This is a genomic window from Streptomyces sp. NPDC002958, from assembly GCF_055563255.1.
Genome location: NZ_JBVHDS010000001.1, coordinates 705,969 through 753,583 on the forward strand (window position 1 = coordinate 705,969; position 47,615 = coordinate 753,583).

The 47,615-nt window shown below is 69.5% G+C and carries 37 protein-coding genes and 1 pseudogene (1 of these 38 only partly in view); 21 read left to right on the plus strand and 17 right to left on the minus strand.

The genetic code is table 11. The features are described from left to right. Positions 1-1,706 carry the 3' portion of a SpoIIE family protein phosphatase gene (locus tag ACZ3IC_RS03310; RefSeq protein WP_467412137.1) on the plus strand. It extends 856 nt beyond the left edge of the window, so 1,706 of the gene's 2,562 nt are visible here — the last part of the coding sequence; its start codon lies beyond the left edge, outside the window; it ends in the stop codon at positions 1,704-1,706. A 303-nt stretch (positions 1,707-2,009) separates the two neighbouring features. Here ACZ3IC_RS03310 and ACZ3IC_RS03315 read toward each other — a convergent pair whose 3' ends face one another. Continuing rightward, positions 2,010-2,723 carry a PspA/IM30 family protein gene (locus ACZ3IC_RS03315; RefSeq protein WP_467411983.1) on the minus strand — a complete coding sequence of 238 codons (714 nt, stop codon included), beginning with the start codon at positions 2,721-2,723 and terminating at the stop codon, positions 2,010-2,012. Between the two features lie 107 nt (positions 2,724-2,830). After that, the gene (locus ACZ3IC_RS03320; RefSeq protein WP_467412139.1) at positions 2,831-4,972 is read right to left on the minus strand and encodes a TPM domain-containing protein; all 2,142 of its coding nucleotides are present in this window, start codon (positions 4,970-4,972) and stop codon (positions 2,831-2,833) included. A 223-nt stretch (positions 4,973-5,195) separates the two neighbouring features. On the opposite strand from ACZ3IC_RS03320, the gene ACZ3IC_RS03325 reads away from it, so the two are divergent. Continuing rightward, positions 5,196-6,233, plus strand: a complete 1,038-nt coding sequence (locus ACZ3IC_RS03325; protein WP_467412142.1) for a hypothetical protein — start codon at positions 5,196-5,198, stop codon at positions 6,231-6,233. Between the two features lie 238 nt (positions 6,234-6,471). Here ACZ3IC_RS03325 and ACZ3IC_RS03330 read toward each other — a convergent pair whose 3' ends face one another. The 4 genes from ACZ3IC_RS03330 to ACZ3IC_RS03345 form a co-directional block, all read right to left on the minus strand. Next, complete coding sequence (locus tag ACZ3IC_RS03330) at positions 6,472-7,674, minus strand: glycoside hydrolase family 1 protein (RefSeq protein ID WP_467411985.1); 1,203 nt, start codon at positions 7,672-7,674, stop codon at positions 6,472-6,474. Between the two features lie 107 nt (positions 7,675-7,781). Then, positions 7,782-8,630, minus strand: a complete 849-nt coding sequence (locus ACZ3IC_RS03335; RefSeq protein ID WP_467412144.1) for a carbohydrate ABC transporter permease — start codon at positions 8,628-8,630, stop codon at positions 7,782-7,784. Positions 8,631-8,686: 56 nt separating this feature from the next. Further along, positions 8,687-9,679 carry a carbohydrate ABC transporter permease gene (locus ACZ3IC_RS03340; RefSeq protein ID WP_467411988.1) on the minus strand — a complete coding sequence of 331 codons (993 nt, stop codon included), beginning with the start codon at positions 9,677-9,679 and terminating at the stop codon, positions 8,687-8,689. A gap of 5 nt (positions 9,680-9,684) precedes the next feature. Next, a complete protein-coding gene (locus ACZ3IC_RS03345) occupies positions 9,685-10,935 on the minus strand; it encodes a sugar ABC transporter substrate-binding protein (RefSeq protein ID WP_467411989.1) in 1,251 nt (416 codons plus the stop codon). Between the two features lie 253 nt (positions 10,936-11,188). Here ACZ3IC_RS03345 and ACZ3IC_RS03350 point away from each other — a divergent pair. Next, positions 11,189-12,180 (plus strand): annotated as a pseudogene (locus ACZ3IC_RS03350) (acetylxylan esterase). A 227-nt stretch (positions 12,181-12,407) separates the two neighbouring features. On the opposite strand, the gene ACZ3IC_RS03355 reads toward ACZ3IC_RS03350, so the two are convergent. Together ACZ3IC_RS03355 and ACZ3IC_RS03360 are read right to left on the minus strand one after the other, a co-directional pair. Beyond that, on the minus strand, positions 12,408-13,460 hold the full coding sequence (locus tag ACZ3IC_RS03355; RefSeq protein WP_467412146.1) for a LacI family DNA-binding transcriptional regulator: 1,053 nt from the start codon (positions 13,458-13,460) through the stop codon (positions 12,408-12,410). 178 nt (positions 13,461-13,638) lie between these two features. Continuing rightward, positions 13,639-13,899 carry a hypothetical protein gene (locus tag ACZ3IC_RS03360; RefSeq protein ID WP_467411991.1) on the minus strand — a complete coding sequence of 87 codons (261 nt, stop codon included), beginning with the start codon at positions 13,897-13,899 and terminating at the stop codon, positions 13,639-13,641. Between the two features lie 64 nt (positions 13,900-13,963). Here ACZ3IC_RS03360 and ACZ3IC_RS03365 point away from each other — a divergent pair, with 64 nt between their 5' ends. The 7 genes from ACZ3IC_RS03365 to ACZ3IC_RS03395 all read left to right on the plus strand — a co-directional run bounded on the left by ACZ3IC_RS03365 (position 13,964) and on the right by ACZ3IC_RS03395 (position 25,097). Beyond that, entirely contained in the window at positions 13,964-16,483 is a 2,520-nt protein-coding gene (locus tag ACZ3IC_RS03365; RefSeq protein ID WP_467411994.1) for an ABC transporter family substrate-binding protein, read from the plus strand. A gap of 424 nt (positions 16,484-16,907) precedes the next feature. After that, on the plus strand, positions 16,908-18,779 hold the full coding sequence (typA, locus tag ACZ3IC_RS03370; RefSeq protein ID WP_467411997.1) for a translational GTPase TypA: 1,872 nt from the start codon (positions 16,908-16,910) through the stop codon (positions 18,777-18,779). A 437-nt stretch (positions 18,780-19,216) separates the two neighbouring features. Continuing rightward, a complete protein-coding gene (locus tag ACZ3IC_RS03375) occupies positions 19,217-20,851 on the plus strand; it encodes a peptide ABC transporter substrate-binding protein (RefSeq protein WP_467411999.1) in 1,635 nt (544 codons plus the stop codon). Positions 20,852-21,016: 165 nt separating this feature from the next. Next, positions 21,017-21,949: an ABC transporter permease gene (locus tag ACZ3IC_RS03380; protein WP_467412147.1), complete on the plus strand. Its 933-nt coding sequence runs from the start codon at positions 21,017-21,019 to the stop codon at positions 21,947-21,949. Further along, a complete protein-coding gene (locus ACZ3IC_RS03385) occupies positions 21,942-22,889 on the plus strand; it encodes an ABC transporter permease (RefSeq protein WP_467412001.1) in 948 nt (315 codons plus the stop codon). Before ACZ3IC_RS03380 ends, ACZ3IC_RS03385 begins: the two co-directional genes overlap by 8 nt. Positions 22,890-22,900: 11 nt before the next feature. Then, entirely contained in the window at positions 22,901-23,959 is a 1,059-nt protein-coding gene (locus ACZ3IC_RS03390) for an ABC transporter ATP-binding protein (protein ID WP_467412004.1), read from the plus strand. Next, positions 23,952-25,097 carry an ABC transporter ATP-binding protein gene (locus tag ACZ3IC_RS03395; protein ID WP_467412007.1) on the plus strand — a complete coding sequence of 382 codons (1,146 nt, stop codon included), beginning with the start codon at positions 23,952-23,954 and terminating at the stop codon, positions 25,095-25,097. Before ACZ3IC_RS03390 ends, ACZ3IC_RS03395 begins: the two co-directional genes overlap by 8 nt. A gap of 253 nt (positions 25,098-25,350) precedes the next feature. Here the strand turns inward: ACZ3IC_RS03395 and ACZ3IC_RS03400 are convergent, their stop codons facing one another. Together ACZ3IC_RS03400 and ACZ3IC_RS03405 are read right to left on the minus strand one after the other, a co-directional pair. Continuing rightward, positions 25,351-26,436, minus strand: a complete 1,086-nt coding sequence (locus ACZ3IC_RS03400; RefSeq protein WP_467412009.1) for an ABC transporter ATP-binding protein — start codon at positions 26,434-26,436, stop codon at positions 25,351-25,353. A 26-nt stretch (positions 26,437-26,462) separates the two neighbouring features. After that, a complete protein-coding gene (locus tag ACZ3IC_RS03405) occupies positions 26,463-26,594 on the minus strand; it encodes a hypothetical protein (RefSeq protein ID WP_467412012.1) in 132 nt (43 codons plus the stop codon). A 254-nt stretch (positions 26,595-26,848) separates the two neighbouring features. Between ACZ3IC_RS03405 and ACZ3IC_RS03410 the strand changes: the two genes are divergently transcribed. The 5 genes from ACZ3IC_RS03410 (at position 26,849) to ACZ3IC_RS03430 (ending at position 32,702) form a co-directional block, all read left to right on the plus strand. Continuing rightward, entirely contained in the window at positions 26,849-28,486 is a 1,638-nt protein-coding gene (locus tag ACZ3IC_RS03410; RefSeq protein ID WP_467412014.1) for a peptide ABC transporter substrate-binding protein, read from the plus strand. A gap of 118 nt (positions 28,487-28,604) precedes the next feature. Further along, on the plus strand, positions 28,605-29,528 hold the full coding sequence (locus tag ACZ3IC_RS03415) for an ABC transporter permease (RefSeq protein ID WP_467412017.1): 924 nt from the start codon (positions 28,605-28,607) through the stop codon (positions 29,526-29,528). Continuing rightward, positions 29,521-30,495 carry an ABC transporter permease gene (locus ACZ3IC_RS03420; RefSeq protein ID WP_467412020.1) on the plus strand — a complete coding sequence of 325 codons (975 nt, stop codon included), beginning with the start codon at positions 29,521-29,523 and terminating at the stop codon, positions 30,493-30,495. The genes ACZ3IC_RS03415 and ACZ3IC_RS03420 overlap by 8 nt, the downstream gene beginning before the upstream one ends. A gap of 13 nt (positions 30,496-30,508) precedes the next feature. Continuing rightward, the gene (locus ACZ3IC_RS03425) at positions 30,509-31,486 is read left to right on the plus strand and encodes an ABC transporter ATP-binding protein (RefSeq protein ID WP_467412022.1); all 978 of its coding nucleotides are present in this window, start codon (positions 30,509-30,511) and stop codon (positions 31,484-31,486) included. After that, positions 31,476-32,702 carry an ABC transporter ATP-binding protein gene (locus ACZ3IC_RS03430; RefSeq protein ID WP_467412024.1) on the plus strand — a complete coding sequence of 409 codons (1,227 nt, stop codon included), beginning with the start codon at positions 31,476-31,478 and terminating at the stop codon, positions 32,700-32,702. The genes ACZ3IC_RS03425 and ACZ3IC_RS03430 overlap by 11 nt, the downstream gene beginning before the upstream one ends. Before the next feature lie 248 nt (positions 32,703-32,950). Here ACZ3IC_RS03430 and ACZ3IC_RS03435 read toward each other — a convergent pair whose 3' ends face one another. Next, positions 32,951-35,083, minus strand: coding sequence for a prolyl oligopeptidase family serine peptidase (locus tag ACZ3IC_RS03435; RefSeq protein ID WP_467412026.1), 2,133 nt, complete (start codon positions 35,081-35,083; stop codon positions 32,951-32,953). Between the two features lie 167 nt (positions 35,084-35,250). On the opposite strand from ACZ3IC_RS03435, the gene ACZ3IC_RS03440 reads away from it, so the two are divergent. The 4 genes from ACZ3IC_RS03440 to ACZ3IC_RS03455 all read left to right on the plus strand — a co-directional run bounded on the left by ACZ3IC_RS03440 (position 35,251) and on the right by ACZ3IC_RS03455 (position 39,151). Beyond that, on the plus strand, positions 35,251-35,445 hold the full coding sequence (locus tag ACZ3IC_RS03440) for a hypothetical protein (protein WP_093896879.1): 195 nt from the start codon (positions 35,251-35,253) through the stop codon (positions 35,443-35,445). Positions 35,446-35,532: 87 nt separating this feature from the next. Next, entirely contained in the window at positions 35,533-36,432 is a 900-nt protein-coding gene (gene mshB / locus ACZ3IC_RS03445) for an N-acetyl-1-D-myo-inositol-2-amino-2-deoxy-alpha-D-glucopyranoside deacetylase (RefSeq protein ID WP_467412029.1), read from the plus strand. Then, positions 36,429-36,875, plus strand: a complete 447-nt coding sequence (locus tag ACZ3IC_RS03450) for a DUF6113 family protein (RefSeq protein ID WP_467412032.1) — start codon at positions 36,429-36,431, stop codon at positions 36,873-36,875. Before mshB ends, ACZ3IC_RS03450 begins: the two co-directional genes overlap by 4 nt. A 176-nt stretch (positions 36,876-37,051) precedes the next feature. After that, positions 37,052-39,151 carry a peptidoglycan binding domain-containing protein gene (locus ACZ3IC_RS03455; RefSeq protein ID WP_467412035.1) on the plus strand — a complete coding sequence of 700 codons (2,100 nt, stop codon included), beginning with the start codon at positions 37,052-37,054 and terminating at the stop codon, positions 39,149-39,151. Between the two features lie 290 nt (positions 39,152-39,441). Here ACZ3IC_RS03455 and ACZ3IC_RS03460 read toward each other — a convergent pair whose 3' ends face one another. The 4 genes from ACZ3IC_RS03460 to ACZ3IC_RS03475 all read right to left on the minus strand — a co-directional run bounded on the left by ACZ3IC_RS03460 (position 39,442) and on the right by ACZ3IC_RS03475 (position 43,886). Beyond that, on the minus strand, positions 39,442-40,161 hold the full coding sequence (locus ACZ3IC_RS03460; protein ID WP_467412038.1) for a class F sortase: 720 nt from the start codon (positions 40,159-40,161) through the stop codon (positions 39,442-39,444). Positions 40,162-40,319: 158 nt separating this feature from the next. Continuing rightward, a complete protein-coding gene (locus ACZ3IC_RS03465; RefSeq protein WP_467412040.1) occupies positions 40,320-41,288 on the minus strand; it encodes a hypothetical protein in 969 nt (322 codons plus the stop codon). 720 nt (positions 41,289-42,008) lie between these two features. Beyond that, positions 42,009-42,866, minus strand: a complete 858-nt coding sequence (locus tag ACZ3IC_RS03470; RefSeq protein ID WP_467412043.1) for a transglutaminase family protein — start codon at positions 42,864-42,866, stop codon at positions 42,009-42,011. 18 nt (positions 42,867-42,884) lie between these two features. Beyond that, complete coding sequence (locus ACZ3IC_RS03475; RefSeq protein ID WP_467412046.1) at positions 42,885-43,886, minus strand: GNAT family N-acetyltransferase; 1,002 nt, start codon at positions 43,884-43,886, stop codon at positions 42,885-42,887. Positions 43,887-44,003: 117 nt separating this feature from the next. Here ACZ3IC_RS03475 and fdxA point away from each other — a divergent pair, with 117 nt between their 5' ends. Continuing rightward, on the plus strand, positions 44,004-44,324 hold the full coding sequence (fdxA, locus tag ACZ3IC_RS03480; RefSeq protein WP_018956287.1) for a ferredoxin: 321 nt from the start codon (positions 44,004-44,006) through the stop codon (positions 44,322-44,324). 142 nt (positions 44,325-44,466) lie between these two features. Next, positions 44,467-45,564, plus strand: a complete 1,098-nt coding sequence (gene dapC, locus ACZ3IC_RS03485; protein WP_467412049.1) for a succinyldiaminopimelate transaminase — start codon at positions 44,467-44,469, stop codon at positions 45,562-45,564. A 62-nt stretch (positions 45,565-45,626) separates the two neighbouring features. On the opposite strand, the gene ACZ3IC_RS03490 is transcribed toward dapC, so the two are convergent. Next, on the minus strand, positions 45,627-46,013 hold the full coding sequence (locus ACZ3IC_RS03490; RefSeq protein ID WP_467412050.1) for an ATP-binding protein: 387 nt from the start codon (positions 46,011-46,013) through the stop codon (positions 45,627-45,629). 501 nt (positions 46,014-46,514) lie between these two features. Next, the gene (locus ACZ3IC_RS03495) at positions 46,515-47,471 is read right to left on the minus strand and encodes a hypothetical protein (RefSeq protein WP_467412053.1); all 957 of its coding nucleotides are present in this window, start codon (positions 47,469-47,471) and stop codon (positions 46,515-46,517) included. Between the last annotated feature and the right edge of the window lie 144 nt (positions 47,472-47,615).

Here is a 47,615-nt window from a genome sequence, read left to right on the forward strand (position 1 = left end):
TGCCCGGCTTCTGCGACCTCGCCTCCGTCGACCTCTACCAGGGGCTGCTCACCGGCGACGAGGCGCCGCCCGGCAGCTGGGACTCGCTCCGTCAGGAGTCCGTCGGTGGCTCGGCCGAACTGCGCCGCGTCGCCCTCGCCAGTGCCGTGTCGGACGCCCTGCCCGCTGTCGTGGACAACGCCGCACCCGGCACGGGCACAGGCACCGGCCCGCCCGCGCTCGGCGCCGTACACCGCTTCTCGTACGACTCGCCCTGTGCCATCGCTCTGCGCACCGGTCGTGTCGAGGATGTGCCCGGCGACGACCGGGGTTTCGTCCAGTCCACGCTCGCCGTACCGATGGTCGCCCACGACACGGTGGTCGGTCTCGTCCAGTTCTCCCGTACGAAGGGCAGCGAACCCTTCGGCGAGCGGGACCGTGCGCTGGCCACGGAACTCGCCGCCCGCGCCGCGGTCTGTATCGACAACGCCCGCCTCTACCGGCGCGAGCACGAGCGCGCGCTGATCCTCCAGCGCAGCCTCCTGCCACCCGGCGACCCCGTGGCCGCCGGTCTCGACATCGCCTGCCGCTACCTCCCCGGCAACACGGCCACCGAGGTGGGCGGCGACTGGTTCGACGTGATCGAACTCCCCGGCCACCGCACCGCCCTCGTCGTGGGCGACGTCATGGGCCGCGGACTGCGGGCCGCCGTGGCCATGGGCGAACTGCGCACCGCCGTAAGGACCCTGGCCCTCCTGGACCTGGAACCCGCCGAGGTGCTCTCCGCGCTCGACGAGGTCGCCCGCGGGCTCGGCACCCCCGGCGGCAGCACCTCCTCCGACGGTTCCGGCGGCGCGCAGTGGCCCTCACGGGCCGCCCACAAGTCCCGCGAGGCGGACCTCTCCGAGGTCTACCTGGCGACCTGTGTGTACGCGGTCTACGACCCGGTCACCCGGCGGTGCACCTTCGCCAACGCGGGCCATCTCCCCCCTGCCGTGGTCGAGCCGGGCGAAGCCGCCCTGCTGCTCGACGTCCCGCCCGGCATGCCGCTCGGTGTCGGCGGCGAACCCTTCGAGGAGGTCGAGGTCGAACTGAAGGAGGGCGCCCTGCTCGCCCTCTACACGGACGGCCTCGTCGAGTCCCGCGACCATCCGCTCGACGAAGGACTGGCGGCTCTGCGCGGGGCGCTCGTCGAACCGGAACGGACACTTGAAGACGTCTGCGACCACGTACTGGCCACTCTCGACACCCGGCACGGCGAGGACGACATCGCCTTGCTCATGGCCCGCATCCAGGGGCTGTCGGCAGCCGCGGTCGGCGACTGGAGGCTGCCCCGTGAGCCGAGGTCCGTGGGCCGCGCCCGTGAACTGGCCCGTGGCCAGCTGCTCGCCTGGGACCTCGACGAGCTGGTCGACACCACCGAACTGCTGGTCAGTGAACTGGTCACCAACGCCCTGCGGTACGGGGAGGGCGAGATCCGGCTCAGGCTGCTGCGCGACCGTACGCTCGTGTGCGAGGTATGGGACGCAGGTCTCGTCCAGCCTCGACGACGGCGGGCACGCGACACCGACGAGGGTGGGCGAGGGCTGCAGCTGGTCGGGCTGCTGAGCGTGGCCTGGGGGTCACGACGGACACCGCGCGGCAAGATCGTCTGGTTCGAACTGGCACTGCCCGACGGACAGCCGGCCGCCGAGCGCACGGTGGAGCAGCTGCTGAGCATGTTCTGACTGGTTCGGGCCCCGCCGGGGCTTGCCCGGCAGGAGGCCGCGGGAAGGACTCGCCTGTCATGGGGCCGCAGGGGAGGGCTTGCCCGTGGTGAGGTTGTCGGGAGTTCTGCCAGGCAGGAGACTGCCGGCAGCTCTGCCAGGCAGGAGGGGTGCCGGGAGTTCCGCCCGGCAGGAGGCTGTAGGGGGTTCTGCCCCGGGAGGAGGCCGGCGGGAGCTCTGGCCGTCGTGGGGCTGCCGACGGCGGCTCTGCCCGGGAGGAGGCCGGCGGGAGCTCTGGCCGTCGTGAGGCTGTTGTCGGGGCGATCACGAGGCCGTTTTCAGGGCGGCGAGCCGGGCCTCGACCTCCGCGCTGTCGCCCAGGCTGTCCAGCTGCTCGAACTGGGCGTCCAGCGACGAAGCGGCGAGCTCTTGCTTGCCCAGCGCCCTCGCCTCCTCGCGCCGCACCTTGTCCTCGAAGCGGCTGAGTTCACTGGTCGGGTCGAGCACGTTGATGTTCTTGACGGAGTCCATCATCTGGTTCTGCGCCCGGGCGGACTTGGCGCGTGCGACGAGCTCGTCACGCTTGGACTTCAGCTCCGTCAGCTTGGTCTTCATCTGATCCAGCCCGGACTTGAGCCTGTCCACCACCTCGGTCTGCGAGGCGATGGTCGGCTCCGCGGTCTTCGCCTCCTTCTCCGACCGGAGCTGACGGCCGAGCGCGACCTTGGCCAGATTGTCGAACTTGTCCGCCTCCGCGCCCGCCCCGGCCGCCCGCAGCTCGTCGGCCTTGCGACTGGCGGCGAGCGCCTTGCCGCCCCACTCCTTGGCCGCGTCGACATCCTCCTGGTGGTCCTGTTGCATCAGCCGCAGATTGCCGATGGTCGCGGCGACCGCCTGCTCGGCCTCCGCGATGTTGGCCGTGTAGTCGCGGATCAGCTGGTCCAGCATCTTCTGCGGATCCTCCGCCTGATCCAGCAGCGCGTTGATGTTGGCCTTCGCCAGCTGGGATACGCGGCCGAGGATGGTCTGCTTGGTCATGGCATCTCTCCTGTGTGTGAATGCGTACGAATGAAGTCCTTGAGCCGACGTACGTGCCGTCGGCCGATGTCCGTGCCGCCGGGCCGCCGTGCCGCCGTACCACCGGCTCAGAAGCGGCCGTCGCCGCCCCGCCGACCGCGCGTGCCCCCGCCGCCGAAACTGCCGGGCCCGCCGCCTCCCCCGAAGCCCCCGCCGAACGCTCCTCCGTAACCCCCGCCGCCGCGGCCGCCCCCGCCCCCGCCGCCGCCCAGGAGTCCGCCGAGGATGATCCCGCCGAGCACCGCACCGCCGACCCCGCCGCCCCCTCCTTGCACACCGCCCGGACCGCCCGGACCGCCCCCGCCCCCGTACGACCGCACATCCTGTTCGGCCAGGCTCCTCGCCTGCCCGGCCAGGGAGTCCGCCTGCTGCGCCTCGGCCAGCGCGCCCTGGGGATCGTCGGTCCCAGCCAGTTCACGGGACCGGTCGAACCGCCGCTGGGCCTCTGCGAGGCGGGTGCGGGCCTGGCTGCCCACGGCTCCGCGGTTCGTGGTGATGTAGTCCGCGGCGGCGGCGATCGCCGAACGCGCGGTGAGCGTCGCCTGATCCAGGAGGGAGCGGGCCCGCCGGTTGCCCTGCTCCTGTTCGCGGGTGCCCGACAGCGCCGCGTCGAGCGCCGCGTCCGCCTCCTCCACCCTGCGCAGCGCATCGATCGGGTCGTACGGGCCGGCCCGCACCTCCCCCTTCACATCGCTGAGCACCGACTCCGCGCGGGCGATCCGGCCCCGCAGATCCGCCGTCGACACGCCCGCCCCGGTGCCTTCGAGCAGCCCGCCCGCATCGGCCAGGTCGGTCTCCATCTCGGTGAGGGCGGCAGGCAGCCTGCCCGCCGCCTCCGAGAGTTCCCGGCTCCGCCGGTCCACGGCATCGATGAGGGTGGTCGCCTGGTCCACGGCGCCCTCGGTGGCCCGTACGAACACCGCCGCTGCGGCGTTGTTCCCGCTGTCCACCGACTGCCGGGCCTGATTGAGACCGGAAGTGGCGAAGACGAGCCGGTCCTTGGCCTGTTCGACGGCACCGGCGACGGACGCGGAGGCCGACTCCGCGTACCGGTTGCGCATCGCGGTCAGGGCGGTCCCGGCCGTGGAGACGCGGCCGGCGAGGGCGCGGAAGGCGGTCTCGGCCGTGGCCAGGGCCTGTGGAGCGTTGCGTTCCAGGGCGCGCAGCCGGTCGAAGTCCTCGGACACGGCGTCGAGGCGGGTGTTGGCGTCCGTGCAACGGCTGATGATCTCGTCCAGCATCCGGCGCCGCGTCGCATCGTCCTCGGGAAAGGCGTCGTCCAGCTGCTGGCGCAACCGGAACGCGGCTGTCAGCTTGTCCTTCGCGTAGGTGACGGCCTCGGTGAAGGGAGCAGCGGCCTCCTCGCCGAACTGGGCGGTGGCAAACCCCAGTTCCTCCTCGCTGGTGCGAACCGCGTCGTCGGTGTCCACCAGCGCCTCCTTCGCCCGGGCATCGAGCTCCGGCAACGGAGTCGGCGGACGCTGTGGCCCGCCCGCTCCGGCGGGGGCCGGACCCCAGCCGGCCGCTCCGGGAGTGGTGCGGGTCGCGGCGCGCCTCCTGCGCCGGGCGTACGCGTAAGCGGCGATCGCTGCCGCGCCGCCGACGACGACCACCGGAAGAATCAGGTCCCCGGCACTCGTCCCACCGGAACTCCCGGTTCCGGGATCGGCGACGCCAGGTGTGATCGCCGGGGTGGGCACGGCCTTGTCCGCCAGTACGGCGGAGTACCCGTTCGCGGCGCCGATCGCCGCGCCGGCCCAGTCGTACTGGCGGAGCGCGGGCTCGATGGCCGTGCTCGCCACGTCCTGGAGTTGGGCGTCGGTGAAACGCGAGCCCTGTTCGACGGTGTACGCGTACTGCCGGTCATGGGTGGCGACGGCCAGCAGGACGTCGTCGCGGCCGAGTCCGTTGAGGTCGGCCGTCGCATCGGCCCAGCTCTGCGCGGACCGGCCGGAGAAGTCTCGTACGTACACCACGAAGAGCTGGATGCGGCGGTCGGCGTACAGCCGGTCGAGTGCGGTCCTGACCTGGTCCTTGCGGTCCCCGAGCGCCCCCACCTTGTCGGTGATCTGCCCGTCCCGGGACAGGGGGACGGGATCGTCGGCGCGAGCGGTCGGCGCGGTGGGGAGGGCCAGCCAGCACACCGTCAACAGCACGGTGAGAAGGGCCCGGCCCGGTATGGGTATCCGGGTGCGGCTCACGAGCGACATCACGTTTGTGAGGCTATGTCCACCCTCTGTCACCCGCGACCGGGCGATCCTTCACCGGTGCGGCACCGCGCCGGGCATACTGCGACGGCACACCGACACAACAGGGGGTACGGACGTGCGCGGCAAGTGGACGGGGCGCCTGACCGGGGCTGTACGCAACGGGGGCGTGCGGGACGGGGCCGGCAATGCGCCGGGGCGGGGCGAGCGGGACGGGGTCGGCGACGTGCCGGGCCGGGGCATATGGACCACGAGGGCGCGGTTCCGCTGGACCTGGCCCAGACGGATCGCGCTGGGAGCGGTCCTGGTGATCGTGGTACCGGTGCTCACCGCCGGGATCGCCCTGCGGCTCAACTATTCGGGTGACCCCGGCGACGGCACCCGCACCCGTGGCCGCGATGCCATCTGGCTCGGCCACGCCTGGGTCGACGGGCGCAAGGACGACGCCGACCTCGCCGCGTTCGCCGCCCGGATCGAGGGCACCGGCATCAAGGACCTGTACGTCCACGCCGGGCCCCTGGAACACGACGGCACCCTGCCCGCCGCCCGCTATCCCCGGGCACGGTGGCTGCTCGACGCCGTACACCGCACCCTGCCCGGCATCCGGGTCCAGGCCTGGCTCGGCGACAAGCTCGCCACCGAGGGTCCGGACGGGCTGCGCCTGGAGCGGGCGGCGTCCCGCGGCGCGGTCGTCGCATCGGCCCGGCAGATCCTGGACGCCGGGTTCGACGGCGTCCATTTCGACCTGGAACCGCTGCACTCGGGCGACGGCCACTACCTCTTGCTCCTCGACCACCTGCGCGAACTCACGCAGGTCCGCGAGGTCCCCCTGTCGATCGCCGCCCACCAGATCGACCCGCTGCCGACGGCGCACCGTGTCCTGGGGGCGCTCAGCGGCCGACAGAAATGGTGGTCGCAGAAGTTCTTCGGGCAGGTCGCGCGCCGGGTCGACCAGATCGCCGTCATGTCGTACGACACCTGGATGCCGCTGGAGGGCATGTACGGCGGTTATGTCGCCCAGCAGACGGCACTCGCTCTCGAAGTGACGCCCCAGGACACCGATCTGCTGATGGGGCTGCCGTTCTTCCACGAGAACGACCTCGGACACCACGAGTCGGCGGAGACGGTCGCGGCCGCGGTCCGGGGCACCAGACTGGGGCTGGGGCGCACGGACCGCGGCCGTCAACGGTTCGGGGTCGCGCTGTACGTCGACTTCGCGGCGCGGGACCACGACTGGGCGGTGTACCGGAAGGGCTGGAACTGAGCGTCGGTGCCCCGGGCCGGGGCCCCGAGCGCTCCGCCCCGCACCGGCACGCCGCCACATATGACGCGGGCGGGGCGCCGTGATACGTGCGGCACCCGCGCGGGCGCCGCACGTGGGCGGGGCTGGACACGGGCGGCGCCGCACGCGGGCAGGGCTGTACGGGAACCGGCGTCCGTCAGGTACCGCCGGTTCCCGTACGGGCGGGAGCTGTCAGGTAGCTCCCGGTCGGGGGCCGACGTCAGTCGGCGATGCGCGGCAGTGCGCGCGTGCGGCCCATCTCGCCCAGCCAGACGGCGGACGGCTTGGGCAGGCGCTCGAAGGTCTCCGGGTTCCAGCCGATCAGACCGAAGGTCGGCTTGTAGGAGCCCCACTCGTAGTTGTCGAGCGCGCTCCAGGCCAGGTAGCCCTGGATGTTGATGCCGTCCTCCAGCGCGGAGGCGACCTCGTTCAGCGCGCCGGTGTAGTAGTCGATCCGGCGGCTGTCGTCGTCGGTCGCGATGCCGTTCTCGGTCACGATCAGCGGCACGTCGTTGCCGAGAACCTCGGCGGTGTGACGGAGCGCGTAGCCGACGGCGGTCGGGTAGTACTCCCACTGCGTGAGGGTGCGCTCGACGCCGTCGGCCGTGGGGATGGGGCCCTCGGGGCCGATCTTGGTCCGGGTGTAGGACTGCACACCGATCCAGTCGTCGCCGCGGGCGGCCTCGATGAAGACGTCCTCGCGGGGGTGCCGGTAGGCCGCCGTGACCTCCTCGGCGCCGGGCAGGGCCTGGTAGACCTGGTTGGCGATGGTCCAGCCGACCTGGATGCCGGCGTTGATCGCCTTGACCGCCTTGACGGCCGCGTGGTGTGCGGCGATGACGGCCTCGGTGGTCTCGTCGTCGGGGGTCGGCAGACCGGCGGGCGGGAAGCTGTTGTCGCCCCGCTTGGCCTGGCCGGCCATCACGGCGATCATGTTCGGCTCATTGATGGTGCAGACGTGGCTGACGCCCTCGCCGATCACGGGCGCGCAGGCCGCGACGTAGCGGGCGAAGAGCTCGGTCGCGCCGTCGGCGGTCCAGCCGCCGCGCGCCTCGAACCACTGCGGCACGGTGAAGTGGTGCAGGGTGATCATGGGGCGCAGGCCGCGCTCGATGGCGCCCTCGACCATGCGGCGGTAGTGGGCGAGCTCGGCCCGGGAGAACTGGCCCTCGGCCGGCTCGATGCGGGCCCACTCGATGGAGAACCGGTAGTCGGTGAAGCCCAGACCGGCCAGCGTGTCCATGTCCTCGTGCCAGCGGTGGTAGCTGTCGCAGGCGTCCAGGCTGGGCTCCTGGATGTGGGTGCCCGCGGCGTGCTCCTTGACCCACCAGTCGCTGTTGGTGTTGTTGCCCTCGATCTGGTGGGCGGCCGTGGAGGCGCCCCACAGGAAGCCTTCGGGGAACGGGACCTGGGTGTGAGTCATCGCAAACTGTCTTTCTGGTGCGTGAAGGGGTGTGGCCGGAGGAGGTGTGGGGTTCCGGCCTCGTACGTTTCGGTGGGGCGGCCGGCACGGCCTGCCCGGAAGGACGGCTACTTCATGCCTGCCGTCGCGATGCCCTGGGTGAAGTGCCGCTGGAGCGCGATGAAGACGACCAGGACCGGCAGCACGATCAGGAAGGACCCGGCCATCAGTGTGCCGTTGGATCCGCCTGCCTGGTTGGGGTCGGTGGCGAAGGTGGCCAGGGCGACCGGAAGGGTGTACTTGTCGGGGTCGTTGGTCGCGACGAGCGGCCAGACGAAGTTGTTCCAGGAGCCCAGGAACGTGAAGATCGAGAGCGTCGCCAGGGCGGGCTTCACCAGCGGCATCACGATCCGCCAGAAGATGTACCACTCGCCGGCACCGTCCATCCGGGCCGCTTCCAGCAGTTCGTCCGGGATCGACTGCATGAACTGCCGCATGAGGAAGACACCGAAGGCTCCGGCGGCGAACGGCAGCACCAGGCCGGCGTACGAGTCGATCAGCTGAAGCTTGCTCATCAGGACGAAGAGCGGCAGCAGCATGAGATTGGCGGGCACCATCAGGGCACCGAGAACCAGGCCGAAGATCTTGTTGCGTCCGGCGAAGTTCAGTTTGGCCAGGGCGTACCCGAGCATCGAGCAGAACACCAGGTTCGAGACGGTGACCAGCACCGCCACGATCACCGAGTTCATGAAGTACAGCGGCAGATCCAGCTTGTCGAGCAGGTCCCGGAAGTTGTCCAGGGTCCACTCGGTCGGGATCCACACGGGCGGGCTGGCCGTCAGCTCCTGCGGTGTCTTGAAGGCGGAGAGCGCCATCCACAGGAACGGCGCCGACATGATCAGCAGGCCGATCGAGAGCAGCACGTAGACGAGGGGGCGCCGCAGGTTGCGGGCCTTCTTCGGCTGGGACGGCGGCATGTCCGCGGGCTTCTTCGACGGCGCCGTCGAGACGGCGCCCGGTGCACTGGTGGCGCTCATTTCGTGTTGTCCTTCAGCAGTCGGAGCTGTAGCACCGTGATGCCCATGATCACTACGAAGAGGACATACGCCATGGCACTCGCATAGCCCATGTGGAAGAAGTTGAATCCCTCGCGGTACATGTTCAGCGAGACGGTGAGCGTGGAGTCCGAGGGGCCGCCCTGGGTCATCACGAACGGCTCCTCGAAGACATTGAGGTAGCCGATGGTGGTGATCACCGTGGCGTAGAGCATGGTGGGCCTCAGCAGGGGCACGGTGATGCCCCTGAACTCCTGCCAGGCACTGGCACCGTCCAGCCGCGCGGCCTCCCGTACCTCGGTGGGAATGGCCTGCAGACCGGCGATGAAGAGCACCATGACCGTGCCGAGGTTGCGCCAGACCGCCATGACGATCAATGAGGGCATGGCGAGCGTCTCGGAGCCCAGGAAGTCGGGTGAGGTGAGGCCCAGTTCGGCGTAGAGCCCCGCGACGAGCCCGTCGACCGGATCGAGCACGAACCGCCAGACCACGGAGACCGCGACGATGCTCGTGACCACCGGGGCGTAGAAACCGACGCGGAAGAAGGTCCGTGCCCGGTCGATGCCGTTGTTCAGCAGTACGGCGATGACCAGCCCGAGGAGGATCGTCAGCGGGACACCGACCACCACGAAGTACGCCGTGTTGAACAGCGACTTGAGGAACTTTTCGTCGCTGAACAGATTGATGTAGTTCTCGAAGCCGACGAAGTTCGCGTCCCACGGGTTCGTGACATTGCGCAGCCCGAAGTCGGTGAAGCTCATCACCAGCGTCGCGACGATCGGGAGCGCCATGAAGACGAGGAAGAGGACGAGGAAGGGAGTGGAGAACAGCCAGCCGGCCAGGTTCTGCCTGCCTATCGACGACTTCTTGCCACCTCGGCGACCTGCGGGCCCGGTGGCCGGGGGCTTGGAAGCCCCCGGCCCGGCCTGCACCTTGGCCGACTGAGCGGCCTTTGAGGTCATGGTGCGCATGACTCCTACTTCACGAGGGCTTCGATTTCGGACTGGGCCGACTTCAGCGCGTCCTCGGCGGATGCCTTGCCCTGGGTCACCTTGGCGATGGCCTGGTCGACCTGGTCGGTGATCTCCGTCCAATTGGGCAGCGACGGGGTGGGCTTGGCGGTGTCCATCTGCTTCTTGAAGACCTGGAGGTTGGGGTCGTCGGCGAGGTCACCGGAGGTCCAGGCGGAGGTGTTGGCCGGCAGGTCCTTGGTGCGCTTGTACCAGTCGGCCTGGCCCTTGGTGTCGGTCAGGTACTTGATGAACTCCTCGGCGGCCGCCTTGTGCTCACTGTCCTTGGAGATCACCAGGGAGGAACCGCCGGCCACGGAGACGGAGGACTTGTCGGCGGGCACAGGGGCCACCGCCCACTTGCCGTCGAGCTGCGGCTGGTTCTCGTTCAGCAGGTTGACGTGCCAGGGTCCGCCGAAGAACATCGGGACGCGGCCGTTTCCGAAGTCCTTGACCACGTCGTAGCCGGGCGGCACGGACTTGTCGGACAGCCCCTTGTCGAAGTACGAACCGTACTCCTCGAGCGCCTTGACGGCCTCGGGGCTGTCGATGACGACTTCGCCCTTGTCGTTGATGATCTCGCCGCCGGCCGAGAACAGGAAGGGGTAGAAGTTCTGCACCGTGTCCAGGCCGCTCGGCTGGATGGACAGGCCCCAATCGGTGCCGGCTTCCTTCTGGTACGCGGTGGCGAGGTCCTTCATCTCCTTCCAGTTGGTCGGAGCCTCGGTGATGCCGGCCTTCTCGGCCAGGTCGGTGCGGTAGTAGAGGACGCGGGTGTCGACGTACCACGGCACGCCGTATGCCTGACCGTCCACCTCGCCCTGCTCCCAGCTGGCCGGGAAGAAGTCCTTCTCGTCGAAGGTCTTGGTGTCGACCGGCTCCAGCACGCCGAGCTCGGCGAACTCGCCCATGTAGGTGCCGCCCATCTGGGCCACGTCCGGCAACGTGCCGGCGGCGGCCGCGGAGACCAGCTTCTGGTGGGCGACGTCCCAGCCGACCGGGGTCACCTTCACGTCGATGTTCGGGTTGGCCTGCTCGTAGACCTTGGCCACATCCGCGAGCTTCTCGCCCTCGGCCCCCATGGCCCAGACGGTGAGCGTCTGCTTCTCGTCCGCGGCGACATCGTCGCCACCGGAACTGCCGCACGCGGTGAGACCGAAAGTGAGCGCGGATGCGACTGCGATACCGATCGCGGCGTTTCTGGCGGTGCGGGGCATGGAGGGCTCCTCCTCGAGCAATCCGGATGTATGCGCTGCCTGTAAGCGCATACATCACTCTGCGGCAGAGATTCGGGAATCCGCAAGAGGGTGCTAGGTCACACTCGTGCAACGTGCTGGACACCTGAATGTTCAACTTGGCACGGTAAGCGTGTCGTTTGTGAAATTGGGTGCGGTGTGACCTATTTCGCGTCCTTGATCCACGTGGTCAATGGTCTGCACCGGTCCGGGCAGGGGCGATATTGTCGTGATCATGGCTCCGTTCGAACATGACTTCCCCTTCGATCCGGCCTACGGCCGCACGCTCGACGACCTGTTGCGCATCCCCGCTGCCGCCGCCCCGGACGACTTCGACGCCTTCTGGCGGGCCCGGTACGAGGAGGCCCGTGAGGTCGCCACGGAGCCGGAGGTCGGCCCGCTGGAGGAGGAGCGTGACGGCGTACGGATCCACGGGGTGACCTTCACCTCGGTGGGCGGGGTGCGGCTCGGGGGCTGGGTCGCGCTGCCCGTCGAGAGGGGACTGCGGAGTACGGATTCGTCATCGGGCACGGTTACGGCGGCCGGCAGGAGCCGGGCCCCGATGTGCCGCTGCCGTTGCCCCGGGCGGCGGCGATCCTGCCGTGCGTCCGGGGCATGGGTGCACGTGGCCTGCGTCCGGGCATCCCGGACGTGGCCGACGCGCATGTGCTGCACGGCATCGAGTCGCGCGACACCTATGTCATCGGCGACTGCGTGGCGGACCTGTGGTGCGCGGCGTCGGCGCTGCACGAACTGGTGCCGGAGCCGGCGCCCGGGAAGGGCGGTCCGCGGCTCGGGTATCTCGGAGAGAGTTTCGGCGGCGGGCTCGGTGCGCTGGCCCTGCCCTGGGACGACCGGTTCGGGGCCGCGCAGTTGACCGTGCCGACCTTCGGCAACCATCCGCTGCGGCTCACCCTGCCGTGTGCCGGGAGCGGGGAGGCGGTGCGGGGCTGCCACCGGGAGCGCCCCGAGGTCACCGAGGTGCTGCGCTACTTCGACGCCGCCACGGCTGCGACGCGGCTGGAGCCGCCCACGCTGGTGGCCGCGGCGCTCTTCGACCTCTCGGTGCCGCCGCCGGGGCAGTTCGCCGTACACAATGCGCTGGCCGGTGAGCGCGAGTTGCGGGTGCTGAGCGCGGGGCACTTCGAGCACGAGGGGCAGGCGGTCGAGGCGGCGGAGCTGGGAGCGGCCCGTCGGCGGTTCTTCGGGGCGCGGCTGGGGCGGTGACATCGCCGGGGCGGCTGGTTCCGGCGTCCCGGTCCGGGGGCGAGGGCTCCGTCCTCAAACGCCGGGCTGGCTCGATCCGCTGGGGTGAGGGTGCCGCCCCGAAACGCCGGACGGGCTCGATCCGCTGGGGTGAGCGGTCTCGCCCCGAAACGCCGGACGGGCTCGATCCGCCGGGGTGAGCGGTCTCGCCCCAAAACGCCGAACGGGCTCGAACGCGCCGCCCCCCGTTACGCGCAGCCGCAGCTCGCTCGGTGGATCAGGGAGACCGGGAGCATGAGCGACACCGGGGCGCGCCCGCTGTCGCCGAGCCGCTGCACCAGCAACTCGACGGCCTGCTCGCCGAGTTGGCGGATCGGCTGGCGGACAGTCGTCAGCGACGGCCGTACGATCCGGCTCAGGGGAATCCCGTCGAAGCCGGTCACCGCGATGTCCTCGGGTACCCGCACCCCGCGCCGCTCCAGTGCGCGCAGTGCGCCCACCGCCATCTGGTCGTTGGCGAACAGCACGCCCTGCGGCCATTCGGGCTCCCGGTCGAGCAGTGCCTCCACAGTCCGCGCGCCCTCGGCCTGCGTCATCATCTCGGCCCGCAGATCCGGTTCGTCCGGCACCGGCAGTCCGGCGTCGCGGCACGCCTCCTGGAAGCCGCGGAACCGCGCCTCGGCGTCCGGCGATTCGACCTCGCCGCCGACGAAGGCGAGCCTGCGCAGCCCGTGGTCCTCGATCAGGTGGCGGGTCAGCTCGCGCTCCCCGTCGGCGTTCGCGACGACGATGTGGTCGAGATAGTCGATCTCGCGCGGTCCGGCGAGCATCACCACCGGCAGCCGGCGCGAGATCACTTCGAGGTCCTCGGTCGGCACGGTCTGCGCCAGCACGGCGAAGCCGTCGACCCGTCCCGCGACCTTCGCGACGCTCTCCGGTCCGTCCTCCAGCGAGGCGGCGATCAGCAGCGCGTAACCGTGCCGGCGCGCCGCCCGTTCCATGCCGCGGATGATCTGGTCGGAGTAGAGCATCACCGCGTCGTCGGCGTCGCTGTCCGCCTCCGCGTCGGCCTCGGCGTCGGGGTCGGCCATGTCGGGGAAGCAGAGACCGAGTACGCCGGTGGTCCGGCTGGCCAGGCCACGGGCGTTCCCGCTGGGTACGTAACCGAGCTGGCGGGCGGCTTCCAGGACCCGCTCGCGGGTCTGGGCGCGCACCGTATCGGGGGTGCGGTAGACCCGTGAGACCGTGGCAATGGAGACGCCCGAACGCTCGGCGACGTCGTACACCGTTGGCGCGCTCACTCGACCGACCGTCCGCTTCTTCTTCCGTAACCCGAGCACCTGCTGCTGCATGCGCCGACCCCCTTTTGAAAGCGCATTCACCCTAGAACGCGGGTAAGAGGACGGGCAAGTGGCGCTCCAACAGACGTTGCGGGATCTGGATACGGCGTACCGGAATTTCTACCTGCTCGGCTGACCCTCACGTCCGGTCCCCGCGCCGGCCGATCTTGTTCCCCAGTCGCACCAGCGGGTCGTATGTGCGGTTCACGGCCCGCTCCTTCGGCGGGATCAGCGCGTTGTCGGTGATCTTCAGGTGAAGAGTGCGGGCCTTCCCGGTCTCGCGGGGGCATTCCGCCGCGCGGGTGAGGTTCGGGGTCGCTGCGCCGTGTCTGCGCCGCCTCCCGCGCGGTGGCGCCTTCAGTGGACGGACGGAATCGGTGTGATCAACTACATATCCCACCAGAAAAGCACAATCCGGCCCATCCTGGTGCGGGTGGGCCGGGCCGGCCCCGGAGGTATCAGCCATGTCCCACGTCGGCGTCCCGCGGGGGACGGCCCGAAAGCGCCGCTCGCTCGCGCTCCTCACGACGGGTGTGCTGACGCTCCCCGTACTGGCCGGCTGCAGCTCCGACGACAGCGGCCCGGCCGCAGTCGTCGCCCCCCAGGACATCGCGCTCGCGGGCCGGAACATGGTCGTCGAGGGGGGTACGGTCCGCTGGGCGATCGATGCCATGCCCACCACCCTCAACGCCTTTCAGGCCGACGCCGACAGCTCCACCACCCGCATCACGGGCGCCCTGCTGCCGACGCTCTTCCCGCTGGACGCCAAGGGCAGGCCGCACCTCGACCCGGCCTACCTGGAGTCCGCGAAGGTGGTCGAGCGCGAGCCCCGGCAGGTGGTGCTCTACCGGCTCAACCCGCAGGCCGTGTGGAGCGACGGCCGGGGGATCGGGGCGTCCGACTTCGTTGCCCAGTGGCGGGCGCTGAGCGGCAAGGACTCGGCGTTCTGGACCGCCCGCAACGCCGGCTACGAGCGGATCGAGAAGATCGAGCGCGGCGCCGACGACCAGGAGGTCCGGGTCACCTTCGCCAAGCCGTACGCGGACTGGCGCTCACTCTTCTCCCCGCTGTACCCGAAGCAGGTGACCGGCTCCCCGGACGCATTCAACGACGGCGCGCGGACCACCCTCAAGGCCACTTCGGGACCGTTCCGGCTGCGCAGCGTGGACCGGAAGGCGCAGGAGGTCACCCTGGTCCGCGATCCGCGCTGGTGGGGCGGCTCGGCCAAGCTCGACTCGCTGGTCTTCAGAGCCGTCGAGCCGCAGAGCCGCACCGAGGCCCTGACCGAGGGGAAGGTCGACGTCGCCGATGTCGACGCCGCGGTGGCGCAACGCATCGTGCAGGCGGGCCAGGACAAGGGCGGGAACGGACAGCCGCTCGCCCACGGTCCCGGCTCGGGGAGCGGCCCGGCCGCCGCACTGCGCTCATGGGCCGTGGCGCACGGCTCGAACGAGAAGGAGGCGGCAGCCGCGCAGGCGGCCAGGGAGAAGAACCGGGCCGCCGCCGAGGTGTACGCCGCCGAGCAGAGCGAGTTGCGCGCGTACGTGGTCCGCAAGTCGCTGGAGCCCGCCTACACCCAGCTCGCGCTGAACGGCGAGTCCGGGCCGCTCGCCGACGACCGGGTACGCCGGGCGGTCGCCCGGACCCTGGACCGCCAGGAGCTCGTCGACACCGTGCTCAAGCCGCTCGGCCTGCCCTCCGCGCCGCTCGGCAGCCACCTGGCCCTGGTCGGACAGTCGGCGTACCAGGACGGCAGCGGCGCACTCGGCGGCCAGGACACCGAGGAGGCGCAGGCGCTGCTGGCCGACGCGGGCTGGACGCGGGAGGGCGCGGTCGAGAAGCCGGGCGGCGCCAAGGCGGGCGGCGAGGGCGAGAAGAAGGGCGCGAAGGGCACCACCGCCGGGAGCGACGACAAGGCGGCCGCACCCGAGAAGGCGGCCACGCCCGAGAAGGCGGCCGCACCCGAGAAGGCGGCCACGCCCGAAAGGGCCGGCAGGACCGACAGCGACACCAGGAACAACGGCGACACCAAGAACAAGGGCGACGGCGGCGAGGCCGACAACGCCGCTCACCAGCGCGAGCCCGCCGCCGACGACGGTCTGTACATCGTCGGCGACGACAACAAGCCGGGTGACGACAACAAGCCCGGCGACGGTGACAAGCCCGGCGACGGTGACGGAGCGGGCAACGCCACCCACGTCCTCGCCCCCGCCCCTGCCGCCGCGTTCCACAGAGCCGCTCTGCTGCGCCAGGCCGGATATCTGGCCGGGACCGGCACCTCCGAGGTCTCCGAGGACACCTCCTCCACGGTCGCGGCCCAGGACAACCGGCCGGGCGGCGCCGCCGGTGCGTATGCCCCCGCGGGCACCGCGGCCCCCGCCCAGGTCCCCGACACGCGCCGCGGTCCGCTCGGCAAGGACGGCAAGCCGCTGACCCTGCGCTTCGTACTGCCGTCCGGCCCCGGGTCGGAATCCTTGCGTGCCGTCGGGGAAAAGATCTCGGCGATGCTCGACTCGATCGGCATCCGTACGGCGGTCACCAAGGTCTCCGACGACAGCTACTTCCAGGACCACATCGCTTCCGGCGACTACGACCTGGCGCTGTACTCCTGGCCCGCCACCGCCTACCCGGCGACCGACAACCGCCCGATCTACGCCAAGCCCGTGCCCGCCACCGACGGCTCGCTGCTGGTCGAGCAGAACTACACCCGCGTCGGCACGGACCACATCGACCAGCTCTTCGACCAGGCGGTCTCGGAGCTCGACGAGGAGACCGCCCGGGAGCTGATGCAGGAGGCGGACGCCCGGATCTGGGCCGCCGCAGGATCGATTCCGCTCTATCAGCGTCCGCAGCTCGTGGCGACCGACAGGAAACTGGCGAACGTCGGCGCCTTCGGCTTCGGCGTGCCCCACTACCAGGACATCGGTTTCAAGAAGCCGCAGACCGCCGGAGCTCCGGCAAACCGGGCAGACAAGAAGAAGTAGCAGGTCGGAGCGGCGACGCAAGTTCAGAACCGCCTCAAGTCCCTTGCCCGCCGGGGTCCCCGGCGGGCAAGGTCGTGGGTACCCGTCGGCCCGGGTAGCCGCTCGATCCCCCCACCTCCGAGCCACCACCCCGAAGCCCCGGCTCCGGGCCGGTCCGCCGCCCTGTTCGCACTGGCCCAGCACCTCGGTCTCGCGAACGGTGGGTCCCTCGGCTGCGACGAGCCGCTCCGCAAGCACGCGTTGGCCGCCGCCCGCGAGGCCGTGCGCCTGCCCTTGCGGCCGGTAGGACTTGCCAGGGAAGCCGCCACGGCCTCCAGCCCCGTACCATGGGGGTAGCCGTGGCGCGTCCGCCCGGCGGGCGTACGAGGACCCGAGAGCGACTGAGACGCCTGATCCCACGATCCGAGAGAAGCGCAAGCCACCCATGCCCACGCGCCACGATATCCGTAACGTAGCCATTGTCGCCCACGTCGACCACGGCAAGACCACGCTGGTCGACGCCATGCTCAGGCAGGCCGGCGCCTTCGCCGCGCACGCCGCCGAGAACCTCGACGAACGCATGATGGACTCGAACGACCTGGAGCGTGAGAAGGGCATCACGATCCTCGCCAAGAACACGGCGGTGAAGTATCACCCCAAGGACGGCGGGGACCCGATCACGATCAACATCATCGACACCCCCGGCCACGCCGACTTCGGCGGCGAGGTCGAGCGCGGTCTGTCGATGGTGGACGCGGTCGTGCTGCTCGTCGACGCCTCCGAGGGACCGCTCCCGCAGACCCGCTTCGTGCTGCGCAAGGCGCTCGCCGCGAAGATGCCGGTCATCCTCTGCATCAACAAGACGGACCGCCCCGACTCCCGGATCGCCGAGGTCGTCGACGAGACGTACGACCTGTTCCTGGACCTGGACGCGGACGAGGACCAGATCGAGTTCCCGATCGTCTACGCCTGCGCCCGTGACGGCGTCGCCTCGCTGACCAAGCCGGAGGACGGCACCGTCCCGGCCGACAGCGAGAACCTGGAGCCGTTCTTCAACACGATCCTGGCGCACGTCCCGGCTCCGGAGTACGACGACGAGGCGCCGCTCCAGGCCCACGTCACCAACCTGGACGCCGACAACTTCCTCGGCCGTATCGCGCTCTGCCGCGTCGAGCAGGGCGAATTGAGCAAGGGCCAGACCGTCACGTGGATCAAGCGCGACGGCACGATGTCCAATGTCCGCATCACCGAGCTCCTGATGACCGAGGCGCTCACCCGCAAGCCGGCCGAGAAGGCGGGCCCGGGCGACATCTGTGCCATCGCCGGTATCCCGGACATCATGATCGGCGAGACCCTGGCCGACCCCGAGAACCCGATCGCGCTGCCGCTGATCACGGTCGACGAACCGGCCATCTCGATGACCATCGGTACGAACACCTCGCCGCTCGTCGGCAAGGGCGGCAAGGGCCACAAGGTCACCGCCCGCCAGGTGAAGGACCGCCTCGACCGCGAGCTGATCGGTAACGTCTCGCTCCGCGTCCTGGACACCGAGCGCCCCGACGCCTGGGAGGTCCAGGGTCGCGGTGAGCTCGCGCTGGCCATCCTCGTCGAGCAGATGCGCCGTGAGGGCTTCGAGCTCACGGTCGGCAAGCCGGAGGTCGTCACCAAGCAGGTCGACGGCAAGACGCACGAGCCGATCGAGCGCATGACGATCGACTCCCCCGAGGAGCACCTCGGTGCGATCACGCAGCTGATGGCGACCCGCAAGGGCCGCATGGAGACCATGACGAACCACGGTTCGGGCTGGGTCCGCATGGAGTGGATCGTCCCGTCCCGCGGCCTCATCGGCTTCCGTACGGAGTTCCTGACGCAGACCCGCGGCACGGGCATCGCGCACTCCATCTTCGAGGGCCACGAGCCGTGGTTCGGCGAGCTGCGCACCCGTCACAACGGCTCGCTGGTCGCGGACCGTCCGGGTTCGGTGACGCCGTTCGCGATGGTCAACCTCCAGGAGCGCGGTGTCATCTTCACCGAGGCCGGCACCGAGGTCTACGAGGGCATGATCATCGGCGAGAACTCCCGCGCCGACGACATGGACGTGAACATCACCAAGGAGAAGAAGCTCACCAACATGCGTGCGGCTTCCGCCGACACCACGGAGAACGTGGTGCCGGCCCGCAAGCTCTCCCTGGAGCAGTCCCTGGAGTTCTGCCGCGAGGACGAGTGCATCGAGGTGACCCCGGAGACCGTGCGTATCCGCAAGGTCGTTCTGGACCAGAAGGAGCGCGGCCGCGCCGCTTCGCGCGCCAAGCGCTGACGCCTCTTCGGCTGACGGACCGTCAGCAAGAGCTGTTCGAGGCGTCGACATGAGATCCGGGCCCCCGCAGACACTGTGGGGGCCCGGATTTTTTCGTCAACTTGTTTTCCTGCCCGAGGTGTCCGGTTATCGAGCGTCGCTCTCCGGAACATGTGTTAACGGTCCGTTTCGGGTGTGTCTGTCTGAGATCACTTTGTCCGGATTTCGCTCAACCATGTCCGGCTGATGTTGTCAAACCGAGACCCTTTAAGTGTGGTTTACGGCCCGTGCGTACTTAATAGTTGGCTCCGTTGAGCTCGGGTCAATGGGTCACGCACTGTGGGGGGTGCCGACTCACGAGCACACTCGGGGCACTGAAACGATCACCGCCAGGGGTGTCGGTGTATCACTCCAGTGCCCTTCTTGAAGTCAAAAGTGGACTCATGAGGAGGAAACCCATGCGTGGTGCCAAGAGCGCCAAGTGGGTCGCGGGAGCGGCAATCATTGCCCTGACTGCGACCGCCTGTGGTGGCGGCGACAGTGACAACAGCGCAGGCAGCGCCAAGGGCGCAGTCGACGCCGATGGCATCTTCTCCATCGAGGTCGGTGAGCCGCAGAACCCGCTGCAGCCGGCCAACACGATGGAGTCGAACGGCAGCATCGTCACCGACTCGATCTTCTCGCAGCTGGTTGACTACGACCCGGCCGGCAAGCTCGAGATGGTCAACGCCGAGTCTGTCGAGACCAAGGACAGCAAGCTCTGGACGGTCAAGCTCAACAAGGGCTGGAAGTTCCACGACGGAACGCCGGTCACCGCCACGTCCTACGTCAAGGCGTGGAACTGGGCCGCGAACATCAAGAACAACCAGACCAACGCGTCCTGGTTCGCCGACATCAAGGGCTACTCCGACGTCCACCCCGAGGACGCCAAGGCCAAGCCGAAGTCGGACTCCATGTCCGGCCTGAAGGTCGTCGACGAGCACACCTTCACCATCGAGCTCAACGCCCCGCTGCCGTACTTCTCGTACAAGCTCGGCTACACGGTCTTCTCCCCGCTGCCCGAGTCCTTCTACAAGGACCCGAAGGCCGCCGGCGAGAAGCCGGTCGGCAACGGCGCCTACAAGTTCGTCAGCTGGGACCACAAGAAGCAGATCAAGGTCGTCCGCAACGACGACTACCAGGGCCCCGACAAGGCGAAGAACGGTGGTGTGATCTTCAAGAACTACACCACCCTCGAGACCGCCTACGAGGACCTGAAGTCCGGCAACGTCGACGTGCTGCGCCAGATCGGGCCGAAGGACCTCCCGGTCTACCGTGCCGACCTCGGTGACCGCGCCGTGGACCAGGCCTACTCCGCGGTCCAGACGCTCGCCGTTGCCTTCTACACCGACCAGTGGAAGAAGATCGACCCGAAGGTCATCCAGGGCCTGTCGATGGCGATCGACCGGGAGACCATCACCAAGACGGTGCTCCAGGGCACCCGCGAGCCCGCCACCGGCTGGGTCGCCAAGGGCGTCCTCGGCTACCAGCCGAACGTCGCCGGTGACGTCACCAAGTACGACCCGGCCAAGGCCAAGCAGCTCATCAAGGAGGGTGGCGGCGTCCCGAAGAACGCCATCTCCATCCAGTTCAACGCCGATGGCGGTCACAAGGAATGGGTCGAGGCTGTCTGCAACAGCATCACCCAGGCGACCGGTGTCAAGTGCGTCGGCGACTCGAAGGCCGACTTCCAGGCCGACACGAACGCCCGTGATGACAAGCAGGTCAAGTCCATGTACCGCTCCGGCTGGGTGCTCGACTACCCGGTGAACGCGAACTTCATCTCGGACCTGTTCCGCACCGGTGCTGCCGGTAACCAGGGTGACTTCTCGAACAAGACGCTGGACGCGGAGATCAAGAAGGCCGACTCCGCGGCCACCCTCGAGGAGTCGGTCGCGGCCTACCAGGACATCGAGAAGGAGCTGGTGAACTACATGCCCTCCATCCCGCTCTGGTACTACAAGGTCAATGCCGGCTACTCGGAGAACGTCCAGAACGTCAAGTACGCCCAGGACGGCGACCCGATTCTGACCGACATTCAGGTCAAGAAGTAACCACCGACGTAGTCCGCGCGCCGGCGCGGGACCGACACTGAGGTCGGTCCGAGCCGGGCGCACGCAGTGGCCGGGGGGCCCTTCCCCGCAATCGACCACCCCACAGGGGGAGTCGGAGCGGGGGAGGGCCCGTCGGCTGCCGCCCGCCTATTACATGGAGGCATGATGGGGCGCTATGTCGCACGACGACTGCTCCAGATGATCCCGGTCTTCCTCGGGACAACTCTGCTGATCTTCCTGATGGTCTATACGCTGCCCGGCGACCCCGTGCGCGGGCTGTTCGGGGACAAGGGCGCGGATCCCGCGACCCTTGCAAAGCTTCGCCACGAGTACGGGCTCGATCAGCCGATTCTGCAGCAGTACTGGAATTACATGACAGGCATCGTCCTGCACGGTGACTTCGGCACGCAGATCGCCAGCGGCCGTCCGGTGACGGACGTCCTCGGCGACGCGTTCCCCGTCACTCTCCGGCTGGCCGGCATGGCGTTCGTCATCGAAATCGTCATCGGTATCGGTCTCGGCATGATCGCCGGCCTGCGCGCCGGCCGGCTCACAGACAACGTGATCCTTGTCTTCACCCTGCTGATCATCTCGATCCCGGTCTTCGTTCTCGGCTTCATCATCAAGACGGTGTTCGCCTTCCAGCTCGGCTGGATCCAACCGAACGTCTCGGGCGAGGCCAAGTGGAGCGAGTTGATCGCCCCGGCCATCGTGCTGGGATCACTTTCGCTCGCGTACGTGGCGCGACTGACGCGTACGACGATGGCCGAGAACCTGCGCTCGGACTACATGCGCACGGCGGTGGCCAAGGGACTTCCCAAGCGCCGCATCATCGGAGTGCACCTGATGCGCAACTCCCTGATCCCCGTCATCACCTTCCTCGGTACCGACCTGGGCGCCCTGATGGGCGGCGCGGTCGTCACCGAGGGCCTGTTCAATGTCAAGGGCATCGGCGGCACGATCTACGAGTCGATCGTCAAGCGTGAAGGCACGACACTCGTCGGCCTGGTCACCATCCTGGTGCTCGTCTACCTGTTCATGAGCCTCATCGTCGACCTGCTGTACGCGGTCCTGGACCCGAGGATCCGTTATGCCTGACGTGACCAAGACCGCACCCGCGCCCGAGGACACCAAGACTCCCGTCGTCGAGTCGGCGACCGCGAAGCCCGAGAAGGCCCGCAGCCTCTGGGGCGACGCCTGGGCGGACCTGCGGCGCAACTGGTACTTCATCGTGTCGTCGGTGCTCATCGTGATCCTGCTCGTGATCACCGCGTTCCCGTGGCTCTTCACCAGCGCCTCGCCGACCGCCGGTGACCTGGTGCACCACTACCTCGGCAAGCCCGAACTGAGCAAGATCGGCTCGCCCGGGTGGCTCGGCTACGACGTCCAGGGCCGCAGTGTCTATGCGCGTGTCATCTACGGCACCCGCGCCTCGGTGATCGTCGGTGTCTCCGTCACCCTCCTGGTGACGCTGGTCGGCGGAACGATCGGCATGCTGGCCGGTTACTTCGGCGGCTGGGTCGACGCCCTGCTGTCCGGCTTCTTCACCAACGTCTTCCTCGGCATTCCCTTCCTGCTCGGCGCGATGGTCGTGCTCCAGGCGTTCACCGAGCGGACGATCTGGGTGGTCGTCTTCGCCCTGGCGTTCCTCGGCTGGACCCAGATCGCGCGTGTCATGCGCGGTGCGGTGATCGTGATCAAACAGTCGGACTACGTACAGGCGGCCAGAGCCCTCGGTGCGGGCACCGGCCGGATTCTCTTCCGGCACATCCTGCCCAACGCCATGGCCCCGGTGATCGTCGTCGCGACCATCTCGCTCGGTGTCTACATCTCGGCCGAGGCCACCCTGTCGTACCTGGGTCTCGGCCTTGCCTCCCCGACGATCTCGTGGGGCACCGACATCTCCGGTGGCGCCAACCAGATCCGCGTCGCGCAGCACATCCTGCTGTACCCGTCGATCATGCTCAGCATCACCGTTCTGGCATTCATCATGCTCGGCGAAGCGGTCCGCAACGCCCTCGACCCGAAGATGCGATAAGGAGGGCGAACGTGACCACCATCGACAAGACCGCCGAAGTCCCGTCCGCACGCTCGGGTGACGACCACGTCGGCCCGCTGCTCGAAGTCCGTGACCTGCACGTGGAGTTCCACACCCGCGACGGTGTGGCCAAGGCCGTCAACGGCGTCAACTACAGCGTGAACGCCGGTGAGACGCTCGCCGTGCTCGGCGAGTCCGGCTCCGGCAAGTCCGTGACGGCGCAGGCCATCATGGGCATCCTCGACATGCCGCCGGGCAAGATCCCGCAGGGCGAGATCTTCTTCCGCGGCCAGGACATGCTGAAGATGAACTACGAGGAGCGCCGCCGGATCCGTGGCCAGAAGATCGCGATGATCTTCCAGGACGCGCTCTCCTCGCTGAACCCGGTCCTCACCGTCGGCTACCAGCTCGGCGAGATGTTCCGGGTCCACCAGGGCCTGTCCAAGAAGGAGGCCAAGGCCAAGGCCGTCGAGCTGATGGACCAGGTCAAGATCCCGGCCGCCGCGGCCCGGGTCTCGGACTACCCGCACCAGTTCTCCGGCGGCATGCGCCAGCGCATCATGATCGCCATGGCACTGGCGCTGGAGCCGGACCTGATCATCGCCGACGAGCCGACCACCGCGCTCGACGTGACCGTCCAGGCCCAGGTGATGGACCTCCTCGCGGAGCTCCAGCGCGAATACAACATGGGTCTGATCCTGATCACGCACGACCTCGGTGTCGTCGCGGACGTCGCCGACAAGATCGCCGTGATGTACGCGGGCCGGATCGTCGAGACCGCCCCGGTCCACGAGATCTACAAGCGCCCGGCGCACCCGTACACCAAGGGTCTGCTGGAGTCGATCCCGCGCCTGGACCAGAAGGGCCAGGAGCTCTTCGCGATCAAGGGCCTGCCGCCCAACCTGCTCAACGTGCCCGCGGGTTGTGCCTTCAACCCGCGCTGCACGATGGCGCAGGACATCTGCCGTACGGGCATCCCGGCGCTGAGCCCGGTGACCGAGCAGGACGGCACCGAGCTGGTCGGCCGCGGCAGCGCCTGCCACTTCTGGAAGGAGACGATCCATGGCTGACATCAAGAAGGAGCCCGTGGACGCCACCCCGAACGTCACCGAAGTGGAGACGGTCGACGCCGCCACCGAGGCGGAGGCGGTCGCCGCCATCGACGCACCGGTGTCGAAGGGCGAGCCGATCCTCCAGGTCCGCAACCTGGTCAAGCACTTCCCGCTGACTCAGGGCATCCTGTTCAAGAAGCAGGTCGGCGCGGTCAAGGCCGTGGACGGCATCTCGTTCGACCTGTACCAGGGCGAGACGCTCGGCATCGTGGGCGAGTCCGGCTGTGGCAAGTCCACCGTCGCCAAGCTCCTGATGACGCTGGAGCGGGCCACCGCCGGCGAGGTCTTCTACAAGGGCCAGGACATCACCAAGCTGTCCGGCCGCGCGCTGAAGGCCGTGCGCCGCAACATCCAGATGGTGTTCCAGGACCCGTACACCTCGCTGAACCCGCGCATGACGGTCGGCGACATCATCGGGGAGACCTTCGAGATCCACCCCGAGGTGGCCCCGAAGGGCGAGCGGCGCCGCAAGGTGCAGGACCTGCTGGACGTCGTGGGTCTCAACCCGGAGTACATCAACCGGTACCCGCACCAGTTCTCCGGCGGTCAGCGCCAGCGCATCGGCATCGCCCGCGGCCTCGCGCTCAACCCGGAGATCATCATCTGCGACGAGCCGGTCTCCGCGCTCGACGTTTCGGTGCAGGCGCAGGTCATCAACCTGATGGAGAAGCTCCAGGACGAGTTCAACCTCTCCTACCTCTTCATCGCGCACGACCTGTCGATCGTCCGGCACATCTCCGACCGGGTCGGCGTGATGTACCTCGGCAAGATGGCCGAGATCGGCACGGACGCGGAGATCTACGACCACCCGACGCACCCCTACACCCAGGCGTTGCTGTCGGCGGTCCCGGTCCCGGACCCGGAGGCCCGCGAGGGCCGCGAGCGGATCATCCTCACCGGCGACGTCCCGTCGCCGGCGAACCCGCCGTCGGGCTGCCGCTTCCGTACGCGGTGCTGGAAGGCCCAGGACAAGTGCACCACGGAGATGCCGCTGCTGGCGATCCCCGAGCGCTTCAAGTCCGTGGACTCCCCGGCTGCGCACGAGTCGGCGTGCCACTTCGCCGAGGAGAAGGACGTCGTGGGCGCGGCCTCGTAGTACAGAGCGTGTGACGCACAAGGCCCGGAACCGAATCGGTTCCGGGCCTTGTGCCGTTGTGGACGGACCCATACGGAAAGCGTCCGGAACCGAACGGTTCCGGACGCTTTCCGTATGCCCGGGAACCGGGCCCGCAGGTGGCTCGGGTCAATGGGCCGACGTGCTCGGTTCCTCGGGTCGGGGGAGCCCCGCGGTTCGCGGACCGATCAGGTCCGTTTCGGCGAGGGCGCACCCGGGACCGGGGCCAGGGGTGTCAGGCCTCGGTCTTGGGGGCTTCGGTGGTCTTCTCGAGCTTCGGCCCCTGAGAGGCGCTACGGGCCTGCGGGACGGACGAAGCGGTCTGGGGGTCCTCGGGGTAGTGGCAGGCCGTCAGGTGCCCGTCCCGGCTGCCCTCGGCCCGCACCAGCGGCGGGGCCTCGCTCGCGCACTTGTCCGTCGCCTTCCAACAACGGGTGCGGAAGCGGCAGCCCGACGGCGGGTTGACCGGGGAGGGCACGTCGCCCGTGAGGAGGATGCGCGCACGGGCCGGCACCTCGTCGGCGGTCGCCTCGGGCACGGCCGACAGCAGTGCTCTGGTGTACGGGTGGCGCGGGTTGCCGTACAGGTCGTCCCGGTCGGCGATCTCCACGATCCGGCCGAGGTACATGACGGCGACACGCTGCGAGAAGTGGCGTACGACGGCGAGGTCGTGCGCAATGAACAGGAACGCAATGCCGAGTTCCTTCTGCAGCTTCTGCAGCAGGTTCACCACCTGCGCCTGGATCGACACGTCCAGCGCCGAGACCGGCTCGTCGGCCACGATCAGCTTCGGCTCCAGGGCCAGCGCGCGGGCCACCCCGATGCGCTGGCGCTGACCGCCGGAGAACTCGTGCGGGAAGCGGTTGTAGTGCTCCGGGTTGAGCCCGACGATCTCCAGCAGTTCCCGTACGCGCGCCTCGCGGCCGCCCGCCGGATTGATGTCGTTGATCTCCATCGGCCCGGCGATGATCTTGCCGACGGTCTGCCTCGGGTTCAGCGAGGCGTACGGGTCCTGGAAGATCATCTGGATCTCGGAACGGACCGGGGCCAGCTGCTTGCGCGAGGCGTGGGTGATGTCCTGCCCGCGGTAGGAGATCCGGCCGGCCGTCGGCTCCAGGAGCCGGGTGATCAGCCGGCCCGTCGTCGACTTGCCGCAGCCGGACTCGCCGACCAGGCCCAGGCTCTCGCCCTCGCCGACGGTGAAGTCCAGCCCGTCGACGGCCTGCACCGCGCCGACCGTCCGCCGGATCGGGAAGCCGCCCTTGATCGGGAAGTGCTTGGTGAGTCCGGAGACGTCCAGGAGGGGATCTGTGCTGCTCATGGTGGGGAAGTCCCGTCTCTTGTACGTCAGTTGGACCGGGTGTCGGCGAAGTCGGTGAAGAATTCGGTGCGCTGCTCCGCGGTGAGGTGGCAGGCGGCACCGCGTCCGGCCACCAGCTCCAGCGGCGGCTGATCGGTCGGGTTGCCGTGCAACTCCACATGAAATCTTTAGGTTCTTGACCGGAACTTGACAAGCAGCAGGTGTCCTACGGGTGGACACCGGTTTTGCCGAGCGGGGCAATCGGGGCTACTCGGGCGAGGGTGTCCGATCACGGGTGTGTCCTTTTCGTTATGCGGGGCATTCGAGCGGCTCGGTGACACATGCACACGTACGGCCGTAGGTAAGGTGCTTTGATGCCGTTATGGGGTGATATTTGGCTCTACATGTGACGAAGGCTCAGAGGAGGCACTCCATGCGCGGAGCCACACCGGCCAAGTGGGCCGCATGTGCGGTGGCCGTCGCCCTGGCGGCGACGGCATGCGGCGGAGGGGGCAGCGGCGGTGGCGGCGGTGGTGGTGGTGCCGACGGAATCGTGAGCTCCTCCTGGGGTGACCCGCAGAACCCGCTGGAGCCCGCGAACACCAACGAGGTGCAGGGCGGCAAGGTCCTCGACATGATCTTCCGGGGTCTCAAGAAGTACGACCCGAAGACCGGCGCGGCGACCAATATGCTCGCCGAGAAGATCGAATCCAAGGACAACCAGAATTTCACGATCACTGTGAAGGACGGCTGGACCTTCAGCAATGGCGAGAAGATCACCGCGAAGTCGTTCGTGGACGCCTGGAACTACGGGGCGCTGCTGAAGAACAATCAGAAGAACGCCTACTTCTTCGGATACATCGACGGATACGACAAGGTCCACCCCGAATCCGGCAGCGCCACCGCGAACACGCTCTCCGGTCTCAAGCTCGTCAACGACAAGACCTTCACCGTCAAGCTGACGCAGAAGTTCTCCCTCTGGCCCGACACCCTCGGCTACCCGGCCTTCGCGCCGCTGCCCAAGGCCTTCTTCACCGACCACGCCGCCTGGTTGTCCAAGCCGATCGGCAACGGCCCGTACACCGTCGACAAGTACACCAAGGGCTCATCGATGAACCTGCGCAAGTGGGACCAGTACCCCGGGGACGACAAGGCGCAGAACGGCGGCATCGACCTCAAGGTCTACACCGACAACAACGTCGCCTACACCGACCTCACGGCCGGCAACCTCGACCTCGTCGACGATGTGCCGGCCTCGCAGCTGAAGAACGTCGAGGCGGACCTCGGCGACCGGTACATCAACACCCCGGCCGGCATCATCCAGACCCTCGCCTTCCCCTTCTACGACAAGAAGTGGGACACCCCCGGCGGCATCAAGGTCCGTCAGGGCCTGTCGATGGCGATCAACCGCGATCAGATCACCAGTCAGATCTTCCGGAAGACCCGCACTCCCGCCTCCGACTGGACCTCCCCGGTCCTCGGCGTGGACGGCGGCTTCAAGAAGGGGCTGTGCGGCGCGCCCTGCGAGTACAACGCGGCGAACGCCAAGAAGCTGATCCAGGAAGGCGGCGGCATCCCCGGCGGCCAGCTGAAGATCTCGTACAACGGGGACACCGGCTCCCACAAGGAATGGGTCGACGCCGTCTGCAACAGCATCAACAAGGTGATGGGGAACAACAAGGCGTGCGTCGGCGGCCCTGTCGGCACCTTCGCCGACTTTCGCAGCCAGGTCTCCCAGCAGAAGCTGACCGGAGCCTGGCGGGCCGGCTGGCAGATGGACTACCCGCTGATCCAGAACTTCCTGCAGCCGGTGTACTACACCGACGCCTCGTCCAACGACGGCAAGTGGAGCAGCAAGGAGTTCGACGGCCTCGTCGACAGGGCCAACGCCGAGTCCGACAAGGCCAAGGCCGTCTCGACGTTCCAGGACGCGGAGAGGGTCCTGGTCGCGCAGATGCCCGTGATCCCGCTCTGGTACCAGAACGGCAGCGCCGGTTACTCGGACCGGATCACCCATGTGTCGCTGAACCAGTTCAGCGTCCCGGTGTACGAGCAGATCAAGGTCAAGTGACCCGTTGAGGCCGGGTGGCCGGTGCGTTCCAGGCACCGGCCACCCGGCTTCCGCATCCCGGCGACGCGTCACTCTCCCAGCCCCGCGCCTCTGACCCCCGCGACCCCCGGAGCCCTTCATGGGACGTTATGTGATCCGGCGGCTGCTGCAGATGATCCCGGTCTTCTTCGGCACCACGCTGTTGATCTTCCTCATGGTGAATGTGATGGGCGACCCCATCGCGGGTCTCTGCGGAGACCGCCAGTGCGATCCGGCGACCGCGGCCCGACTCCGCTCGGAATTCGGCCTCGACAAACCCGTCTGGCAGCAATACCTCACCTACATGGGCAATGTCTTCACCGGCGACTTCGGTACCGCGTTCAACGGGCAGAAGGTCACCGAGCTGATGGCCACCGCCTTCCCCATCACGATCCGGCTCACCGTCATCGCGATCGTCTTCGAGATCGTCATCGGCATCAGCCTCGGTGTCGTCACCGGTCTGCGCCGTGGCCGCCCCATCGACACCACCGTGCTCATCCTGACCCTGGTCGTCATCTCCATCCCGACCTTCGTCACCGGTCTGCTGCTGCAACTCCTCCTCGGAGTGGAGTGGGGCGTCATCAAGCCGTCCGTCTCCCCGGAGGCGCCCTTCAACGAACTCCTCGTTCCCGGGCTCGTCCTCGCCTCGGTCTCCCTGGCGTACGTCACCCGGCTCACCCGGACCTCGATCGCCGAGAACGCCCGCGCCGACTACGTCCGTACCGCCGTCGCCAAGGGACTGCCCGGACGCCGCGTCGTCATCCGGCATCTGCTGCGCAACTCGCTGATCCCGGTCGTCACCTTCATCGGTACGGACGTGGGCGCGCTGATGGGCGGGGCGATCGTCACGGAGCGGATCTTCAACATCCATGGCGTCGGCTACCAGCTCTACCAGGGCATTCTGCGCCAGAACTCCCAGACCGTCGTCGGGTTCGTCACCATTCTGGTCCTCGTCTTCCTGGCGGCGAACCTGATCGTCGACCTGCTGTACGCCGTACTCGACCCGAGGATCCGCTATGCCTGAGCAGACACCGGACGAGGCGGTCTCATCGGCCGGAGCAGGAGGTGTGATGGACCTCGCCCTGGAGGAGGGCACGACCCTCGAAAGGACACCGGGCGGCCCCCAAGGCACCGGCCCCGCCGAGAGGCCGCGCAGTCTGTGGTCCGACGCCTGGCGGGACCTGCGCCGCAACCCGGTCTTCATCGTCTCCGCCCTGATCATCCTCTTCCTGGTGATCATCTCGATCTGGCCGTCGCTGATCGCCGACCAGGACCCCCTCGACTGCAACCTGGACAAGGCCCAGGAGGGCTCCCAGCCCGGTCACCCCTTCGGCTTCGACGGACAGGGCTGCGACGTCTACACCCGGACCGTCTACGGGGCCAGGAACTCGGTGACCGTCGGCGTCTGCTCCACCCTGGGCGTCACCCTCCTCGGCAGCCTCCTCGGCGGCCTGGCCGGGTTCTTCGGCGGCTGGTGGGACTCGATCCTCTCGCGCATCACCGACGTCTTCTTCGGCATCCCGGTCGTCCTGGGCGGCCTGGTCTTCCTCTCCGTGGTCACCAGCTCCACCGTCTGGCCGGTGATCGGCTTCATCGTGCTGCTGGGCTGGCCGCAGATCGCCCGCATCGCCCGCGGTTCCGTGATCACCGCCAAGCAGAACGACTACGTGCAGGCGGCACGGGCGCTCGGTGCCTCCAACGCGCGGATGATGCTGCGCCACATCGCCCCGAACGCCGTCGCGCCGGTGATCGTCGTCGCGACCATCGCACTCGGTACGTACATCTCGCTGGAGGCGACCCTCTCGTTCCTCGGCGTGGGCCTGAAACCGCCGGCCGTCTCCTGGGGCATCGACATCTCCGCAGCTTCCCAGTACGTCCGCAACGCCCCGCACATGCTGCTCTGGCCCGCCGGAGCGCTGGCGGTCACCGTCCTCGCGTTCATCATGCTCGGCGACGCGGTGCGCGACGCCCTCGACCCCAAGCTGCGCTGAGGAGCCCGTTGCCATGTTGCTCGAAGTGCGCGATCTGTACGTGGAGTTCCACACCCGCGACGGGGTGGCCAGAGCCGTCAACGGGGTCAACTACTCGGTGGCCGAGGGCGAGACGCTGGCCGTACTCGGCGAGTCCGGCTCCGGCAAGTCGGTCACCGCACAGGCGATCATGGGCATTCTCGACATGCCCCCGGGAAAGATCAGCGGCGGCGAGATCCTCTTCAAGGACCGCGATCTGCTGAAGATGAGGAAGGACGAGCGCCGGAGAATCCGCGGGCAGGAAATGGCCATGATCTTCCAGGACGCGCTCTCCTCGCTCAACCCCGTGCTCAGCGTGGGGGAGCAGCTCGGCGAGATGTTCGTCGTCCACCGCGGCATGTCCCACAAGGATGCCAGGCTGAAGGCCGTCGAACTGATGGACCGGGTCCGCATCCCGGCCGCGAAGGAACGCGTCGGGAACTACCCGCACCAGTTCTCCGGCGGAATGCGCCAGCGCATCATGATCGCCATGGCGATGGCGCTGGAACCCTCGCTGATCATCGCGGACGAACCCACCACCGCCCTCGACGTGACCGTCCAGGCCCAGGTCATGGACCTGCTCGCCGAGCTCCGGCGCGAGCTGCACATGGGCCTGATCCTGATCACCCACGACCTGGGCGTGGTCGCGGACGTCGCCGACAAGATCGCCGTGATGTACGCGGGCCGGATCGTCGAGTCGGCCCCCGTCCACGAGATCTACCGCGCACCCGCCCACCCGTACACCAAGGGCCTTCTCCAGTCGATCCCGCGCCTGGACCAGAAGGGTCAGGAGCTGTACGCGATCAAGGGCCTGCCGCCCAACCTGCTGCACATCCCGCCCGGTTGCGCCTTCAACCCGCGCTGCCCGATGGCTCAAGAGGTCTGCCGAGGCGAGGTGCCGCCTCTGTTCGAGGTGGCCGAACACCGCGAGAGCGCCTGCTACTTCTGGAAGGAGACGCTCGATGCACGCTGACCACTCGGAGCCGATTCTGGAGGTCCGGGACCTGGTCAAGCACTATCCGCTGACCCGGGGCATCCTGTTCAGGAAGCAGATCGGCGCCGTCAAGGCCGTCGACGGGGTCTCCTTCGACCTGGCGGCGGGTGAGACGCTCGGAATCGTGGGGGAGTCGGGCTGCGGGAAATCGACCGTGGCCAGGATGCTGGTGCATCTGGAACAGCCGACGGCCGGCGCGATCACGTACAAGGGCGAGGACATCACCAAGCTGTCCGGGCGCGCCCTGAAGGCTGTGCGCCGCAACATCCAGATGGTGTTCCAGGACCCGTACACCTCCCTCAATCCCCGGATGACCGTCGGCGACATCATCGGAGAGCCGTACGAGATCCACCCCGAGGTGGCCCCGAAGGGCGACCGGCGCCGCAGGACACAGGACCTGCTGGATGTCGTGGGTCTCAACCCGGAGTACATCAACCGCTATCCGCACCAGTTCTCCGGCGGCCAGCGCCAGCGCATCGGCATCGCCCGCGGTCTGGCCCTGAACCCCGAGATCATCGTCGCCGACGAACCCGTCTCCGCCCTCGACGTCTCCGTCCAGGCGCAGGTCGTCAACCTGCTGGACCGGCTCCAGGCGGAATTCGGGCTGAGTTACGTCTTCATCGCGCACGACCTGTCGATCGTCCGCCACATCTCCGACCGGGTCGGCGTGATGTATCTCGGCCGGATCGTCGAGATCGGTACCGACGAGCAGATCTACGACCACCCCACGCACCCGTACACCCAGGCGCTGCTGTCCGCCGTTCCGGTGCCGGATCCGACGGCCCGCGAGCACCGGGAGCGGATCATCCTGCACGGCGATGTCCCGTCGCCCGCCAACCCGCCCTCCGGCTGCCGCTTCCGCACCCGCTGCTGGAAGGCGCAGGAACGGTGCGAACTGGAGGTGCCCCTGCTGGCGGTTCCGGCGGTCTTCCGGCTGACGGACACTCCGGCCGAGCACGATTCGGCCTGCCACTTCGCGGAGGAGAAGCGGGGGGTGGTGCCGGAGGGACGGCTGGAGGCGCCGGGGGAGACGGCGGTGGGGGAAGCCGGGGCGGCGGAGAAGGCCGAAGAGAAAGCTGAGGGGCGGGCCGACGAAAACGCCGACGAGGCGGGCCCGTCCGACGCCGCGGGCCCGTTGGACGCCGTGGGCAACGAAGACGAGCCGCCGCCGTCCGGGAGCAGCCGGGCCGACTGACCGCGGACACGTTGACGCGCGGGCAACTCGGCCGTCTCACATCCGATATACGAGCGCGCCGGCATGGTCGGTGTACGGCCGTGCGGGTGTCGTGAACCGGCCGGAAGCAGCCAAGTCCCCCCGGCCGGTGGCCCGTTCACGCATCACTCGGACGGACCTCTTGTCCGGCGGGCCGCCGCCCCCGCCCCAGCCACCGCCGGGCTGGTGGCGGGCGCGGCCAAAAATGATCGCCGGGCGCTCCGGTCAGGTCATCCCCGCAGCCCCAATGACCGCTTCAGGAAGTCCACCTGGAGCAGCAGCAGATTCTCCGCCACCTGCTCCTGCGGCGTCATGTGCGTCACCCCGCTGAGCGGCAGCACCTCGTGGGGGCGCCCCGCCGAGAGCAGCGCCGACGACAGCCTGAGCGAGTGCGCGACCACCACGTTGTCGTCCGCCAGACCATGGATGATCAACATCGGGCGGACCTGGTCGGCGGCCTCGGAGAGCCCCTCGTCCGTCAGCACCGAGTTGTGCGCGTACACCTCCGGCTGCTTCGCCGGGTCGCCGAGATAGCGCTCGGTGTAGTGGGTGTCGTACAGCCGCTGGTCGGTCACCGGCGCGCCCACCACCGCCGCGTGGAAGACATCCGGCCGTCGCAGCACGGCCAGGGCCGCCAGATATCCGCCGAACGACCAGCCGCGGATCGCCACCTTGCCGAGATCCAACGGGAACCGTCCGGCGAGCGCGTGCAGCGCCTCGATCTGGTCGTCCATGGTAAGAGCGAGATTGTTCTTGACGGCCTTCTCCCAGCCCGGTGAACGACCCGGTGTGCCCCGGCCGTCCGCGACGACCACCGCGAAGCCCTGATCCGCGAACCACTGCGACGTCAGATGCGGATGGTGGGCGGCGAGCACCCGTCGGCCGTGCGGTCCGCCGTACGGATCCATCAGGACCGGAAGCGGGCCGTCCGACTCTTTGTACCCGTCCGGGAGCAGTACGGCGCACGGAATTCGCCGTGCGCCCCCCTCGGTGAGGTGCACCCGCGCCGACAGAACCGGCTCTTCCGCGAAGCTCGCGACGGTCGCGACCCGCTTGCCGTCCCGGAACACCTCGGCACGGGCCCCCGGCCGCTCCAGCGACTGGGAGACCAGCACCGTGACGCCGCCCGCGCGGACGGCCGAATGCACCCCCGCCCCTTCGGAGACCCGTTCGACGCCCAGCTCATTGACCCGGTACACATGGCTCTCGCCGATCTCCGGCTCCGCGGCCTCCTCGCCCGCCGACGCCGACACCAGGACATCCGACTCACCGATGTCCAGGACCGCCTGGAGCTGCAACTGCGCCCCGGTCAGCAGCCGGTCGCCGACCGCGAGCACCCGTGCCCCGCCCTCGTCCGCGATCCGCACGAGCCGCCCGTCCGGCGCCCAGGCGGGCACACCGGGGAAGATGTCCAGCCAAACCGGATCCTCGTCGACATGCACCGTCCGCGTCGTACCGCTCCTGGTGTCCACCGCGAGGAAGAGCTGGCTCTGCTGGTCACGAGCCTGTACGAGGAGCAGCGGAGCCCCGGCCGACGACCAGTGCACCTGCACCAGATACGGATAGCGGGCCCGGTCCCAGACCACTTCGGTACGGGTGCCGTCCAGGCCCACCACGAAGAGCCGCACCTCGGCGTTGGGCGTCCCCGCCGCCGGGTAGGCGACCTCGGCCGGCTTGCGGTCCGGGTGCGCGGGATCCGCGATCCACCACCGCTGTACGGGGCTTTCGTCGACCCGGGAGACCAGCAGCCGGTCCGAATCCGGCGACCACCAGAAGCCCCGCGAGCGCTGCATCTCCTCGGCCGCGATGAACTCCGCGAGGCCGTACGAGACGTCTTCGCTCTCCGGCTCCGCGAGCGCACGGTCCCCGTCGCCCTCGGCGCCCACGACGCGCAGCGCGCCCTTCGACACATACGCGATGTGGCGCCCGTCCGGCGACGGCCTCGGGTCGATCACCGGACCCGGCACCGGCAGCGCCCGCGCCGTACCGGCCCGCAACTCCGCGACGTACACCTTCCCGGAGAGCGCGAACGCGGCCAACTCGGCCGCCGCGTCGACCGCGTAGCCGACGATCCCCGACGAGCCCTCACGGCTGCGCTCACGCCGGGCCCGCTCCTGCGCCGACAGGCGTTCCGCCGAACCGCCCAGCAGGGTCCCGGGATCGGCGACGACGCGCTCCTTCGGTGTGTCACCTTCGGGCAGATCCAGCACCCACAGCCGGCCCGTTCGGTCCGTGCCGGAATCCGACCGCAGGAAGATCACCCGCTCACCGTCGGGTGACACGGTGAACGCGCGAGGAGCGCCGAGGGTGAACCGCATCGTCCTGGCGTGCTGACGGGGAAATGAGATCTTCTGCGAAGTCATGAGCCCGAACCTAGTCCCCGACCGCCCGGTCGTGCGCCCCCTTGTGCTGCTGTGCCCCGATCAATGCGGTCCGGCGGATAGTTATGATCCGTAGCGCTTAGTGGGTATGAACCTGCTGGCTCCATGTGTGCTGCCCGTTCCGACCGTTCTGATGGAGGTGAACCGCCGTGGCACTCTCGATTTCGGCGGTGGTGCTGCTGGCGATCGTCGTCTTCCTGCTGATCCGGAAATCCGGACTGAAGGGCGGACATGCGGTGGTCTGCGCGCTGCTCGGTTTCTATCTCGCCAGCTCGTCCATTGCGCCCAGCATCTCGAACCTGACCACGAATGTGGCCGGGATGATCGGAAGCCTCAAGTTCTGAGACCCGGCTCGTCGCCGGCCGGTGCGCAGGTGGGGCCTGTGCGTGGAAGCGGCCGGGCCCTGGAGCCAGTCTCGTAGGGTGGTCCCCATGACGGACCATCCCGCCCGGCGTCTGCTCCTGGTGCACGCGCACCCCGACGACGAGTCGATCAACAACGGCGCCACTATGGCCAGGTACGCGGCCGAAGGTGCCCAGGTCACCCTGGTGACCTGCACGCTCGGCGAGGAGGGCGAGGTCATCCCGCGCGCGCTCGCCCACCTCGCGGCGGACCGGGACGACACCCTGGGCCCCTACCGCCAGGGCGAACTCGCCGCGGCGATGAAGGAACTCGGGGTCACCGACCACCGACTCCTCGGCGGCCCCGGCCGCTTCCGCGACTCCGGAATGATGGGCGCCGAGCAGAACCACCGTCCCGGCGCCTTCTGGGACGCGGACGTGGACGACGCCGCCGGGTACCTCGTGGAGGTGATCCGCTCGGTGCGCCCGCAGGTCCTCGTCACCTACGACCCCGACGGCGGCTACGGGCATCCCGACCACATCCAGGCGCACCGCGTCGCGATGCGTGCCGCGGAGCTCGCCGCCGATCCCGCGTACCGCACCGGATCGGGCACCCCGCACACCGTCGCCAAGATCTACTGGAATCGCGTGCCGCGCTCGGTCGCCGAGGAGGGCTTCGCGCGCCTGCGGGACACGGCGCCGGACGCCTTCCCGGGGATCGCCGCCATCGACGACGTACCGGGTGTGGTCGACGACACGAGGGTCACCGCGCAGATCGACGGCTCGGCCCATGCGGCGGCCAAGAGCGCGGCGATGCGGGCCCATGCCACCCAGATCGCCGTGGACGGCCCCTTCTTCGCCCTCTCCAACGACCTCGGCCAGCCCGTCTTCACCACCGAGTACTACGAGTTGGTGCACGGCGCCTCCGGAGCCCCTCAAGGGGCGCGCGAGGACGATCTGTTCGCCGGTGTGCCGGGAGCGGAACGATGAGCGGCGGCAAGCAGCGCACACCACGCACCGGCGCACCCTCCGGAGGCGTCCCGGCCACCGGCCTCGCCGCGCCCCTCAACCCCGGGCGGATCGCCGCCTATGTGGGTCTCGCCGTCCTCGGCGCGCTCGTCGGGATCGCGGGAACGCTCGTCCAAGCCGCTTGGTTCCCCGCCGGATTGGTGCTCGCGCTGGTCGCCTGCGCCGGACTGTTCTACGGCGGGCGCTGTCTCTTCGGCACCCAGCTCGGCGCCCTGGCACCCGCGGCGGGTTGGCTGATTTCGGTCGTCGTTCTGCTCGGTGGACGGCCGGAAGGCGACTATGTCTTCGGTAATGAACTGGGCCTCACCCTCTTCATGCTGGGCGGGATGACCCTCGCTGTGATCTGTGCCACCATGTCGCGGTTGCCCCGACCGGGCGCCGACAGCAGCCGACCTGGCAAGTAATGTGCCACGTCCGATCCCGTAATGCCCCTTGCCCGACCGGTGGTCACGCAGCCGTTTCCCCCGGTCGCGGGGGTGTCTGCCGGCGGCGGCCAGTATGGTGGTTCGCGCGCCGAGCCGTCCCCAGGCCTGCGGCATGGGGGAAGTACGGGCGGCGGAGCCAATCGGGAGAACCTGCTTTGAGTCGTGAAACTGACAGTTCGTCCTCCGGGCCTCGGGGGCGCGGAGGAGCCGCGTACCCCTCGGGGACGCCGCCGTACGGATCCCGCCAGTATCCGTCGCTGCACCCTTCGCAGGACGCCCCGGAGGGGGCACCGGAGCCTGCGGACGCGCCTCGGCCCGAAGAGCCGAGAACCGAGACGACGCTGACGACGCGCATCCGGATCAACATTCCGGGTTCGCGTCCCATCCCACCCGTCGTCATGCGTACGCCCATGAGCGACGCCGACACCGCTGAGGCCGAGCGCACGGGCGGCGTCCCGCGCCCCGGCTCGCCCGCGCCGGACGGTGCGTCGGACGTGTCCGACACCGCACCGGGCGCCGAGGCGCGAGCCGGTTCCGCAACCGAGGAGCCGGCTGCCGAGAAGCCGGCCAGGGAGAAGAGCGGGAGCGACTGGTTCGCCCCGCGCAAGGCTCCCACCAACACCTCGGTCGTCGGCGGCGGCGCGGCCGGTGGCACCGACGGACCCCATGGCGCCCTGCCCGCCCCGCCCCGCGCCGACCTGCCGTACTTCTCGGACGGTCCGCAGCACACGGGCGACCAGGACGCACCCCGCCCCGGCCGCAGCGTCCTCGACGAGTTCGACGGCGGACCCGCGGATCCCGCAGCCGGCCCGCGCCCCACGCCGAACCTCGGAGTGCGTACGCCGGGCCCCTCCGGACCCACCACGGGCCCGGTCACCGGCATCTCTTCCCTGACCCCGAACCTCGGCGGAGTGGGCGGCTCCGGCCCGGCGGGCCCGGGCGGCCCCGGCGGTCCGGGCGGCTCCGGTGGTCCCGCGAGCCCGCAGGGCCCCGGCGGCGTGCCCCCGCGGATGTCCGACGACACGGCGGTGCTGACGCCCCAGTTCGCGACGCCGGCCTCCTCCGGGCCCGGCGGCAACGTCTCCGGTGACACGCTCACCAGCGGCATCCCCGTCGTTCCGCCGGAGCACCGCTCGCCGTCCCTGTTCCCGAGCCCCGGCGGACCCGGTGGCGGGCGTCCCGATCTGACGCCCCGTACCCCGGACGACGCGATGGGCACCGGACCGGCAGGACCCGGCGGTCCCGCCGCCCCGTCGCCCGGCCCCGCAGCCGCCCGCCCCGCCCCGGCGCCCGCGCCCGCGAAGAAGAAGGGCCGCTCCATGCCGGTCCTTCTCTGCGCAGGTGTCGTCGGTCTGCTCGGTGTCGCGTACGGCGCCGGGCTGCTGATGAACCACTCCGAAGTCCCCAAGGGCACCACCGTCCTCGGCGTCGACATCGGCGGCGGCACGAAGGAGGATGGCGTCGCGAAGCTGGACGCCGCTCTCGGCAAGCGCGCCGAGGCGCCCCTCCAGCTGTCCGTGGACGGCAAGAAGACCTCGCTCGCACCGGACAAGGCAGGGCTCGGTCTGGACAGCCAGGAGACCGTGCGCTCCGCCGCGGGCAGCGACTACAACCCGGTCTCCGTCATCGGCTCCCTCTTCGGCGCCAAGCGCGTCGTCGACCCGGTGATCCCGGTCGACGAGGAGAAGCTCGGTGTCGCGCTGACGGACCTGGCGGGTGTCTCCGGCTCGGCCAGCGACGGAACGATCAGGTTCGAGCCGGGCAAGGCCGTCGCCGTACCCGGCAAGTCGGGCAAGGCGTTGGACGTCGACAAGTCGATGATCTCGGTGCGCGACGCGTACCGGACCCAGGTGCAGACGGGCGAGCCGGCCACCGTCGAGCTGCCCGTCACCACCCAAGAGCCCACCATCGACCAAGCCGAACTGGACCGGGCGATGAAGGACTTCGCGGAGCCCGCGATGTCGGGCGTGATCACCATCAAGGCAGGGCCCAAGGAGATCCCGTTCGGCCCGGAGAAGTCGCTGCCGCAGATTCTCACGATGGTGCCCGTCAACGGCCGACTGGTCGAGCACTACGACAAGAAGGCCATCGACACCCTCTGTGACGGCGTCTTCGACGGCATCATGATCACCAAGGGTGATGGCAAGAAGCACCAGCTCAGTGCGGATGATGTGGCGCATGCCATGCAGAGCGCGCTGCTCGGCAAGACCCCCGCCGAGCGGACCGTCACGATCGACCTGAACGGCAACGGATAGCGGCCCCACCGCGGCGAACCGCACCGCACACCGCCCCCGTCCGGACCCCGGCCGGGGGCGGCGTCGTGTTCCGCGGCCGTACGCCACGGCAGCGGCGTCACGCGCCGATGGCGGGCAGGGAGGTCGTACGCGGCGGCACGCGCACTTCTTCTCCGTGGCAGCGGCCCGACTTCCGTACGGCTTCAACACGAAGGCCGGTCGGGGCGGCACGGCCTCAGGTTCCGTGTCGCCTCGTACGACCTCCCCGCCCGGCGGACGGTTGTATCGCGACGGCGACCGCCGGTCGGCCGTCAGCCATTCCTGGTGGAGTCGAGGTGGGCGAAGGCCACCACGTTGTTCTCGTAGTCCTTGGCGGTCCTGTTGTACGGGCCTCCGCAGGTGATCAGGCGCAGTTGCGCGGACGGGGTGTCGGAGTAGACGCGCTTGTCCGGGAACTTCGCCTTGCTGAACGTCTCGACCGAGTCGACCTTGAACGTGGCGACCGAGCCGTCCGCACGGGTGATGTCGACCGTGGCGCCGGGCTTGAGGAACTGCAGCTGCAGGAACACGGCCGGACCGGTCATCGTGTCGACATGACCCGCCACGATCGAGGTACCGTGCTCGCCCGGGGTGACACCGTCCTTGAACCAGCCCACCAGGTTGCTGTCGTTCGGGGGCGGCGCGTTCAGGCTGCCGTCGGCGCCGATGGACAGGTCGGTGAACGGTGCGTTGACGCCAATGGTCGGAATTTGCAGCCTCGTCGGGACGGAACGCAGCATCGCCGGGCCGATGGCCTGCTCCGACGGATTGATGGGGCGGGGCGCGGCATGGGAGCCGAGGACCTCGGGCACGGCGGTGGCGACGGCGGCGGGCGGGGCCGGCGGCTTGTTGTCGGCCGAGGTGCCGAAGGAGTTGTAGATGAGGAGCACGCCGAGTCCGGCTGTCACGGCGGGCCACATCAGGGCGCGGCCCAGTGTGGTTCCGGGGGAAGTCCGGGGAGGGGCGGAGCCGGGCGACTGCGGGGCGGCCATGGAAACGTGCCTTTCACTCGTGCGTCGGTGGGGTGGGGGGAGCGGGAGGAATGCGGGGGTGCGCCGACTCGACCGGTGCGGAAATGAAGCCGCCGCGGCCGCCACCCCGAGGGGTGACGACCGCGACAACTGAGCGACCGACCGGCGGTTGAGCCCGGTCAGGCCATCGAGCCACCCGTCGACTGACGGCGGCGCAGCTTGTACGCACCGACGCCGATGCCTCCGAGCAGGAGCGCCGAGCCGGCGGCCAGGCTGCTACCGGTCGTGGCCATCCCGCCGCCGCCGGCGTTGACGCCCCCGCTGGGCTTGCCTTCGTCGCCGCCGTTGCCACCCTCGTTGCCGCCGCGACCGCCTTCGTCGCCGCCACGGCCGCCTTCGTCGCCGCCACGGCCACCCTCGTCGCCGCCGCGACCGCCTTCGTCGCCGCCGTTGCCACCCTCGTCGCCGCCACGACCACCTTCGTCGCCGCCGTTGCCACCCTCGTCGCCGCCACGGCCGCCTTCGTCGCCGCCGTTGCCGCCCTCGTTGCCGCCGCGACCACCTTCGTCGCCGCCACGGCCACCCTCGTCGCCGTCGGCGGTGAAGGCCGTGGCCATGAAGCCGCCGCCGGTGTTGACGCCCCCGCTGGGCTTGCCTTCGTCGCCGCCACGGCCGCCTTCGTCGCCGCCACGGCCGCCTTCGTCGCCGCCGCGACCGCCTTCGTCGCCGCCACGGCCGCCTTCGTCGCCGCCACGGCCGCCTTCGTCGCCGCCGCGACCGCCTTCGTCGCCGCCGCGACCGCCTTCGTCGCCGCCACGGCCGCCTTCGTCGCCGCCGTTGCCACCCTCGTTGCCGCCGCGACCGCCTTCGTCGCCGCCGTTACCACCTTCGTCGCCGCCACGGCCACCTTCGTCGCCGCCGCGACCACCTTCGTCGCCGCCACGACCACCTTCGTCGCCGCCACGGCCACCCTCGTCGCCGCCGCGACCACCTTCGTCGGACATTCCACTCTCGTCGCTGCGCGAGGACGAGGAGCCGTTGTTGTTTCCCGAGCCCTCTGCCGCGGCCATGGCGTAGGCGGCGGGACCGGTGATGGCGAGTACCGCTGTGACAGCGGCCGAAGCGAACAGTGTGCGGGCAGAGCGCATCTGAACACATTCCTTCCGTCGCAACTGCGAAGAGTGACGGGGTGCCGACTCAGTGTGGAGCAGTGGCGACGTGATCCACCGTCAGCCAGAATGCGGGCCCGCGCCACTGGGGAGTGCCGCATTGGAGCTACGTCATGGGCCCTTCGGGTGGCGAACGGCTGATTATCACCCGTTGGGCTGCACGCAGCGCCGCGCGAGGTTTGGGCAGCGGCGGTCCACCCGTTTGCCGCCGCTTCCGTGTGGTGGACCGATCGATGCCCAGTCGGCAGCGATCTCCCGGCGAACGTGAACATGGCGCGGGCAAGGGCGAGTTGAGGCGACTTCCCTAGGTTCTTCGGGTGGGAAGTGTGCGCGGGGTGCCCGATGGGACTCCGCCCGGAGCGGCCCCTCGAATCCGTGTAACGGCGTACGCGATCCGGTGATGCGTCGACGCCCAGCTGGAGAGGGGGGCGGGTGCCGGTCGCGGATCCGTGGCGGACCGCGCCGAGGGGCCGGAGACCGCCGAGCTCAACAGCGCCCGCGCCTGGCCTTCGCCGCGCCCGGACTCGCTGACGGACAAAGGGAGTTACTGTTCCGTAGGTCGAACGGTGGTGACTGGACCGGAGCCGATGTGCCGCTGCTCGACGAGGCCGCCGAACTGCTCGGCCCAAACTTTTGGCCGCCTTGCGATCGCACGCACTGGACGACGCTCCTTCCGGGCAAACATTGCCGGTCACGGATCTAATTCAGCAACGCCCGCGCCGCCCGCGCCCGCCGCCGGATCGCTTCCGCCGCCGCGGGCTCGACCCCGGCGACCACATCCGCGTACTCCTCCATCTCCACCGCCCCGCGCAGAAACTGTCCGCTCTGCACGAGCAGCTCCGCCCGCTCGTACCGCAGCCTGGCCGGATGGGAGGGCAGTAGCAGCGACAGATCCACCGCCCACAGCGCCACATCCGTCCGCTCCGGACGGGCCGCCGCCCATGCCCTGATGTTGTTCAGGATCCGCAGCACGATCTCCAGCGACCGCGCGGGCACCAGCATCGACTCCTCCAGCGGCTCCCCGGTCGCCCCCGCCACCAGCAGCTCCGCGTCCTGCCCGCTCATCGGCCGGCCGCCGTCGAACGGGTCGGCCAGCACTCGCTCGGCCGGATCACCGAACCCGACGACGAAATGGCCGGGCAGCGCCACTCCGTACACCGGAGCGCCCGCCCGCCGCGCGACCTCGATCCACACCACGGACAGCAGGATCGGCAGCCCGCGACGCCGCCGCAGCACCTTGTGCAGCAGCGATGACTCCAGCCGCTGGTAATCCGCCGACGAGCCCGCGAAGCCGCACCGCTCGCCGAGCAGCTCCGCGAGGGCCGAGGCCCAGGCCCGGCCGCCCCGGACCCCGTACGGAAGCCGGCCTGCCAGCTCGTCCAGTTCGATCTGCGCCGCGTCGATCCCGGTCACGTCCAGCGCCGGGTCGGCCACCGCGCCCAGCAGCAGGCAGAGCAGCGCGAGGTCCGGCCGCTCGGCGCGCGCCTCCTCGGCGAACTGCCGGAGCAGCTCGTCCCGGCCAGGGTGCTCGGGGCGATCGGGGTGGTGAGGATTCATCGGGCTCGCCTGCCTCCGTCACGCCGGCCGGAAGTGGTGATACCGGTGATGGACCGCGAACCCCATGCCCTCGTACAGCGACCGCGCACCCTCGTTGTCCGTCTCCACCTGCAGCCACGCCGCCGAGGCGCCCTCGTCCAGGGCCTTGCGGGCGAGCGCGGTCATCACGGAGGTGGCGAGCCCCCGGCGCCGGTGCGTGGGATCGACCTCGACGGCCATGAAGCCGGCCCACCGCCCGTCCACCACGCACCGCCCGATCGCGGCGGGCGCCGCGCCCTCGGCGTCACCGGGCACGGAGGCGAACCACACCGAGGGGCCGCCGCGCAGCACCTTCAGGACGTGCGGCCCCGGGGTGTCGAAGCGCTGATAGCGGGAGAGCCACGCCTCGTCGAGGTCCCGGCTCAGCCGCACCTGCGACACATCCGCGTCCAGATCACCGATCGGCGCCAGCGCGGCGATCCGTACCTCCGCTGTCACCTCGCGCCGCCACCCGCGCTCCTCCAGCTCCGCGCAGAGCAGCTCCTGGGTGCCCTCGGCGCCGGTCGCGGTCTGGATGTATGCGGGCAGGTTCCGCTCCGCGTACCACCGCCGGACGCTCCCGAGCGCCTCGTCGAGCGGCATGCCCGGATCGCCGAGCGGCAGCACGGAATTGGCGCGCCGGGTGAAGCCCTGCGCGGCGCGCAGCTGCCAGTCGCCCAGCGGCTCGCTCTCCACCGGCTGCCAGGCGCGGGCGAAGACGCGCGCGAGCTCGTCGAAGGAGGCCGCGGGGCCGCGCCGCCGGGCCGGGGCCGCGGGCACGACCTTGCCCGCCACCAGAGTCGATTCCGCGATGCGGACGAAGTCGCCGCTCTTCGTTGTGATCGAGAGCACACCACTGTCCCACGATGTGAGCACGCCGACCGTGTCCGTGAACTTCGGTCCTTGCGGGCTGCGCTCGGCCGTACGCCGGACTGATACCCGTTTGCCCACGTCAGCCGGTGTAATTCGGACTTCAAGTTGTCCGCCGATGGTGAATTCCACAGCTCTGTCCGCCCCTCCTGTTCGGTTCGTGCCCGGGAACGGAGATACTAGGGGCGGGCATCGACGACGCCGCGCTCCCGCGCGAGAGCCAACGCCCTACCGAGGAGGAACGACAGCGTGACCTACGTCATCGCGCAGCCTTGTGTCGACGTAAAGGACAAGGCCTGCATCGAAGAGTGCCCCGTCGACTGCATCTACGAGGGCCAGCGGTCCTTGTACATCCACCCGGACGAATGCGTCGACTGCGGAGCCTGTGAGCCGGTGTGCCCGGTCGAGGCGATCTTCTACGAGGACGACACCCCGGAGGAGTGGAAGGACTACTACAAGGCGAATGTCGAGTTCTTCGACGACCTCGGGTCGCCCGGTGGTGCCTCCAAGCTGGGCCTGATCGAACGCGACCACGCGTTCATCGCTGCGCTGCCGCCGCAAAACCAGTAAACAGCGGCCGGCACGTGTGTCGCCCCGGTCCCGTACGGCTCGTCACCGTACGGGGCCGAGGTGTTTCCACACCCGAGCGGCCCGAGTGCCCCGAGCCGGCCGAGTAACCCTCGTAACCCCCCGTACGAGAAAGCAGAGATCCGTGTCCGCAGTCTCCTCCCGCCTCCCGGTCTTCCCCTGGGACAGGCTCGCGCCCTACAAGTCGACGGCCGCCGCCCACCCGGACGGCATCGTGGACCTGTCCGTCGGCACGCCCGTCGACCCGGTGCCCGAGCTGATCCGGCGCGCGCTCGTCGCCGCCGCGGACAGCCCCGGCTATCCGACGGTGTGGGGGACCGCCGAGCTGCGTGACGCGATCACCGGCTGGGTGGAGCGGCGGCTCGGCGCGGTGGGAGTGGCGCACGGGAACGTCCTGCCGGTCGTCGGCTCCAAGGAGCTGGTGGCCTGGCTGCCGACGCAGCTCGGTCTCGGCGCGGGCGACAAGGTGGCCTACCCGCGGCTCGCCTACCCGACGTACGAGGTGGGCGCCCGGCTCTGCGGCGCCGAGCCCGTCGTCTATGACGACCCGACGGACCTGGACCCGGCCGGCCTGAAGCTGCTCTGGCTCAACTCGCCGTCCAACCCGACCGGCCGCGTCCTGTCCAAGGACGAGCTGATCCGGATCGTCGCCTGGGCGCGCGAGCACGACGTACTGGTCTTCAGCGACGAGTGCTACCTGGAGCTTGGCTGGGAGGCCGAACCCGTCTCCGTCCTGCACCCGGACGTCTGCGGGGGCACGTACGAGGGCATCGTGGCCGTCCACTCGCTCTCCAAGCGCTCCAACCTGGCCGGATACCGTGCCGCCTTCATCGCGGGCGACGCGGCCGTGCTCGGCGAGCTGCTGCTGATCCGCAAGCACGGCGGAATGATGACACCGGCCCCGGTCCAGGCGGCGACGGTCGCGGCGCTCGGCGACGACGAGCACGTCGCCGAGCAGCGGACCCGGTACGCGGAGCGGCGTGCGGCCCTGCGCACGGCACTGGAGGCGCACGGCTTCCGGATCGAGCACAGCGAGGCGAGCCTCTACCTGTGGGCGACGCGCGACGAGCCGTGCTGGGAGACCGTGGCGTACCTGGCGGAGCTCGGCATTCTGGTCGCCCCGGGCGACTTCTACGGGCCGGCCGGTGACCGCTTCGTACGCGTGGCGTTCACGGCGACGGACGAGCGGGTGGCCGCCGCGGTGAAGCGGCTGGCCCGATAGTCGGCGGCACACGTGAGGGGCCTCGGGAGTGCGCACTCCCGAGGCCCCTCACGTGTGGCGGGTCAGCCGATCGGCAGACCCTGGGTGGGCAGGTCGCCCTGGCTCGCGGCACCGGCGGCGTTGCCGAGGACCTCGCCCGCGCTGCCCGTGGCACCACCGGTGGCGTTCTGCACGGTGGGGGCGGCCTTGTCGACGGTCTTGCCCGCGGCCGGGAGGGTCGTCCCGACGATCTTGCCGCCGGTCTCGCCCGCCGCCTTGGCGCCCTGCTGGGACGCGCCGTTGACCGTCTTGCCGAGGTTGGCGCCGTCGACGGTGGTCAGACCGCTGAGCTCCGGGGCCTGCGGGAGCTCCGCGGCACCCGCGGCTCCGGCCGCACCGACCACGGGGGCCGCACCCGCGGCGATCAGTAGCGCGGCACGGGCGATCCGGCGGGTCAGGGGGAGGGACATGATGCTCCTTCGACGGAAATGAGGAATCGGTCTGTCCGTTGACCGGACGCAATGACAACCGTCGTAAGGGCGGGGGAGGTTGCGGTGTGGCGAGGTAAAGAGTCGGTAATGCGTCACATAATTCACAACGGAGGAACCCGGGCGGACGTCACATTCCGGGACGATCCGATGAACCGTCATTTCCCTGTGAGGTCAAGGGAAGTGGGGGATGAAGGAGGGTGGGCGGGAGGTGCCGCGCCAGGGGCCGTTCCGGAACGGCCGGATAACTCCTTCGGGTGACCGTTCGTACTGGTGCCCCTCCCGGCAATTGTTGCCGCGCCTTGCCCCGTCTTGCCCCGTCGCGTCGTCCAGCACGCATGCTCGCGGCGTTGGCCGAAAGTCCTGGTAGCTCCTTCCCCGAGCTCTCGACTTCGTTCGAGCAGGGCAGACCCGTCCAAGGACTTCCGGCCGCCTTGCGATCGCACGCACTGGACGACGCTCCTTCCGGGCGAACACCGCCGGTCACGGCACTTGGTGCACGAGCCGCATCCGGACCTCGGTGGTGCCCGATTCCGTACGCTCCGTCTGCCAGCCCGACCCGGCCTTCCATACCCGGCCCGCGTACGCGACCTCATCCAGGCGGAGCGCCTCGGACTGCGCGACGGCCCAGTGCGCGAGCTCCCAGCCGCGCCGCACCGAATCGTTGTTCCCGGAGGCGCGCGACGCCCGCACCGGCACCGAGACCGTGCTCGTCGCCGGCGCACCGGCTGCGGCCCGCCCGTCCCCGGGCGATGGCTTCGGCGCGGGCAGCACGTCCTTGCCGAAGGCGCGCACCAGCTCCGCCCGCACCTTCGCCGCATCGGCCTTCGCGGCCGTCGTCCTCGGCGGCGTGCAGTTCAGCGCGGCGGGCGTGCGGCCGGTCAGCGCGGCCGCCAGCAACGCCGCATCCGGCTCGTGCTTCGCGTACGCCTGCGGGAAACCGCTGCGCTGGACCCGCTGCGCGGCGACCGTCAGCGGCAGACGCGAGTAGCCGGGGACCTCGGCCAGGTGCCGGTAGAACTCCCCGGCGGAGTAGACCGGGTCCATGATCTGCTTCTCGGTGCCCCAGCCCTGTGAGGGACGCTGCTGGAACAGTCCCAGCGAATCCCGGTCCCCGTGCTCGATATTGCGCAGCCCGGACTCCTGCAACGCGGTCGCCAGCGCGATCGTCACGGCCCGCTCCGGCATCCCGCGCGAGGTGCCGACCGCGGAGATCGTCGCGGCGTTCGAGGCCTGCTCAGGGCTCATCCGGTACGTACGGCCCTTGCCGTCCGAACCGTCGGCGGACTCCACGGTGCACCCTTCGGCGAACCTGCTGCCGGATATGTACTGCACGGTCAGATAGCCGCCCAACGCGGCGAGCACGACAAAAGCAGCCGCGATACGGAAGAGGCGGCTGCGGCCGGTGTGTCGGCGGGCGGGGGAGACGGTCCGGGGCACGGGGCCACCGTACTGGAGTGCCCGGCCAGGGCCGAGGGCCCAGTCCCTTAGTGGTCGGCTGCGGAAGTTCTTCGGGGGTTGACTGCAGAGTCGGCGTGGTATCTGGTGTCCCGACTTGCCGGATCGCCACCGCGTCTTTCCGAA

Bases quoted from the DNA above. Each gene is read 5' to 3' on its own strand.
- ACZ3IC_RS03460 (WP_467412038.1), bottom strand. From the start codon at position 40,161: ATGGCCGCCCCGCAGTCGCCCGGCTCCGCCCCTCCCCGGACTTCCCCC.
- ACZ3IC_RS03375 (WP_467411999.1), top strand. From the start codon at position 19,217: ATGCGTGGTGCCAAGAGCGCCAAGTGGGTCGCGGGAGCGGCAATCATT.
- ACZ3IC_RS03410 (WP_467412014.1), top strand. From the start codon at position 26,849: ATGCGCGGAGCCACACCGGCCAAGTGGGCCGCATGTGCGGTGGCCGTC.
- ACZ3IC_RS03315 (WP_467411983.1), bottom strand. From the start codon at position 2,723: ATGACCAAGCAGACCATCCTCGGCCGCGTATCCCAGCTGGCGAAGGCC.
- ACZ3IC_RS03330 (WP_467411985.1), bottom strand. From the start codon at position 7,674: ATGACTCACACCCAGGTCCCGTTCCCCGAAGGCTTCCTGTGGGGCGCC.
- ACZ3IC_RS03335 (WP_467412144.1), bottom strand. From the start codon at position 8,630: ATGCCGCCGTCCCAGCCGAAGAAGGCCCGCAACCTGCGGCGCCCCCTC.
- ACZ3IC_RS03490 (WP_467412050.1), bottom strand. From the start codon at position 46,013: ATGTCCCTCCCCCTGACCCGCCGGATCGCCCGTGCCGCGCTACTGATC.
- ACZ3IC_RS03320 (WP_467412139.1), bottom strand. From the start codon at position 4,972: ATGTCGCTCGTGAGCCGCACCCGGATACCCATACCGGGCCGGGCCCTT.
- ACZ3IC_RS03365 (WP_467411994.1), top strand. From the start codon at position 13,964: ATGTCCCACGTCGGCGTCCCGCGGGGGACGGCCCGAAAGCGCCGCTCG.
- ACZ3IC_RS03425 (WP_467412022.1), top strand. From the start codon at position 30,509: ATGTTGCTCGAAGTGCGCGATCTGTACGTGGAGTTCCACACCCGCGAC.
- ACZ3IC_RS03450 (WP_467412032.1), top strand. From the start codon at position 36,429: ATGAGCGGCGGCAAGCAGCGCACACCACGCACCGGCGCACCCTCCGGA.
- ACZ3IC_RS03400 (WP_467412009.1), bottom strand. From the start codon at position 26,436: ATGAGCAGCACAGATCCCCTCCTGGACGTCTCCGGACTCACCAAGCAC.
- typA (WP_467411997.1), top strand. From the start codon at position 16,908: ATGCCCACGCGCCACGATATCCGTAACGTAGCCATTGTCGCCCACGTC.
- ACZ3IC_RS03470 (WP_467412043.1), bottom strand. From the start codon at position 42,866: ATGAATCCTCACCACCCCGATCGCCCCGAGCACCCTGGCCGGGACGAG.
- mshB (WP_467412029.1), top strand. From the start codon at position 35,533: ATGACGGACCATCCCGCCCGGCGTCTGCTCCTGGTGCACGCGCACCCC.
- ACZ3IC_RS03435 (WP_467412026.1), bottom strand. From the start codon at position 35,083: ATGACTTCGCAGAAGATCTCATTTCCCCGTCAGCACGCCAGGACGATG.
- ACZ3IC_RS03415 (WP_467412017.1), top strand. From the start codon at position 28,605: ATGGGACGTTATGTGATCCGGCGGCTGCTGCAGATGATCCCGGTCTTC.
- ACZ3IC_RS03385 (WP_467412001.1), top strand. From the start codon at position 21,942: ATGCCTGACGTGACCAAGACCGCACCCGCGCCCGAGGACACCAAGACT.
- ACZ3IC_RS03395 (WP_467412007.1), top strand. From the start codon at position 23,952: ATGGCTGACATCAAGAAGGAGCCCGTGGACGCCACCCCGAACGTCACC.
- ACZ3IC_RS03465 (WP_467412040.1), bottom strand. From the start codon at position 41,288: ATGCGCTCTGCCCGCACACTGTTCGCTTCGGCCGCTGTCACAGCGGTA.
- ACZ3IC_RS03380 (WP_467412147.1), top strand. From the start codon at position 21,017: ATGGGGCGCTATGTCGCACGACGACTGCTCCAGATGATCCCGGTCTTC.
- ACZ3IC_RS03420 (WP_467412020.1), top strand. From the start codon at position 29,521: ATGCCTGAGCAGACACCGGACGAGGCGGTCTCATCGGCCGGAGCAGGA.
- ACZ3IC_RS03345 (WP_467411989.1), bottom strand. From the start codon at position 10,935: ATGCCCCGCACCGCCAGAAACGCCGCGATCGGTATCGCAGTCGCATCC.
- ACZ3IC_RS03340 (WP_467411988.1), bottom strand. From the start codon at position 9,679: ATGCGCACCATGACCTCAAAGGCCGCTCAGTCGGCCAAGGTGCAGGCC.
- ACZ3IC_RS03430 (WP_467412024.1), top strand. From the start codon at position 31,476: ATGCACGCTGACCACTCGGAGCCGATTCTGGAGGTCCGGGACCTGGTC.